52 protein-coding genes, 1 other RNA gene and 2 pseudogenes (1 of these 55 running past the window's edge) are annotated in these 56,003 nt (G+C 63.7%); 11 read left to right on the top strand and 44 right to left on the bottom strand.

Annotation, left to right across the window (positions count from 1 at the left end; all coding sequences use genetic code 11):
- Nucleotides 1-865, top strand: partial view of a putative bifunctional diguanylate cyclase/phosphodiesterase gene (locus LB568_RS25795; protein WP_013891261.1) — the 3' portion only. Its footprint begins 680 nt before the window's first position; only the last 865 of its 1,545 coding nucleotides appear in the window; its start codon lies off the left edge, out of view; its stop codon occupies nt 863-865.
- Nucleotides 866-875: 10 nt separating this feature from the next.
- On the opposite strand, the gene LB568_RS25790 is transcribed toward LB568_RS25795, so the two are convergent.
- From LB568_RS25790 to rimP, 10 genes are all read right to left on the bottom strand, one after another.
- On the bottom strand, nt 876-1,889 hold the full coding sequence (locus LB568_RS25790) for a class I SAM-dependent methyltransferase (protein ID WP_224731592.1): 1,014 nt from the start codon (nt 1,887-1,889) through the stop codon (nt 876-878).
- Nucleotides 1,890-1,958: 69 nt separating this feature from the next.
- The gene (gene pnp, locus LB568_RS25785; protein ID WP_013891263.1) at nt 1,959-4,106 is read right to left on the bottom strand and encodes a polyribonucleotide nucleotidyltransferase; all 2,148 of its coding nucleotides are present in this window, start codon (nt 4,104-4,106) and stop codon (nt 1,959-1,961) included.
- A gap of 277 nt (nt 4,107-4,383) precedes the next feature.
- Nucleotides 4,384-4,758 (bottom strand): 30S ribosomal protein S15, encoded by a 375-nt coding sequence (rpsO, locus tag LB568_RS25780; protein WP_280940350.1) that lies wholly within the window; start codon nt 4,756-4,758, stop codon nt 4,384-4,386.
- Nucleotides 4,759-4,835: 77 nt separating this feature from the next.
- The gene (gene corA / locus LB568_RS25775) at nt 4,836-5,930 is read right to left on the bottom strand and encodes a magnesium/cobalt transporter CorA (protein WP_224731591.1); all 1,095 of its coding nucleotides are present in this window, start codon (nt 5,928-5,930) and stop codon (nt 4,836-4,838) included.
- A 44-nt stretch (nt 5,931-5,974) separates the two neighbouring features.
- Nucleotides 5,975-6,982: a tRNA pseudouridine(55) synthase TruB gene (gene truB, locus LB568_RS25770; RefSeq protein WP_224731590.1), complete on the bottom strand. Its 1,008-nt coding sequence runs from the start codon at nt 6,980-6,982 to the stop codon at nt 5,975-5,977.
- Nucleotides 6,982-7,452 carry a 30S ribosome-binding factor RbfA gene (gene rbfA / locus LB568_RS25765; RefSeq protein WP_013891266.1) on the bottom strand — a complete coding sequence of 157 codons (471 nt, stop codon included), beginning with the start codon at nt 7,450-7,452 and terminating at the stop codon, nt 6,982-6,984. The genes truB and rbfA overlap by 1 nt, the downstream gene beginning before the upstream one ends.
- A 139-nt stretch (nt 7,453-7,591) precedes the next feature.
- Nucleotides 7,592-10,174, bottom strand: a complete 2,583-nt coding sequence (gene infB / locus LB568_RS25760; RefSeq protein WP_023766976.1) for a translation initiation factor IF-2 — start codon at nt 10,172-10,174, stop codon at nt 7,592-7,594.
- On the bottom strand, nt 10,171-10,821 hold the full coding sequence (locus LB568_RS25755; protein WP_224731589.1) for an RNA-binding protein: 651 nt from the start codon (nt 10,819-10,821) through the stop codon (nt 10,171-10,173). The genes infB and LB568_RS25755 overlap by 4 nt, the downstream gene beginning before the upstream one ends.
- Before the next feature lie 38 nt (nt 10,822-10,859).
- Nucleotides 10,860-12,455 carry a transcription termination factor NusA gene (nusA, locus tag LB568_RS25750; protein WP_013891269.1) on the bottom strand — a complete coding sequence of 532 codons (1,596 nt, stop codon included), beginning with the start codon at nt 12,453-12,455 and terminating at the stop codon, nt 10,860-10,862.
- Between the two features lie 49 nt (nt 12,456-12,504).
- Entirely contained in the window at nt 12,505-13,152 is a 648-nt protein-coding gene (rimP, locus tag LB568_RS25745) for a ribosome maturation factor RimP (RefSeq protein ID WP_013891270.1), read from the bottom strand.
- A gap of 360 nt (nt 13,153-13,512) precedes the next feature.
- On the opposite strand from rimP, the gene LB568_RS25740 reads away from it, so the two are divergent.
- Nucleotides 13,513-13,677 (top strand): hypothetical protein, encoded by a 165-nt coding sequence (locus LB568_RS25740; RefSeq protein WP_181176681.1) that lies wholly within the window; start codon nt 13,513-13,515, stop codon nt 13,675-13,677.
- A 27-nt stretch (nt 13,678-13,704) separates the two neighbouring features.
- On the opposite strand, the gene trmB is transcribed toward LB568_RS25740, so the two are convergent.
- The 18 genes from trmB to LB568_RS25650 form a co-directional block, all read right to left on the bottom strand.
- Nucleotides 13,705-14,406, bottom strand: a complete 702-nt coding sequence (gene trmB / locus LB568_RS25735; protein ID WP_224731588.1) for a tRNA (guanine(46)-N(7))-methyltransferase TrmB — start codon at nt 14,404-14,406, stop codon at nt 13,705-13,707.
- A 26-nt stretch (nt 14,407-14,432) separates the two neighbouring features.
- Complete coding sequence (gene metK, locus LB568_RS25730; protein ID WP_013891273.1) at nt 14,433-15,698, bottom strand: methionine adenosyltransferase; 1,266 nt, start codon at nt 15,696-15,698, stop codon at nt 14,433-14,435.
- Between the two features lie 169 nt (nt 15,699-15,867).
- Nucleotides 15,868-16,287, bottom strand: a complete 420-nt coding sequence (locus tag LB568_RS25725; RefSeq protein WP_224731622.1) for a helix-turn-helix domain-containing protein — start codon at nt 16,285-16,287, stop codon at nt 15,868-15,870.
- Nucleotides 16,288-16,425: 138 nt separating this feature from the next.
- Nucleotides 16,426-18,018 carry an apolipoprotein N-acyltransferase gene (gene lnt / locus LB568_RS25720; RefSeq protein WP_224731587.1) on the bottom strand — a complete coding sequence of 531 codons (1,593 nt, stop codon included), beginning with the start codon at nt 18,016-18,018 and terminating at the stop codon, nt 16,426-16,428.
- A 99-nt stretch (nt 18,019-18,117) separates the two neighbouring features.
- The gene (locus tag LB568_RS25715) at nt 18,118-18,588 is read right to left on the bottom strand and encodes a VOC family protein (RefSeq protein ID WP_013891276.1); all 471 of its coding nucleotides are present in this window, start codon (nt 18,586-18,588) and stop codon (nt 18,118-18,120) included.
- A gap of 16 nt (nt 18,589-18,604) precedes the next feature.
- A complete protein-coding gene (locus LB568_RS25710; RefSeq protein ID WP_140570101.1) occupies nt 18,605-19,681 on the bottom strand; it encodes a hemolysin family protein in 1,077 nt (358 codons plus the stop codon).
- A 28-nt stretch (nt 19,682-19,709) separates the two neighbouring features.
- Nucleotides 19,710-20,210, bottom strand: a complete 501-nt coding sequence (gene ybeY / locus LB568_RS25705) for an rRNA maturation RNase YbeY (RefSeq protein ID WP_224731586.1) — start codon at nt 20,208-20,210, stop codon at nt 19,710-19,712.
- A gap of 17 nt (nt 20,211-20,227) precedes the next feature.
- Entirely contained in the window at nt 20,228-21,220 is a 993-nt protein-coding gene (locus LB568_RS25700) for a PhoH family protein (RefSeq protein WP_023766987.1), read from the bottom strand.
- Between the two features lie 83 nt (nt 21,221-21,303).
- Nucleotides 21,304-22,725 (bottom strand): tRNA (N6-isopentenyl adenosine(37)-C2)-methylthiotransferase MiaB, encoded by a 1,422-nt coding sequence (miaB, locus tag LB568_RS25695; protein WP_224731585.1) that lies wholly within the window; start codon nt 22,723-22,725, stop codon nt 21,304-21,306.
- Between the two features lie 75 nt (nt 22,726-22,800).
- Nucleotides 22,801-23,601, bottom strand: a complete 801-nt coding sequence (locus LB568_RS25690) for a lysophospholipid acyltransferase family protein (protein WP_224731584.1) — start codon at nt 23,599-23,601, stop codon at nt 22,801-22,803.
- Nucleotides 23,602-23,621: 20 nt separating this feature from the next.
- Nucleotides 23,622-24,116 carry a ribosomal protein S18-alanine N-acetyltransferase gene (gene rimI / locus LB568_RS25685; RefSeq protein WP_023766990.1) on the bottom strand — a complete coding sequence of 165 codons (495 nt, stop codon included), beginning with the start codon at nt 24,114-24,116 and terminating at the stop codon, nt 23,622-23,624.
- Nucleotides 24,116-24,793: a tRNA (adenosine(37)-N6)-threonylcarbamoyltransferase complex dimerization subunit type 1 TsaB gene (gene tsaB, locus LB568_RS25680; RefSeq protein WP_041164451.1), complete on the bottom strand. Its 678-nt coding sequence runs from the start codon at nt 24,791-24,793 to the stop codon at nt 24,116-24,118. The genes rimI and tsaB overlap by 1 nt, the downstream gene beginning before the upstream one ends.
- A gap of 93 nt (nt 24,794-24,886) precedes the next feature.
- Nucleotides 24,887-25,993 carry a DUF1513 domain-containing protein gene (locus LB568_RS25675; RefSeq protein ID WP_013891284.1) on the bottom strand — a complete coding sequence of 369 codons (1,107 nt, stop codon included), beginning with the start codon at nt 25,991-25,993 and terminating at the stop codon, nt 24,887-24,889.
- A gap of 3 nt (nt 25,994-25,996) precedes the next feature.
- A complete protein-coding gene (locus tag LB568_RS25670) occupies nt 25,997-27,076 on the bottom strand; it encodes an imelysin family protein (RefSeq protein WP_224731583.1) in 1,080 nt (359 codons plus the stop codon).
- The gene (locus LB568_RS25665; protein WP_013891286.1) at nt 27,076-28,674 is read right to left on the bottom strand and encodes a di-heme oxidoredictase family protein; all 1,599 of its coding nucleotides are present in this window, start codon (nt 28,672-28,674) and stop codon (nt 27,076-27,078) included. The genes LB568_RS25670 and LB568_RS25665 overlap by 1 nt, the downstream gene beginning before the upstream one ends.
- A 12-nt stretch (nt 28,675-28,686) precedes the next feature.
- Nucleotides 28,687-29,172 carry a bacterioferritin gene (bfr, locus tag LB568_RS25660; RefSeq protein ID WP_013891287.1) on the bottom strand — a complete coding sequence of 162 codons (486 nt, stop codon included), beginning with the start codon at nt 29,170-29,172 and terminating at the stop codon, nt 28,687-28,689.
- The gene (locus tag LB568_RS25655) at nt 29,138-29,449 is read right to left on the bottom strand and encodes a hypothetical protein (protein WP_013891288.1); all 312 of its coding nucleotides are present in this window, start codon (nt 29,447-29,449) and stop codon (nt 29,138-29,140) included. The genes bfr and LB568_RS25655 overlap by 35 nt, the downstream gene beginning before the upstream one ends.
- Nucleotides 29,450-29,558: 109 nt before the next feature.
- On the bottom strand, nt 29,559-30,848 hold the full coding sequence (locus LB568_RS25650; RefSeq protein WP_013891289.1) for an imelysin family protein: 1,290 nt from the start codon (nt 30,846-30,848) through the stop codon (nt 29,559-29,561).
- Between the two features lie 444 nt (nt 30,849-31,292).
- On the opposite strand from LB568_RS25650, the gene LB568_RS25645 reads away from it, so the two are divergent.
- Together LB568_RS25645 and LB568_RS25640 are read left to right on the top strand one after the other, a co-directional pair.
- On the top strand, nt 31,293-32,546 hold the full coding sequence (locus tag LB568_RS25645) for an NAD(P)/FAD-dependent oxidoreductase (RefSeq protein ID WP_013891290.1): 1,254 nt from the start codon (nt 31,293-31,295) through the stop codon (nt 32,544-32,546).
- 45 nt (nt 32,547-32,591) lie between these two features.
- Nucleotides 32,592-32,741 (top strand): annotated as a pseudogene (locus tag LB568_RS25640) (type II toxin-antitoxin system ParD family antitoxin); the annotation flags it as partial.
- 181 nt (nt 32,742-32,922) lie between these two features.
- Here the strand turns inward: LB568_RS25640 and LB568_RS25635 are convergent.
- On the bottom strand, nt 32,923-34,200 hold the full coding sequence (locus LB568_RS25635; protein WP_013891291.1) for a 4-aminobutyrate--2-oxoglutarate transaminase: 1,278 nt from the start codon (nt 34,198-34,200) through the stop codon (nt 32,923-32,925).
- Nucleotides 34,201-34,437: 237 nt separating this feature from the next.
- Here LB568_RS25635 and LB568_RS25630 point away from each other — a divergent pair, with 237 nt between their 5' ends.
- From LB568_RS25630 to LB568_RS25620, 3 genes are read left to right on the top strand one after another with little or no spacing between them, the layout of a single operon-like run.
- Nucleotides 34,438-35,577, top strand: coding sequence for an efflux RND transporter periplasmic adaptor subunit (locus tag LB568_RS25630; RefSeq protein WP_013891292.1), 1,140 nt, complete (start codon nt 34,438-34,440; stop codon nt 35,575-35,577).
- Nucleotides 35,574-36,650 (top strand): efflux RND transporter periplasmic adaptor subunit, encoded by a 1,077-nt coding sequence (locus tag LB568_RS25625; RefSeq protein WP_224731582.1) that lies wholly within the window; start codon nt 35,574-35,576, stop codon nt 36,648-36,650. Before LB568_RS25630 ends, LB568_RS25625 begins: the two co-directional genes overlap by 4 nt.
- Nucleotides 36,650-39,748, top strand: a complete 3,099-nt coding sequence (locus LB568_RS25620) for an efflux RND transporter permease subunit (RefSeq protein WP_318013301.1) — start codon at nt 36,650-36,652, stop codon at nt 39,746-39,748. The genes LB568_RS25625 and LB568_RS25620 overlap by 1 nt, the downstream gene beginning before the upstream one ends.
- Here the strand turns inward: LB568_RS25620 and LB568_RS25615 are convergent.
- The 13 genes from LB568_RS25615 to ffs all read right to left on the bottom strand — a co-directional run bounded on the left by LB568_RS25615 (nt 39,745) and on the right by ffs (nt 52,050).
- Nucleotides 39,745-40,098: a hypothetical protein gene (locus LB568_RS25615; RefSeq protein ID WP_224731581.1), complete on the bottom strand. Its 354-nt coding sequence runs from the start codon at nt 40,096-40,098 to the stop codon at nt 39,745-39,747. The genes LB568_RS25620 and LB568_RS25615 overlap by 4 nt on opposite strands.
- 42 nt (nt 40,099-40,140) lie before the next feature.
- Nucleotides 40,141-40,890 (bottom strand): ABC transporter ATP-binding protein, encoded by a 750-nt coding sequence (locus tag LB568_RS25610; protein ID WP_013891296.1) that lies wholly within the window; start codon nt 40,888-40,890, stop codon nt 40,141-40,143.
- Nucleotides 40,887-41,732 (bottom strand): ABC transporter ATP-binding protein, encoded by an 846-nt coding sequence (locus tag LB568_RS25605; protein ID WP_224731580.1) that lies wholly within the window; start codon nt 41,730-41,732, stop codon nt 40,887-40,889. Before LB568_RS25605 ends, LB568_RS25610 begins: the two co-directional genes overlap by 4 nt.
- Before the next feature lie 24 nt (nt 41,733-41,756).
- Complete coding sequence (gene nikC / locus LB568_RS25600; RefSeq protein ID WP_224731579.1) at nt 41,757-42,683, bottom strand: nickel transporter permease; 927 nt, start codon at nt 42,681-42,683, stop codon at nt 41,757-41,759.
- 196 nt (nt 42,684-42,879) lie between these two features.
- A complete protein-coding gene (locus LB568_RS25595; RefSeq protein ID WP_013891299.1) occupies nt 42,880-43,941 on the bottom strand; it encodes an ABC transporter permease in 1,062 nt (353 codons plus the stop codon).
- 18 nt (nt 43,942-43,959) lie between these two features.
- On the bottom strand, nt 43,960-45,603 hold the full coding sequence (locus tag LB568_RS25590) for an ABC transporter substrate-binding protein (RefSeq protein WP_140570154.1): 1,644 nt from the start codon (nt 45,601-45,603) through the stop codon (nt 43,960-43,962).
- A 254-nt stretch (nt 45,604-45,857) separates the two neighbouring features.
- Entirely contained in the window at nt 45,858-47,129 is a 1,272-nt protein-coding gene (locus tag LB568_RS25585; protein ID WP_224731578.1) for a lytic murein transglycosylase, read from the bottom strand.
- A gap of 194 nt (nt 47,130-47,323) precedes the next feature.
- The gene (recR, locus tag LB568_RS25580) at nt 47,324-47,929 is read right to left on the bottom strand and encodes a recombination mediator RecR (RefSeq protein WP_013891302.1); all 606 of its coding nucleotides are present in this window, start codon (nt 47,927-47,929) and stop codon (nt 47,324-47,326) included.
- Between the two features lie 81 nt (nt 47,930-48,010).
- On the bottom strand, nt 48,011-49,027 hold the full coding sequence (locus LB568_RS25575; protein ID WP_224731577.1) for a cell wall hydrolase: 1,017 nt from the start codon (nt 49,025-49,027) through the stop codon (nt 48,011-48,013).
- A gap of 235 nt (nt 49,028-49,262) precedes the next feature.
- Complete coding sequence (locus LB568_RS25570; RefSeq protein WP_013891304.1) at nt 49,263-49,670, bottom strand: hypothetical protein; 408 nt, start codon at nt 49,668-49,670, stop codon at nt 49,263-49,265.
- Nucleotides 49,671-49,689: 19 nt separating this feature from the next.
- Nucleotides 49,690-50,013, bottom strand: coding sequence for a YbaB/EbfC family nucleoid-associated protein (locus LB568_RS25565; protein WP_013891305.1), 324 nt, complete (start codon nt 50,011-50,013; stop codon nt 49,690-49,692).
- A gap of 41 nt (nt 50,014-50,054) precedes the next feature.
- Nucleotides 50,055-51,848, bottom strand: coding sequence for a DNA polymerase III subunit gamma/tau (locus LB568_RS25560; protein ID WP_224731576.1), 1,794 nt, complete (start codon nt 51,846-51,848; stop codon nt 50,055-50,057).
- A gap of 105 nt (nt 51,849-51,953) precedes the next feature.
- An RNA gene (gene ffs / locus LB568_RS25555) (signal recognition particle sRNA small type) lies at nt 51,954-52,050 on the bottom strand.
- Between the two features lie 148 nt (nt 52,051-52,198).
- On the opposite strand from ffs, the gene LB568_RS25550 reads away from it, so the two are divergent.
- From LB568_RS25550 to LB568_RS25540, 3 genes are read left to right on the top strand one after another with little or no spacing between them, the layout of a single operon-like run.
- Nucleotides 52,199-52,618, top strand: a complete 420-nt coding sequence (locus LB568_RS25550; protein WP_224731575.1) for an HIT domain-containing protein — start codon at nt 52,199-52,201, stop codon at nt 52,616-52,618.
- 53 nt (nt 52,619-52,671) lie between these two features.
- Nucleotides 52,672-53,616, top strand: coding sequence for an NAD(+) diphosphatase (nudC, locus tag LB568_RS25545; protein WP_224731574.1), 945 nt, complete (start codon nt 52,672-52,674; stop codon nt 53,614-53,616).
- Between the two features lie 31 nt (nt 53,617-53,647).
- Nucleotides 53,648-53,947, top strand: coding sequence for a Dabb family protein (locus tag LB568_RS25540; RefSeq protein WP_224731573.1), 300 nt, complete (start codon nt 53,648-53,650; stop codon nt 53,945-53,947).
- Nucleotide 53,948: 1 nt separating this feature from the next.
- On the opposite strand, the gene LB568_RS25535 is transcribed toward LB568_RS25540, so the two are convergent.
- Nucleotides 53,949-54,812, bottom strand: coding sequence for a prephenate dehydratase (locus LB568_RS25535; protein WP_140570165.1), 864 nt, complete (start codon nt 54,810-54,812; stop codon nt 53,949-53,951).
- Between the two features lie 63 nt (nt 54,813-54,875).
- Nucleotides 54,876-55,604, bottom strand: a complete 729-nt coding sequence (locus tag LB568_RS25530; RefSeq protein WP_224731572.1) for a 3-deoxy-manno-octulosonate cytidylyltransferase — start codon at nt 55,602-55,604, stop codon at nt 54,876-54,878.
- Nucleotides 55,605-55,797: 193 nt separating this feature from the next.
- Between LB568_RS25530 and LB568_RS25525 the strand changes: the two are divergent.
- Nucleotides 55,798-56,003 (top strand): annotated as a pseudogene (locus LB568_RS25525) (hypothetical protein); the annotation flags it as partial.

The following is a 56,003-nucleotide window of genomic DNA, read 5'->3' as shown; positions in this document are numbered from 1 at the left end:
CCTGGCGCTGCAGAATGCGCGCGCCAGCGGCGTCGGCAACTGGTCGGTCTTCGACAGCGAGATGGGGCGTGTCGCCGATTATCGCCAGTGGGTCGAATCCGAGTTGCACACTGCTTTCGAACGCGGGGATTTCGACCTTCACTATCAGCCGCAGCTCGACCTGCCGACCGGCCGCATCGTCGGCTATGAAGCCCTGATCCGCTGGAACCACCCCGAACGCGGCATGATCCCGCCCATGGAGTTCATCCAGATCGCCGAGGAAACCGGGATGATCAATCCGATCGGCGAGTGGGTTCTGCGCAAAGCCTGCAGCGACGCCCGCCATCTGCCGGACGATTGCTTCGTCGCCGTCAACATCTCGCCGGTCCAGTTCATGACCAAGGACTTCGTCGGTATCGTCCGCGACGCGATGAGGGCCACCGGCATCAAGCCGTCACGGCTGGAACTGGAAGTCACCGAGACGGCGATGATGCAGGATCGCGACCGTGCGGCCGCCATCCTGAAAGAGCTTGCCGAAATGGGCATCTCGGTCGCCGTCGATGATTTCGGCACCGGTTACTCCAACCTCAGCTATCTCATCGACTTCTCGTTCGGCAAGCTCAAGATCGACCGTTCCTTCGTCAGCCGCATCGACACCGATTCCAGCTCGGGCGCGGTCGTCTCGACCATTGTCGGGCTCTCGCGTGCACTCGGCGTCAGCATCATCGCCGAAGGCGTCGAGACCGAGAGCCAGGCGACATTGCTACGGGCAGCTGGCTGCGAAGTGGTGCAGGGTTACCTGTTCGGCCGGCCGGCTCCGCTCAAGTTCAGCGTGACTGACGCCCACGCCACCGATGAAGTCCGGCGCGTCGCCAATCTGCATTGAACGCATCGTTTCAGCGACGCGCGGACAACACCTTGAACATACCGTCGCGGGCAAGTTCCGCGTGGCTGGAGAAGGCGGTCTTGAGAACCGGCTCGTAAGGCAGTTGGCGATTGGCGACCATGAACAGCCGCCCGCCCGGCTTCAACGCCTTGCCTGCCGCGTGGATCATGCCGGCGCCGATTTCCGGCTCAGCCGCACGGGCGCGGTGGAATGGCGGGTTCATGACGATGGCGTCATAGCGCCGCTCGACAGGTTCGGCGAGCAGATCGAGCCAGAAGAAGCCCGGCACCAGGGCCGCCGCGCCGAGATTGCGCTTGGCCGCCTCCAGCGCCGCGAAATCCGCCTCGTAGAGGTCAAGCGCCGTGATGCCAGGGGACCGTGAAGCGACTTCCGCCGCCACATAACCCCAGCCGGCACAGAAATCGGCGATGTTGCCACGCAGATCGCCGGGCAAATTATCCACCAACAGTTTCGAGCCGACGTCGATCCGATCAAAGGAGAACATGCCGGGCGCGGTGTGGAATCGGCCTTCGACCAGCAAGACGGGATTGGCGGCACGCAACTCTTGTGCGGCCGCCGGATCGGCAGGACGGCGCAGCCAGAAGGCAATGCCGTGATATTTCGGCATATGGCCATCGAGCGGCACAAGCTCGTCGATGCGCTTGCGCAGGCTGGCGATGCCATCATCCTTGCCGCCGGCAACGACGATCAATCCGCCCGGCACCACGCGCTCCAGCGCTTCCGCGATGCGCAGTTCGTTCTGCCCGCGATGGCGGCCGGCGAGCACCAGCGCGGCATCGAAACCGTCCCCCTCCGGTTGCGGCGTAACCGTGAATTTCGCCGCCTGCAACGCGCGGAAATGCGGGCGGAAGCCCTGCACGACATGCAGCGCGGCCTCGAAACCCTGCGGCAGCCGCAGGCCAGGCTCGGCGCCGAGGAAGAGCATGCGCTCATCCTTTCGCGGCAGAGCGATGGCCTCGGCCTCGAACGGATGGAACAGCGTCTTCAGCGCCTCAGCGGACATGCCTTTGCTCCATAAACGAAAGCGGGGGCGACATAAGCCCCCCCCGCTTCGATTTTCCTGTCAGACCGCTCAGGCGGCGTCTTCTTCGCCTTCGGACTTCTTGTCGCGGACGATTTCCTTGCCCGAGGCCTGGTCGACGACCTTCATCGAGAGGCGGACCTTGCCGCGCTCGTCGAAGCCCATCAGCTTGACCCAGACCTTGTCGCCTTCCTTGACGACGTCGGAGGTCTTGGCAACGCGCTCGTTGGCGAGTTGCGAGATGTGGACCAGGCCGTCGCGGGGACCGAAGAAGTTGACGAAGGCGCCGAAATCAGCGGTCTTGACGACCGTGCCTTCGTAGATTTCGCCGACTTCCGGCTCGGCGACGATGGTGTGGATCCACTTCTTCGCCGCCTCGATCTCCTTGGCGTTCGAGGAAGCGATCTTGACCGTGCCGTCGTCCTCGATGTTGATCTTGGCGCCGGTCTTCTCGACGATCTCGCGGATGACCTTGCCGCCCGAGCCGATGACGTCGCGGATCTTGTCGGTCGGGATGTGCATCACCTCGATGCGCGGCGCGAACTCACCGAGTTCGGGACGGGCACCGGTCAGGGCATGAGCCATTTCGCCGAGAATGTGCTGGCGGCCATCCTTGGCCTGGTCCAGCGCGATCTTCATGATCTCCTCGGTGATGCCTTCGATCTTGATATCCATCTGCAGCGAGGTGATGCCGCTGGTGGTGCCGGCGACCTTGAAGTCCATATCGCCGAGGTGATCTTCATCACCCAGGATGTCGGACAGAACGGCGAAGCGCTCGCCTTCCTTGATCAGGCCCATGGCGATACCGGCGACGGGCTTGGCCAGCGGAACGCCGGCATCCATCAGCGCCAGCGAGGTGCCGCAGACGGTGGCCATCGAGGACGAGCCGTTGGACTCGGTGATCTCGGAGACGACGCGCAGCGTGTAGGGGAACTGGTCGGCGCTCGGCAGCATCGGGCGGATGGCGCGCCAGGCGAGCTTGCCGTGGCCGATTTCACGGCGGCCCGGCGAACCCATGCGGCCGGTCTCACCGACGGAATAGGGAGGGAAGTTGTAGTGAAGGAGGAACTTCTCCTTGTACATGCCGGTCAGCGAATCGACATACTGCTCGTCTTCGCCGGTGCCGAGCGTGGCAACGACCAGCGCCTGGGTCTCGCCGCGGGTGAACAGCGCCGAACCGTGGGTGCGCGGCAGCACGCCGACTTCGGAAACGATCTTGCGGACCGTCTTCAAGTCACGGCCATCGATGCGCGAGCCGGTGTCGAGGATGTTCCAGCGCACGACCTTGGCCTGCAGTTCCTTGAACACCGAACCGATCTGCTCGGACGTGTACTTGGCCTCGTCGCCTTCGGCCGGGGCGAAGGCTGCCTTGACCTTTGCCTTGACGGCGTCGACGGCGGCGTAGCGCTTCTGCTTGTCGACGTTCTTGTAGGCGTTGCTGAGCTCGTCACCAACGATCTTCAGCATCTCGGCTTCGAGCACGGAATAGTCCGGCGCCGTGAAATCGCGCGGCTCCTTGGCGGCGACCTCGGCCAGCTTGATGATGGCGTCGATGACCGGCTGGAAGCCCCTGTGACCGAACATGACGGCGCCGAGCATCAGCTCTTCGCCAAGTTCCTTGGCTTCGGACTCAACCATCAGCACGGCGTCGGCGGTGCCGGCGACGACGAGGTCGAGCTTGGATTCCTGCATCTCGTCGATGTGCGGGTTGAGAACGTATTCGCCGTTGATGTAACCAACACGGGCACCGCCAACCGGGCCCATGAAGGGAACGCCCGACAGGGTCAGCGCGGCCGAGGTGGCGACGATCGACAGGATGTCCGGATCGTTCTCGAGGTCATGCTGGACCACGGTGACGACGATCTGCGTGTCGTTCTTGTAGCCGTCGGCGAAGAGCGGGCGGATCGGGCGGTCGATGAGGCGGGAAACCAACGTTTCCTTCTCGCTCGGACGACCCTCACGCTTGAAATAGCCGCCCGGAATCTTGCCGGCGGCATAGGTCTTTTCCTGGTAGTTGACGGTCAGCGGGAAGAAGTCGAGGCCGGGCTTCGGCTCCTTCATCGAAACGACGGTGGCCAGCACCTTGGTCTCGCCGTAGGTGGCAAGCACGGCGCCATCAGCCTGGCGCGCGATCTTGCCGGTTTCGAGGATGAGCGGACGGCCGCCCCATTCGATTTCCACTTTGTGGTGGTTGAACATATCTTGTCCTTAATAAGCGGAAAGGGGCGCGCCGTTTCACGGTGCGCGGATGCCCTTTCCCTGGCTTCCTTTCTCGGGCAGCCACGGGCAAGACAACGGGAAGCTCGGGTGGTTTCAGCGCGGTGAGCGCGCGAGCGTCCTGCAATCCTGCCCCATGACCGTCCATGGGCGGTTTCGAGTGGCCCTCTGCGCGCTCGAAACCGGGTCTGGCCAATCCATAAGACTGGCAGAATGCGCGACTGGCGGGCTTTCCGAGGAAAGCCCGCCAGTCAATTCGTCAACGGCGCAGACCGAGCTTCTCGATCAACGTCTGGTAGCGCGCGTCGTCCTTGCGCTTGAGATAATCAAGCAGGCTGCGGCGCTGGGAGACGAGAGCGAGCAGACCACGGCGGGAATGGTTATCCTTCTTGTGGTCCTTGAAGTGGTCGGTCAGGTTCTTGATGCGCTCGGAAAGGATGGCCACCTGGACTTCCGGAGAACCGGTATCGCCCTTGGCGGTTGCGAATTCACCCATCAATTCCTGTTTGCGCTCGGCAGTAATCGACATCGTGCTTTTCCTTATCTGTTCGAGGAAACGGGTCGCCCTCAGCCGGGATGTCGTCCAGCAGGGGCCGGTGCAAGCAAAGCGTCGTGGCGCTATGCTGCGGCGCATATAGTGCAATTCCCCGGAAAACACCAGCCCAATTCACAAGCCGGCTTTTCCAGCCCAAATGGCAAGTTTTGTCGCTGCTAAAGCCATTTCTTCCACTTGAAGAAGGCAATCAGCCCGACCGCCACAACTGCCATGAACAGGAGCGATACGGGATAGCCGTAGTAGGACTTCAGCTCCGGCATGTTCCATGGCGAGGATTCAGGATCGAAGTTCATGCCCCAGACACCGACCAGGAAGGTGAGCGGCATGAAAATGACCGAGACGATGGTGAGATAGCTGATGACGTCGTTGGTGCGGGCCTGGCTCAGCGACAGGTGCATCTCGATCAGCCCCGTCAGCATGTCGCGCTGGGTCTCGACCAGCTCGATCAGCCTGAGCGAATGGTCGAGCGTGTCGTTGAGGAAAACCTTGGTTTCAGCCTTCACATAAGGCACGTCGTTGCGGATCAGCGTCGCCAGCGCATCGCGCATCGGCCACAGCACGCCTTTGAGGACATTGGCGTCGCGCCGCAATTCGTGCAGCTGCCGCATCTGATGCTTGTGCGGTGAGTGCAGCATCTCATCCTCGATGCTGTCGACCAGATCGCCGGCCGCCTCGATCGGCGGGAAATAGCTGTCGACGATGGCGTCGATCAGCGCATAGGCGAGATAATCGGCGCCGCGCGCCCGCAACCGGTTGGGCGCCGAACTCTCGATGCGCTTGCGCACGGGATCGAACGGGTCGCCCTCGCGCTCCTGGAAGGTGACGACGAAGTTCTCGCCGACGAAGAGGGCAATCTGTTCATAGCGGTGCGAGGTGACATCGTCGATCATGCGGACAACGACGAAGGCATGGTCCTCGAAGAAGTCGACCTTTGGCCGCTGGCCGGTGTTGACGACGTCCTCCAGCGCCAGCGGATGCAGATTGAAGATGCGGCCGATCTCCTCGATCAGCTGGATGTTGGCGAGACCGGTGCAGTCGAGCCAGATGACAGGCCATTTGTGGCAATTGGCCTCGACATCGTCGATGCTGGCGTTTTCGATGGTCTTGTACTTCTGCGGCGAGATCATCGTCAGCCGCAGTTCCGAACGGCGCGCCGCCGGATCGGCGATCAGCGTGCCTGGCGAGGCCCCGACCGGTGGCCGCCGCGTCTTCACCGGCGTCCGCTTTTTCACCGCCTCGGCCTTTGCCATGTGCCCCTCGAGCGTAGAATGAAACCGAGATTAGGCGACAGCCGTCACCCGGCAAAGACCCGCTTGGGCTTGAACATGCCGTGCTCGATGGCGCCGATGGCGACCAGCTTGCCGCGTGCCGTGGCGCAAGCTTCCTCGGCTTCGACAGGCGCGTCGCGGCCACGGATGATGACCGGATTGCCAAGGCGGATCTTGGTCGCCGCGTCGTCGCTGATGGCGATCTGCGGCAGACAATCGAGCGCGGCGGACGTATCGACCAGAAGCGCATCGATCGCCCCGAAATCGACCGGCGCTTCCACAACGTCGACGGCATCGGCCGCTTCCGACTTGCTTTCGCCCTCAATGTCTTCGCCCACAACGTCTTCGCCCGGCGCGCCGAAGCGGGCCGCCTCGAGTTCCGCGACGGTGACGAAATCCTCCTGTGTGAACGGCTCGACCTCGACCCGGCGCAATTCGCTGATATGGCCGAAGCAGCCGAGATCGCGGCCCATGTCGCGGGCCAGCGAGCGCACATAGGTGCCCTTGCCGCATTCGACTTCGAAAACAGTCTGATCGGCACCGTGCTCGACGATGTCGAGACGGCCGATCTCGATTTCGCGGGCCGGAATATCGACCGTCTCGCCTTCGCGGGCAAGGTCATAGGCGCGTTCGCCCGCAATCTTGATGGCCGAGAATTGCGGCGGCGTCTGCATGATGACGCCGGTGTATTTGGAAAGTAGCGCCCTGACCTCGGCTTCCGACGGTCGCTGGTCAGCCTCTTTCGTCACCGGCCCTTCGAGGTCGTCGGTCGAGCGCTCCTGCCCCCAGGCCACGGTGAAGCGATAGACCTTGGCGCCGTCCTGCACGTAGGGAACGGTCTTGGTGGCTTCGCCGAGCGCGATCGGCAGCATACCGGACGCCAGCGGGTCCAGCGTCCCGGCATGGCCGGCCTTTTCGGCCTGGAACAGCCATTTGATCTTGGAGACGGCCTCGGTCGAACCCATGCCGACGGGCTTGTCCAGCACCACCCAGCCGGAGACCGGCCGGCCCTTCTTCTTGCCGCGGCGCGCCATTATTCGCTGTCCTTGCCTTCTTTGGCCTTGTCGTCTTTGGCCCTGTCTTCTTGGGCCTTGTCTTCTTGGGCCTTGTCGTCGTCCGCGTCGAGATCACGCGCCACTTCGGGCGACTTCAGCAGGTCGTTGATCCTGGCGAAATTGTCGAAGGAGGTGTCCAGCCTGAAGCGGAACTCCGGCATGTATTTCATTTGCCGAAGCGCGCCGGAGACACGGCCGCGGACAAATTTCGCATGCTTGTTGAGCGCCTCGATCACGGCCTCGGCATCCTTGGCGCCGAGCGGAGAAACAAAGGCAGTGGCGATCTTGAGATCGGGCGACATACGCACTTCGGAGACCGAAACGACCGAATTCTCGATCAGCGGGTCGATGATGTCGCCGCGCTGCAAGGTTTCGGAGAGCGCATGGCGCACCTGCTCGCCGACGCGCAGCATGCGCTGGGATGGGCCGGATGTGGTGGAACGGGGCATTTTTCTCAATCCTGAAAGCGTGAGGCTCGGGATAGGACCGTGCCTCATGTCTCAAACAGTCATTCTCAACAGGCGATCTCAACAGGCTTGAGGGCGGCGGCCTTTCGACCACCGCCCGATATTAGCAAGCCACTCGAACTCAGAGCGTCCGGGTCACCATCTCGACGCGGAAGCACTCGATGACGTCGCCGACCCGCATGTCCTCGTAGTTCTGGAAGGCCATGCCGCATTCCTGGCCGCCTGGGACTTCCGAAACCTCGTCCTTGAAGCGCTTGAGGGTCTTCAGCGTGCCTTCGTGGATGACGACGTTGTCGCGGATCAGGCGCACGCCCGCACCGCGTTCGACCTTGCCTTCGGTGACACGGCAGCCGGCGATCTTGCCGACCTTGGTGATGTCGAAGATCTCGAGGATCTCGGCATTGCCGATGAAGGTTTCGCGGCGCTCCGGCGACAGCAGGCCCGACAGAGCCGCCTTCACGTCATCCACGAGGTTGTAGATGATCGAGTAGTAGCGGATCTCGATGCCAGCGGCCGCGGCGGCGGCACGTGCCTGCACGTTGGCGCGGACGTTGAAGCCGATGATCGCCGCACCCGACGTTTCCGCCAGCGAGACGTCGCTTTCGGTGATGGCGCCGGCGCCGGCGTGGACGATGCGCGCACGCACCTCGTCCGTGCCGAGCTTGTCCAATGCGGCGTTGATCGCCTCGATCGAACCCTGCACGTCGCCCTTGATGACCAGCGGGAATTCCTTCAGCCCGCTCGTCTGCAACTGCGACATCATCTGTTCGAGCGAGCCGCGCTGGCCGGCATGCCTGGCGACCGCCTTCTCGCGGGCCAGACGCTGGCGATACTCGGTGATCTCGCGGGCGCGGGCCTCGTTGTTGACCACGGCGAAGCGGTCGCCGGCCTGCGGCGTGCCCTGAAGGCCGAGTACCTCGACCGGCATTGCCGGCGGCGCTTCCTTGATCTGCTCGCCGCGATCGTTGACCAGAGCGCGCACCCGGCCCCATTCGTTGCCGGCGACGAGGATGTCGCCCGGCATCAAGGTGCCGGTCTGCACCAGCACGGTGGCGACGGGGCCACGGCCCTTGTCGAGCTGCGCCTCGATGACGACACCCTCGGCGGTGCGGTCCGGATTGGCCTTCAGGTCGAGGATTTCGGCCTGCAGCAGGATCGCCTCGAGCAGCTTGTCGAGATTGGTGCCCTTGGTCGCCGACACTTCGACGTCCAGCACTTCACCGCCCATGGATTCGACGAAGACCTCATGGCGCAGCAGTTCGGAGCGAACCTTCTGCGGATCGGCGTCATGCTTGTCGATCTTATTGATCGCCACGATGATCGGAACGCCGGCCGCCTTGGCATGGCTGATCGATTCGATCGTCTGCGGCATCACGCTGTCGTCGGCCGCCACCACCAGGATGGCGATGTCGGTGGCCTGGGCGCCGCGAGCGCGCATCGCCGTGAAGGCGGCGTGGCCGGGCGTGTCGATGAAGGTGATCTTCTGACCATTCTTCTCGACCTGATAGGCGCCGATATGCTGGGTGATGCCGCCGGCCTCGCCGGAAACGACATTGGCATTGCGGATGGCATCAAGCAGCGAGGTCTTGCCGTGATCGACGTGGCCCATGATGGTCACGACCGGCGGACGCGACACCAGGTCCTCGGCATTGTCGGCGATGTTGAACAGGCCTTCCTCGATGTCGGACTCGGCGACGCGGCGGACCGTGTGGCCGAATTCGGTGGCGACCAGTTCGGCCGTGTCGGCGTCGATGACGTCGCCCGGCTTCAGGATCTGGCCCTGCTTCATGAAGAACTTGACCACATCGACCGCACGTTCGGACATGCGCTGCGCCAGTTCCTGGATGGTGATGGTCTCAGGCAGGATCACTTCGCGCATGACTTTCTCGCGCGGTTCATTGTGCATCGCGCGCTTGAACTTTTCCTGGCGGCGACGCATCGACGACAGCGAACGGGCCCGCGCATCCTCGTCGGAAAGCGCGGAGTTCAGCGTCAGCTTGCCACGGCGGCGGTCTTCCTCGCCCTTGGTCGGCTTGGCCGGACGCGCCACTTCGGGCGTGACCGGGCGGCGCACCGGTGCACCGGCACCTGTCCGCTTCGGCTTGACCTCTTCCTCCTCGTCGGCGGTCGCCAACTCGGCTGCCAGCGGCGCGCGGCGGCGCGCCTCTTCCTCGGCACGACGGCGGGATTCGGCTTCCGTCTGCAGGCGTGCCTCTTCCTCGGCCTGACGGCGCGCGGATTCCTCACGCTCACGCTTGCGGCGCTCTTCGTCCTCGGCGCGGCGCTTGGCTTCCTCGGCGGCGCGCTGACGGTCCTCGACCTCGCGGACCTTGGAGCCTTCAAGCGCCCTGCGACGCGCTTCCATTTCGGAGCGCGACAGTTCGTTCAGCACCATGCCGCTGCGCTCGACCGGAGGCGGCGGGGGCGGAGGCGCCTTGGGCGCTTCCTGCACCACGGGTGGCGCGGCCACGACCGCCGCGGGCTTCGGCGTGAAGACGGGCGCGGGGGCAGCAGCAACCGGCTCCGGCTTGTCGCCGGGCAGCGAGAACTTGCGCTTCTTGGTCTCGACCACGACCGACTTGGTACGGCCATGCGAGAAGTTCTGGCGCACGGTGCCCTGTTCCATGCCGGGGCGCTTCAACGTCAAGGTCTTCTTCGGCGTAACGCTCAACGTCTTGTCGTCGCCCGATTTCGTATCGCTCATTCCATATCCTCTGCAGCATCATCTTCGTCAGCAACGGCCGCAAGCATTGCCAGATCGTCCGGGGTACCGCCCCGATATCGGTCAAGCGCAACCATGCGCTTCTGGACCGCCTTACCCGCGTCTCCCGCGAGGACGGCAGCATGTATCACATTTGTACCCCCCAATGCCAAGCTCAACTCGGCCTCGGAGAAAAGTTTGTAGGCAAGGATGGAGGGGCCGCCGATATGGACGGTCGCCCGCCGCGCCTGGCTGATCTTGCGTACGCCGTCGTCGGACGCCTCGGTCGCGTGGAGCACGAAAAGTGCCAGTCCACCGCGCACTGCGCTCTCGACCTTGGTGGCACCAAGAGAAATCGCGCCTGCTTTGCGGGCAAGGCCCAGCATACCCAGAGCGGATCTGGAAAGCAGCCCGTCGACCATGCCGCCCAGATCGGGCGGCACGACCACCTGTGCCTTAAAGGCGCGGGCAAAGAGGTTCTTTTCCGCCGCCTTCTCGATATGTAGGCGGTCAGCGCTCACCCAGCAACCGCGGCCGGGCAGATTTCTCTTGAGATCCGGAACGACGGCCGAATCCGGGCCGACGACGAACCGGATCAATTCATCTGGTTCGGCCTGCTTGCGGGTGACGATGCAGGTGCGATCGTTCATCTCGTCGAAGGGCGGGTTGTGTGCGATGCGGTTTCACCTCACGCACCAACGGCTTCGTCAGCCGGTGCTTCTTCGGCTGCAAGCTCGTCTTCGGTGATCCAGCCGGCCTTGAGACGGGCATTCAGCACCATCTGCTCGGCATCGGCGCGCGAAACGCCATGATTGGCCAGAACGCCGGGATACACCTTGGTCTCGCCGTCCTTGCGTTCCTTCCAACCGGTCAGGTCGTCGGCGGCATAGCCGGCGAAATCCTCGATCGTCTTCACGCCGTCCTCGCCGAGCGTCACCATCATGGCGGTGGTGATGCCGGGGATTTCACGCAGCTCGTCCGAGACGCCCAGCGCCTTGCGCTTGTCGTCATGCTCGGCTTCGATCTTCTCGAGATATTCGCGGGCACGGGTCTGGATTTCCGACGCGGTGTCCTCATCGAAGCCGTCGATCGAGGCGATTTCGCCGGCATCGACATAGGCGACTTCCTCGACGCTGGTGAAGCCTTCCGAGGCCAGCACCTGGCCGACCATCTCGTCGACGTCGAGGGCTTCCATGAACAGCGCCGAGCGCTCGACGAATTCCTTCTGGCGGCGTTCGGATTCCTCTGCCTCGGTCAGGATGTCGATATCCCAGCCGGTGAGCTGCGAGGCGAGACGCACGTTCTGACCGCGGCGGCCGATGGCCAGCGACAGCTGATCGTCGGGAACCACCACTTCGATGCGCTCCGCGTCCTCGTCGAGCACGACCTTGGCGACTTCCGCCGGCTGCAGCGCGTTGACGATGAAGGAGGCGGCCGAGGGCGACCACGGAATGATGTCGATCTTCTCGCCCTGCAGTTCGCCGACGACGGCCTGGACGCGGCTGCCGCGCATACCGACGCAGGCGCCGACCGGATCGATCGAGCTGTCACGCGAGATGACGGCGATCTTGGCGCGCGAGCCCGGGTCGCGGGCGACCGACTTGATCTCGATGATGCCGTCGTAGATTTCCGGCACTTCCATGGTGAAGAGCTTGGCCATGAACTGCGGATGGGTGCGCGACAGGAAGATCTGCGGGCCGCGCTGCTCGCGACGCACGTCGTAGACATAGGCGCGGACGCGGTCGCCATATTTGTAGTTTTCGCGCGGGATCAGCTCGTCGCGGCGGATGATCGCCTCGCCACGGCCGAGATCGACGATGACGTTGCCATACTCGACGCGCTTGACGGTACCGTTGACGATCTCGCCGATGCGGTCCTTGTATTCGTCATACTGGCGGTCGCGCTCGGCCTCGCGCACCTTCTGCACGATGACCTGCTTGGCCGACTGGGCCGCGATGCGGCCGAAATCCATCGGCGGCAGCTGTTCGGCGATGAAGTCGCCAAGCTGGGCATCGGGATTGCGCTCGCGCGCCGAGGAAATGGCGATCTGGGTGGCGTAGTCATCGACTTTCTCGACCACTTCCATCAGCCGCTGCAGCTTCATCTCACCGGTGTTGGGATTGATGTCGGCGCGGATGTTGGTCTCCTGGCCGTAACGCGAGCGCGCCGCCTTCTGGATCGCATCGGCCATGGCGGCGATGACGATCGACTTGTCGATCGACTTTTCACGCGCGACGGCGTCGGCAATCTGCAGCAGTTCAAGTCTGTTGGCGCTTACAACCATGTTTTTTCTCCCGAGCCTGTCAGCCGGGCTTTTACGCCCGGCAGCTCAATCAACTTTCCTGTTCGTGTTCTTCCGTGGCGTCGGCTTCCGTACCCTCGGGCACGTCGTCGTCCGGCTCGCCGCGACGTTTCTTGGCTTCCTTGCGCGCCCTGTTGTCCTTCGACAACGCATCGCGGATGAGGTCGTCGGTCAGGATCAACCGGGTCTCGGAAATGGCGTCGTAGGGTACGCGCACCGTCGGCTCCTCGCCATAGGCCGCCTTGTCGCGCTCGATGAGCACATCGTTCTCACCAGCCTCGGCGATCTTGCCCTTGAAACGCTTGCGATCGGCGACGACGACCGATGTTTCCATCTTCACCAAATGGCCGGTCCAGGTCACGAAATCCGATTTGCGCACCAGCGGCCGATCGATGCCGGGCGAAGAGACTTCGAGATGATACGCCTTCTCGATCGGATCGTCGACATCGAGCGCCGGCGACACCGCGCGGCTGACCTCTTCGCAATCCTCGACGGTCATGGTGCCGTCCTCGCGCTCGGCCATGATCTGCAGCGTCAGCCCGTTCTGGCCGGACAGATGCACCCGCACGAGGCGAAAGCCGATGCCGCGCAGCACCGGCTGGATGATCAGCGCGATGCGCGCATCGATACCGCTTTCGCGGATGATGCGGTCGTCACCTTCGCTTGTCATTGCAGTCATCAATTGCCTGTCGTTCGTTTCGCAATGTTCTTTGGTTTGCGCATCGGAACCATCCGAAACCGCTTCGCACTTTTCGGTCCGATTCACCCGGCAGGTAATAAAAAAGAGCGGGACCGGGTGGACCCACTCTTCGTCATACCGACCAAGAATTTGAGGCTGATATAAACGAACACCGCCTGTGTTTCAAGCCCGCCGTGACAGCTCGCCGTGCAAGACCGGCAAAAGCCCTGACGGCGTCAGCATTGCTCCAGGCGCATGGCGCCCATGCGGCAACCCCCCCTGCGAAAGGCGGCAGGGTGTCTTATTTATTAGCCACGACACGAATGGACGCGGCGCTGTGGCGCGCGAAAGGACAAAATCATGGGCAACCGCAGACTACTTTCCGCCTTGGGCGACCTCTTCACCGCATTCGGCGGCGCGGTCGCCGCCTCGCGCGCCGTGGAAGCCGGCCGCAAGCCGCGTGCCGACGACCTGCGCAAGCTGGACATGGACCCGGCTATCTTCAACAGGATCGGCCGTTTTTGAAATCCGACATAGGCGCCGTGAGGGCGCCTATGTCCTGACAAAGGTCAGATAGGCCGGCCGCCGGCCCTCGCGAATGGCCTTCGCCTCGTAACGCGTACCCGGCCAGCCCTCATACGGCCTGTTCCAGTCGCCGGCATCCACCGCTTGCCATGCGAAGGCGCCATGCGCCCGGCAATGCAGCAAGGTCCAGTTCACATAAGTGTCGATGTCGGACGCGAAGCGGAACTTTGAGCCTGGCTTCAGGACGCGCGCGAAGCGGTCGAGATTGACCGCACTGACGAAGCGCCGTTTCCAGTGCTTCTTCTTCGGCCAGGGATCCGGATAGAGAAGATCGATGCCGTCGAGCGATGCCGGCGGCAGCCAATCGAGCAGCCGGGTGGCATCGTCATCGAAGACACGCAGATTGGCCAGCGGCCGCTGCCTAACTGCCATCATCATCTTGGCCATGCCGTTGACGAAGGGCTCGACGCCGACAAATCCGGTTGTCGGCGCCTCGATGGCGCGGTGCAGAAGATGTTCGCCGCCGCCAAAGCCGATCTCAAGGCGAACGGCCGAGACGTCGGCTTCGAACAGGGTGCGCAGCTCCGACGGCGCTTCAGCCGTCAGATCGAGTCGGTAGGTGCCGAGACCGCTTTCCAGGGCAGCCGCCTGCTGCGGGCGGACCGGCTTGCCACGCCGACGGCCGAAGAAGGCTTCGGTCGCACGGCTTGGCCTGTCGTCGGGGCTCATCTGGTGCCGCAGGATCTGTCGGGCGCTCAGGCCGCGACAGCATCCTTGAGCGCCTTGGCCAGATCGGTCTTCTCCCAGGAGAAGGACCCGTCACGGCCAGCCTTGCGGCCAAAATGGCCATAAGACGACGTTTTGGCATAGATCGGCTTGTTGAGATCGAGATGACGGCGGATGCCGGATGGCGACAGGTCCATCACGGTGCGCAGCGCATCCTCGAGCTTTGCCTCGTCGACCTTGCCGGTGCCGTGCAGGTCGACATAGACCGACAAGGGCTGGGCGACGCCGATGGCGTAGGAAAGCTGGATGGTGCAGCGGTCGGCAAGCTTGGCCGCCACGACATTCTTGGCCAGATAGCGCGCCGCGTAGGCCGCCGAACGGTCGACCTTGGTGGTGTCCTTGCCGGAGAAGGCGCCACCGCCGTGCGGTGCCGCACCGCCATAGGTATCGACAATGATCTTGCGGCCGGTCAGCCCGGCATCGCCGTCCGGTCCGCCAATGACGAACTTGCCGGTCGGGTTGATGTACCACATGCAGTCGTCGGCGATCTTGAGGTCGCCGAGCGCCTCGCGGATGTAGGGTTCGACGACCTTGCGGACCTTCTTGGAATCCCAGCTTGAATCCAGATGCTGGGTCGACAGCACGATCTGCGTAGCCTCGGCGGCCTTGCCGTCCACGTAGCGGACGGTGACCTGGCTCTTGGCGTCCGGCCCGAGCTTACCGGCCTCGCCATTATTCTGGTGACGGGCGGCGGCCAGAAGTTCGAGGATCTTGTGGCTGTAGTAGATCGGCGCCGGCATCAGGTCCGGCGTTTCGCGGCAAGCATAGCCGAACATGATGCCCTGGTCGCCGGCACCTTCTTCGCCCTGGCGATCGGCGGCGTTGTCGACGCCCTGGCCGATGTCAGGCGACTGGCCATGCAGCAGGACTTCGATCTTCGCCGTCTTCCAGTGGAAACCGGCCTGTTCGTAGCCGATCTCGCGGATAGCCTTGCGGGCGACAGATTTGAACTTCGCCGGATTCACGACAGGGTGGCCCGCCGCGTCCATGAGGACGTTGCCGGCCTTGTCCTTCTTCAGCAGCGTCTCTGGAACGCGCACCTCGCCGGCGATGACGACGCGGTTGGTGGTCGCCAAGGTCTCGCAGGCGACGCGGACTTTCCACGGGTCCATGCCGGTCTTCTTGGCCTCACGGTAGACCAGATCGACAATCTCGTCGGAAATCCGGTCACAGACTTTGTCGGGATGGCCCTCGGCAACGGATTCCGAGGTAAAGAAGTAGTTCTGCCGCGTCACGGGTGTCCCCTCTTGAAAAACGATCGGCAGGCTGCCGATTTTGGCGCGCCACGTGTTAGCGGGGCAAAGCGCTGCTCGTCAAGCGTCGCCGCCGTCCTGGCATGAATGTCGGAGCCGATATTTTATGCCACCGGCGGCGCGGTGCCGCCGGTTCGAAGCGCATTACGGATCAGTCGAGATCGTCGGCGGCGAGCGACTTCACAAGGTCGATGATCCTTCGGCGCACCTTGACGTCGGCGATTTTGACAAAGGCACGGTTGAGCTGGAGTCCTTCTGGACTGCCGCAGAATTCGACGGCGAAAGCCATCGACGCATCCTCGGCAAAGCCGCGGTTGACTGAGGATTCCTGGCCTGGCGCATCCTCGAAAAAGAAGGCGACGGGCACGCCGAGTATGGAAGCAATCGCCTGCAGGCGGCTGGCGCCGACGCGGTTGGTGCCCTTTTCATATTTCTGGATCTGTTGAAATGTGATGCCGAGATTCTCGCCCAGCTTTTCCTGGCTCATTCCGAGCATATTGCGGCGAAGCCGGATGCGGCTTCCAACGTGGATGTCTATGGGATTCGGCTTTTTCTTGTTTTCTTCTGTCATTTTTTCCTCGCCGAATTTTTTCGGCTTTGTGATTTTTTTCTCGCCCAAACAAAGCCGGAGGCGACTGCCCCAACAGTATGATCCACCGGCTTCGAGAAATTTCAGGCGGTACAGTATGAGTTTCTAATGTGCCAACTGTCAATTCACCCGTAGCCTTTGCCTTACGTTCAACAGTGCCCCGCACAGCGCAAACAGCAACATGATCAGCATTCCGTTAATGCGTCGCTGCCCCTCGGAAACGACTGCCTGTTCGGCGATAGGCACCTTCACATCGATGGCCCCGCGCGCGTCGATCGCCAGCGCATCGACGATGCGTCCACGTTGGTCGACAACGGCCGAGATGCCATTGTTGGCGGCACGCAACAAGGGCAACCCGTTCTCCACAGCGCGAATCTGAGCCTGCCTGAAATGCTGATACGGCCCCGGCGTGTCGCCGAACCAGGCATCATTGGTAACGTTCACAATAAGCTGTGCTGACGTAGCGTCAACTGCCACCAGGTCGGGAAAGATCACCTCGTAGCAGATAAATGGCAGGGCACGAAGGCCGCCCGGCAGCGTGATGGCGTGGCGCTCGTTGCCGGCCGTGAATGTCATCGGCCCGGCGACGAGCTGTTCGATGCCGAAACGGCTGAGCAGATCGGCGAAAGGCAGGTATTCGCCAAACGGCACCAGATGGACCTTGTCGACGGCATCGGCGATTTCGCCCGTGTCGTCGATCGCCACCACCGAATTATAGTAGCGGCTGTCGGCGCCGGCGGCCGAGCTGCCTTCCTCGCGAACGACGCCGGCGATCAGCATCTGGCCGTCGCCCAGCATGTCGCCCAGCGCCGTCAACGCGTCAGGGCGCTCGGTGAAAAGGAACGGCACCGAGGTTTCCGGCCACAAGATCAGCTGCGGCCTGTCGTGACCGGGGTCCGGCGCCTTGGCGGACAGGCCCAGCAAGGTGGCGAAGATGCGATCGCGCACCGAGGCGTCCCACTTCTCCGACAGGTCCACGGCCGGCTGAACGATGCGGACATTCAAACTGCGCTCCGCAGGTTTTTCGGGAGCAGCGAGCCTGACATAGCCGAAGCCGACATGGGCGGCGGCGAGCACGACAAACAGCGCCGCGCCAAGGCGCAGGTGCCGGCGCGCCGCCAGCAGCGCCGGCAGCGCGAAGAGGAACACGGCGAGCGCGTTCATGCCGACCATGCCGGTCACCGAGACGCTCTGCATCAGAAGGGGCACGGGCATCGCCGCGTAGCCGATCGCATTCCAGGGAAAACCTGTGAACAGGAAGCCGCGCAGCCACTCGGCCAGCGCGAAGCCGAAGGCGAGTGCCGCGATGCGGCCGATATCGCTGCTCCACAAGAGCCGGGCGATCACTGTTGCAAAGCCATAGAAAAAGGCGAGCGCGAAGGGAATGCCGATCACCGCGAACGGAAGCGCCCAGGCAAAGCTGTCGGCCTCGACCAGCAGCGCCGAACCTATCCACCAGAGACCGGCGAGGAAATAGCCGAAGCCGAACCACCAGCCGACGGCAAAAGCCGGCCGCAGGCGCCGAAACAGGCTGCCGGAGGCTTCGCCGGTCGCGCCGTCGAGCAACCAGACCAGCACCGGAAACGAGATGAAGCAAGCGGCGAAGAAATCGTATGGCGCTTGGCCAAGCACCGCCAGGGCGCCTGCGAGAAAGGCCACGAGCGCGCGCCGCCAACCCCAAAGCAGAATTATCCGGCCGGCAAGGCGCACCATGCATACTTCCGAGTCGTGCGAATCAGGAAGGAAGATTTAACAGGCCGCGGTCCGCGCTCCAAACGCTGGCCGGTCGACTATGGTTTCCCACCGAAGCGGCTACCGGTGCCAGCCCTCTATCCGCATGCCACCAAGCCGTTCGGCCTCCTCGCGGGACACGACGCGGATGGTCTGCGAGAAAGTCCAGACGTGGCCTTCGGGATCGCGCGCCCGATACTGGCGTTCGCCGTAGAACTGGTCCGCCGGCTCCTGGATTATTACAGCACCGGCCGCCCGCGCCTGCTCGCAATGGCCATCCAGTCCGTCCTTCAACCTGACATAGACCGACTGCGTGTTCTTGCCCGAGACCGAAGCCGGGCTGGCGACATAATCGCTCCATTCGGAATCGACGATGATGGTGCAATCGCCGAACCGCATCTCGGCGTGGACGAGCTTGCCCTCGGCATCGCTGACCACCATGCTGCGCTCGAAGCCGAAAGCCGCTTCGAGCCAGTCCAACGCGGCACGCGGATCCCTGTAGAATACACCGGAACCCAGGCTCGCATGCTTGAACGGGTCGTCGATCGTCATCGAGCGCGCGAAACGCTCACGCCTGCTCGGTGCGCGCGGTGGCGCGCCGGCGGCGCTCGCCCTTCTGGCTCTGCACGATGCGCACGCGCTTGACGCGGCGCGGATCGGCATCGAGCACATGGAACTCGAAACCGGGGATGGCCTGCACCACCTCGCCGCGCGCCGGCACGCGGCCGAGCGTGTTGAAGATCATGCCGCCGATGGTGTCGACATATTCGCCATGTTCGCCGGCGGCGAAACCCTCGCCGATCATCTTGGCGACTTCGTCGATCTCGGCCTTGCCGTCGACGACGAACACGCCGTCACCGGCCTGGGTGATCATCGGCTCGTCGTCGTCATGCTCGTCCTCGATGTCGCCGACGACCATTTCGACGATGTCCTCGAGCGAGACAAGGCCATCCGTGCCGCCATATTCGTCAATGACCAGCGCCATTTGCGTGCGCGTCGTCTGCATGCGGCCCATCAGGTCGGAGGCAAGCATCGATGGCGGCACAAACAGAACCTGGCGGATCAGGTTGAGCTCGCCGATGGTGCGCGAAAGGTCGACCTGGGCAAGATCGAGCTGCGTGGCGATGGGCGTCTTCCTGGTCGTGCGGCCCTTCTTGACGCGCGCGAGCTTGGTGATGTGGGCCAGCACGTCGCGGATATGGACCATGCCGCGCGGGTCGTCGAGCGTCTCGGAATAGACCGGCATGCGGGAATGGCCGGATTGTTCGAACGTGCCCAGGAGGTCGCCGAGCGTCGTCGTGATCTCGACCCCCTGGATGTCGGTGCGCGGCACCATGACGTCCTCGACCCGCACCTCGCGCAGGCGCAAGATGTTGTTGAGCATGGCGCGTTCGCCAGGCGAAAAGGCGCCGGCATCACTCGCCGTCTCGGCCAGCGCGCCGGCGATTTCCTCGCGCAGGCTGGTGCCGTTGCGTTGCCGGAACAGACCTAGCACGCGTTCGAACAGGGAGGGGCCGGCAGGCGAAGTTTCGCTGGCAACGCTGCCGGTAACTGTACTCGGACTTGATCCCTCTTCCGACGTATCGGAAGCCTTGGGTGCACTGCCGGCGTCGGGGCGGGCGGCAGTCTCTGGTTTGTCGTTCATCTTCGTCCGGTCAATTGGTCTTTTGTAGTTACGCGTAGGGATCGGGAATGGCAAGCCTTGCAAGCGCTGCGCGTTCGACGGCTTCCATCGCCTCGGCCTCGGTGTCGGTCTCGTGGTCGTAGCCCATGAGGTGCAGCAGGCCGTGGATCACGAGATGGGTGATATGGTTCTCCAAGGGCTTGTCTTCCAGTGCCGCCTCGCGCGCCACGGTTTCGGCGGCGAGCACGATGTCGCCCAGCATCGGCGGCAATGGACCATCCTTCACATGTGGAAAAGCCGGGAAAGACAAGACGTTGGTGGATTTGTCCTTGCCGCGCCAGCCCGCATTCAAGGTGCGGATATGAGCGTCGTCGGAAAAAACGATGCTGAGTTCGGAATGTCCTGCCGCACCAGTTTCGGCGAAAGCAGCCGCGACAGCGCGATCGACCAATCGCGCCAGGCTTGCCTCAGCGGGCCAGTCGCCTGCTTCAATCGATATATCGATCTCGACGGGAAGGCTCCCGTCGACGGATGTGCTGTCCTCAGGCATGAGGCCGCATCGTCAGATCAATTCTCGGCACCGAGGCCGCGCGCCAGCTTGGCGTCGCGGTCATAGGCCCTGACGATTTCCGCCACCAGCGGATGGCGAACGACGTCGATATCGTTGAAGCGCACGGTTACCGCGCCGGCCACACCGTCGAGCACACGCAAGGCCTCGACCAAGCCCGATTTGGTGCTCGGTGGCAGGTCGATCTGGGTGGGATCGCCGGTGACGATCATGCGCGAATTTTCGCCGAGACGGGTGAGAAACATCTTCATCTGCATCGGCGTGGTGTTCTGCGCCTCGTCGAGGATGACGGCGGCATGCGCCAGCGTGCGGCCGCGCATGAAGGCGAGCGGCGCGATTTCGATGACTTCGGCGGCAATCGCACGCTCGACCTTGTCGGCCGGCATCATGTCGTAGAGCGCGTCATAAAGCGGCCGCAGATAGGGATCGACCTTCTCCTTCATGTCGCCCGGCAGGAAGCCCAGCCGTTCTCCCGCCTCGACGGCCGGCCGCGACAGGATGATGCGTTCGACCATGCCGCGTTCGAGCAGCATGGCTGCGTGCGCCACCGCCAGATAGGTCTTGCCGGTGCCGGCCGGACCGATGCCGAACACCAGTTCCGACCGCTCCAGCGCCCGCATATAGGCGTCCTGGTTGAGCGAGCGGGCATAGATCGTCTTCTTGCGGGTGGCGATCTGGGCGGCGGAAACCTTGCCCTTGCGCTCCAGCGTCGGCAGCGTCAGCTGATCGTCGGCGGCGACCGCCATGCGCACGGCGCCGTCGACGTCGGACTGGCCGATATCGACGCCCTTCTGGAGGATCCCGTAGAGATTGTCCAAGGCGCGGCGTGCCTGCTCGGCGGCCGAAGCGGATCCCTTGATGGTCAGCTGGTTGCCGCGCGAGCGTATGTCGACGCCGAGCTTTTGCTCGAGCCGGGCAAGGTTTTCATCGAACTGGCCGTAAAGGGCGCTGGCAAGCTTGTTGTTGTCGAAAGTCAGAACGATGTGCGCCATATCAGAAGCCCCAGATGCCGGTACCGGGGGCAGGTTCTTCAGCTCTGCTGCGCTCAACCGTCTCTCCTCATCTGCCGAGACCCTCAGGCCAATTCGGCGAACAGGCTATTGTAGCCCGTCTTCGTGATTCGCACCTGGATAATGTCACCGATTTCGCCGGCCTTTTCATCAACAATAACCGGCTGCAGCCAGGGCGAGCGGCCAACCTTCTGGCCAGCCTGCCGGCCAGGCTTCTCGATCAGCGTGTCGATTGTACTGCCAATCAGGCTCAGACCGAAATCCTGCTGCTGCTTGAGAAGCAGTGCCTGCAGACGCTGCAGGCGCTCGTCCTTGACCGTTTCCGGCACGTGATCGGCCATTTCGGCGCCCGGCGTGCCCGGACGCGGCGAATATTTGAACGAAAAGGCCGAGGCATAGTTCACCTTGCGCACCAGTTCCATGGTCGCCTCGAAATCGGCTTCCGTCTCGCCGGGGAAACCGACGATGAAATCGCCTGATAGCGCGATGTCGGGCCGGGCAGCGCGGATGCGGTCGAGCAGCGCCAGATAATCCCTGGCCGTGTGCCTGCGGTTCATCGCCTTGAGGATGCGGTCCGATCCGGACTGCACAGGCAGATGCAAATAAGGCATCAGCGAGGGCAGATCGCGGTGGGCGGCGATCAGTTCGTCGTCCATGTCGCGCGGATGGCTGGTGGTGTAGCGCAGCCGCGCCAGCCCCGGGATTTCAGCCAGCCGATGCAGCAGCCGGCCAAAGCCCCATTCCTCGGTCCTGCCCCCATTGGTATCGCCCTGGCCGTGCCAGGCATTGACGTTCTGGCCTAGCAGCGTCACCTCGCGCACGCCGGCCTCGGCCAGGCGCTCGGCCTCGGCGACGATCTGCGCCACCGGCCGCGAGACTTCGGAGCCTCTGGTGTAGGGCACGACGCAGAAGGTGCAGAACTTGTCACAGCCTTCCTGCACGGTGAGGAAGGCAGTCACGCCGCGCTTGATGACCTCGGCGCGCTTCGGCTGCGGCAGATGCTCGAACTTGTCCTCGATGGCATAGTCGGTCTCGACGATCTTCTCGCCGCCGCGCACTCTCGCCAACACGTCGGGCAGGCGATGATAGGTCTGCGGCCCGATGACCAGATCGACGGCGGGCGAACGGCGGATGATCTCGGCGCCTTCGGCCTGCGCCACGCAGCCGGCAACGCCGATCAGCAACTCGCGGCCGACGCTGGCGCGCTCCGCCTTCATGTCGCGGATGCGGCCGAGTTCGGAATAGACCTTCTCGGCGGCTTTTTCCCTGATATGGCAGGTGTTGAGCAGCACCAGATCGGCCTCGCCGATAGCATCGGTCGCGGTATAGCCGTCGGCGGCCAGCGCGTCGGCCATGCGCTGTGAATCATAGACGTTCATCTGGCAGCCATAGGTCTTGATGAAGACCTTTTTCGCTGCCACGGCGTGCACCGCCGGCTGTCCAGCCAGCGTGCCGATGTCGTCGCTTTCGATTGTGTTCAAGTCCATCCGGCGGCTTCTAACGCCTTTCCGTGACAAAAAACAGACGATTCTCGCCCTGCGCCCGCAGACGCGGGGCCGGGATTAGCGGCTCGGGCGCGGATCGGCGAGTGCCGCCATCATCATCTTGCGCACCTGGCTTTCCATCAGCTTCGCCGTTTCCTTGCGGTTCGAACCCTTGGAAAATGCGATCGGCTCGCCGAAATGCACTTCGACATCGAGTGCGCCTTCCGCCATCAGCACCTTGAGATGCGGCATCAAATTCTCGTCACCGATCCAGGCCGAGATCGGCCGGTGGCGGCGGCCGAGCGGCACGCCGTGCAGGCGGGTATAGGCGATCGCCACCGGCTGGATGAAGACCTGCTCGGCCGCGCCCTCCGAAATCGCCATCGAGGCGGCGCCGAACAGGGTGCTCTTGAAGGGCAGGATGGCATTGCCGTCACCGGTCGAGCCCTCGGCGAACAGCACCATGGCGTCGCCCTTGGCCATGCGATTGGCGATTTCGCTCGCCTGGTCGCCCGAGGAGCGCTTGCGTTCGCGCTCGATGAAGACGGTGCGCTGCAGCTTCGACAGCATGCCGATCAGCGGCCAGCCTTCCATATCGGCCCTGGCGATGAATTTTACATCGGCAAAAGAACCCAGAACCATGATGTCGGTCCAGGAAATGTGGTTCGAAGCAACCAGCAAGGGCCGTTTGTCGGACAGCGTCCCCTTGACATGGACGCGCATGCCGAGCGCCCTGAGGATCAGCCGATGCCAGATCTTGAGGATGAATGTTTCCGGCCACCAGCCGGTTTTCATCGACAGCATCTGCAACGGCACGAGGATCAGCGAACCGGCGACGACGAGGCCCAGGGCCAGGAAAATCCTGATTTTCTTGATCATCGCCCTACCCCGATCTCTGGCTAGCGAAGATCGCGGCGCATGACAAGCGCGCCGGTGGGTCCGCGATCGGGCGACTTGTAGTAGTCCGGCCGCTTGCCGACCTCGCGGAAGCCCAGCCGCCGGTAGAGGGCGATCGCGGCGACATTGGTCTCGTCGACTTCGAGGAACAGCGCTTCGGCGCGCTGGGCGTGCAGCTCACGCAGCACCGCATCCATCAACTGCCAGCCAAGCCCCTGGCGACGATGCGATCGCCCCACCGCAACTGTCAGGATCTCGCCCTCGCCGGCGGCCAGCCGGGCCAGCACGAAGCCCACCGGCGGCTTGGCGCCCTGCCCCGTTTCGCGTGCGGCGTAACCGAACACGGTGTCCTGTTCGAGCAAGGCGGCGAACTCGCCATCGGTCCACGGGCGGACGAAGTCCTCGCGATGCAGCAGCGAGACGGCCGGGCTGTCGGTAATCCTGAGCGGCTCGAGCGCATAGTCCCGGCGGCGCGGCTGAAGGAAAGGAATGCGCATTAATTTTGTTGCCTTGATAAAATGAACCCGGCCTGCGGCTTAGCGTCGGCACCGCGCAAATAAAGCGGTTTCGGCCTCTCGCCCGCGCCCTTGACGGCGGCCAGCCGGGCGTAGGTGAGGATGTCGGCGGTGGCCGTCCGAGGCCCGATATCGAAACCACGACCGGCCGATGCGGCGATCTGTGCTGCCGCGGTGCCGGCGAGCACCGCAGAGCTTTCGATCGCCATTCCAGTGGCCTCAGCCAGCGTGGCCACGGCCGGACCGTAAGTCAAAACTGACATTTGATCATAGAGAGCAGCATGGATCTCTTCACGCCCGGCATCGAGCGCCGCCAGCACGGCGCGGCCAGGAAATGCCGCTGCTGCTTCAGCCGCCAGCGCCTCGAGCGTCGTCACACCGATCGCGGGAATCTTAAGCGCCAGCGCCAGACCACGCGCGGTCGAGACGCCGACGCGCAGGCCGGTGAAGGAACCTGGGCCGACGGAGACGGCAATGGCGCCAAGACCGGCATAGTCGGTCGCGCCCGCCTTCAGCGCCTCGGCGATGACCGCCATCAGATGCTCGGCATGGCCTTTGCCGAGATCGAGCACCGAGCGGCCAAGCTCCAGCCCAACCGCCGCGTCGTAGACGCAGGCGGCGCAGAGGCTGGCGGCACAGTCGATGGCAAGCACTTTCATGAAACAACCGGTTCCGAGAAACACCTCCCTGTGCCCGCCAAGGCGCGCCACCGCAAGCATAATTTGTTAAGCGGCTTCGCTTCGAAGGGCGAGCTATGCGACCTGTTCGATGCGCAGCATGTGGTTGTCCCAGACATAGTCCGGCTCCGACCGCATCGCACCGCTGCCCTCGATGATCTCGCCCGCACCCGTGGTGGCCATGAAGCCAGTCCCATCCGGCGCCACGCCGCAGACCTCGACCAGCGCGCTGTTCGAGAGGACCTGGCCGCTGGCAGCATCGATCACGACCAACGAATTGCCTTCCGGCGACGATACGGCAACGGTGCCGGATCCAGGATTGGCGGCGACCGAGCCGATATAGTTGCGGAAGCCGGCCAGCACGTCCCCCTGCATGTCGAGCAACTGCAAGTCCTTGCCGCGCGCGGCGCGGCCGACCAGCAGCGGACGATCCGTGCCCGGCCCCCTGTACTGGCAACCGAACCAGACGGTGCCGGCCTGGTCGGTGTCCATGTGGCGGATCGACAGTTGGTGCAGTGGCGCCGGCAGTTCGTGCTTTTCGATGAGATCGCCGGTGACGCGGTCGACCAGCACATAGGACGGCTTCATGGTGGCAATGTTGAGCTCGGCCCGGCCGTAATCCGGATGGGTCTCGATGCCGCCATTGGCAACCGCGATCGTCCTGCCGTCGCCCAGCAGCAGAAGCTCGTGGGGCCCCATCCCATACGTCGGGAATTCGCCGACACGGCTGAATTTCGCGCGCGCATCGTAGACGCCGACGACCCCGGCGGCATTGTCGAAGTCGTTCTCGGTGGCGTAGAGCAAGGCGCCGTCGGGCGAGAACACGCCATGGCCGAAGAAATGCCGGCCAGGGATGCTGGCGATGGTCAGCGGGGCGTCGCGCCCGGTATGATCGAAGACGACAGCGAAGGTGCCGGGCTGGCGGGCGAAGACCACCGAACGCTTCGACATCGGATCGAAGGTGACGTCATGACCGCGATCTGGCAGGTCGATCGTGTGCAGCACCTTGCCGGCCTCGGACAGGACGGCGGCGCCAAAACTGCCGTCACGCTTGACGAAGGCGGTGGCGAAGACAGCGTCCGCCGCAAGCGTCATGGCCCACGCCGACGGCGCCATCGCCGCGGCAAAGCCGATGCCCGCGGCCCGGAGAAAATCCCGGCGATCGATGAGTGGCGTTTTCAAGGATCAGTCTCCATCCAGCGACGAGAAGCCGGCGGTCAGGCCGAATTCGGCGGTCAGCCGGGTGCCGATCAGGGTCGACAGGCTGGAGGTGATCAGTGCGAAATGCTCGAGCTTGCCGCGCAGCGCCTGATCGGCGAGTGCCTTGTCGATCGGACCCTGGACCGACTTCGCGGTGGCGACGCCGTTGACGAGCTGGATGTGGATCGATTCCGCCATCCAGCGCGCATCTTCAGGCAATGCGTTGCCAAGCTTCGAGACCTGGAACAGCCGATCGATGCCGTCCAGGTTTCCGGCCAGCGAATTGCCGGTGTTTTGCGAACGCCAGTAGATCGCCTGTTTCGGCTTGTCGGCCTCAGGCTTGCCACCCAGAAACCCCTTCAGGCGGACATCGCGAACCATTTCCAGCTCGTTGATGAAGACGCCGACCAGTTCGGTCACGGCTTCGTTGCCGTCGCGGTAAAGCGGGTTTTGCGGCCCTGGATTGGCCCAGAGAGCCGCAAAGCCGTCGGGCTTGTTCCAGGCGTCGTTGACGTCTTTGGCCATGGTCCCGATATTGCCGGCTACCGCCGCGCCGTAGGCGCAGCGGTAGGGATCGTCCTTGCCCGCCAACGCGTCGGCGCCGTCGCCGAAAAGCACGAATTCCAGCGCGCCCAACCCTTGCATGGCAACGCTCTTGCCGGCCAGCTGTGCCGGATCGGTCGCGGTCGGATCCTTGGCCGACAATGCCGCCTGCACCTGCTTCAGGCCGATGCTCTTGCGGTCCGGCCAGAACAGCATGCGCTCCAGCCGGTTGTTTTCCTTGATCGGCCCAAGGCCGATGATCTCGGCCGACGACCAGGCATAGACCGTGGCCGAAAATTCGGTCCGCGCCGCGTCGAGTTCCCCTGGCGAAGGCGCTTCGCACAGCTCGTGCATCGCCTTCGCCAGGGCTTGCGTGTGCTCATGCAGGCCGGCATAGGCCGGGCGGACAAAGCCGTCGATCGCGCGCTGGATGACATCGGAGGCCTTCACCGCCGCCGATGCGGGCAAGGCGCCCAGCAGGGCCAGCGGAAGAACGAGAAACAGCGCGGAACGCTTCAGCATCAAAGTGACTCCAGGAATTCGAGCAGCGCACTGCGCTCAGCGGCGTTGGCGGCGGCAAAACGGTCGCGCGCCTTCTGGCCCTCGCCACCATGCCACAGGATCGCCTCGGTCAGGCTGCGCGCGCGTCCGTCATGCAGAAAGAAGGAATTGCCGTTGACGGTCCCAGTAAGGCCGATGCCCCACAGCGGCGGGGTGCGCCATTCGTTGCCCGTGGCCTCACCCACGGCCTGTCCGTCGGCAAGATCAGGCCCCATGTCGTGCAGCAGGAAGTCGGAATAGGGCCAGATCAGCTGGAAGGCCTGCGCCTTGTCAGGGGCATCACGGCGGGTGACGAATTTCGGCGCGTGACAGGAAACGCAGCCGATGTCGTAGAAGACCTTCTTGCCGGCGAGCACATCGGGCGCGTCGCGGTCGCGGCGTGCGGGCACGGCCAGGTTCCGCGAATAGAAGGTGACGAGATCCATCACCGGTGGCGGCGCTTCGGCGGAACCAAGACGCTGCTGGACGCCGTTCGGCATAGCAAGGCATTTTGCCTGCGCTATAGTGCAGTCACCCCAGTGTTTCGATTCTTCAGGCGTCGAGATGCCGATGTCACCGGCAAAGGCATCGGCCGCCTGCTGGCGGATCGATGCGGTCTGCGCCTTCCAGCCGAAACGGCCAAGCGTCAGTTCCCCGCCCTGGCCGTCGCGCACGATGTTCGGCCTGCCGGAAATGCCGTCGCCGTCATGGTCTTGCGGATCGGCATGGGCCAGAATGTCGGCCGGCGCGATCTGCTCGATCAGGCCAAGCCCGATCATCGGCGGCGTCAGGCGCGGCGACAATGTCGTGCGCGGATCAAGCGGCCCATAGGCGGGATCGGTGACCGAATAGCTGGGCTTGCGCAGGGAAACCACGGTGCCATCCGTCAGCTCTACTTTACGTTCCTGATAGTCGACATGCATCCTGCCTTCGCCGCGCAGGCCGGGCACCGCTAGTTCCTGCAGCTGCGTGCCGTAGACCGGGTCGGGGAAGTTGAGCACCTGGTGGTCGGCAAGGGCGGCCTTCTCTTCCGCGCTGCTGGCGTCTCGGGCCAAGCGCAGGAACATCGAGGTGCTGCCAAGGTCGCCTTGCGGCGGGCGGCCGCGGCCATCCTTCAGATGGCAATTCTGGCAGGCGCGTTCGTTGAACAGCGGGCCAAGCCCGTCCGAGGCCTGCGTCGAGGATGGCGACGACACCCAGTTCTTGCGGAACAGCGCATTGCCGAGCTTGAAGGTGCCTTCTTCCTCGAAGGTGATGTTGGCCGACGATTGCGAGAAGGCGTCGCGGTTGACGTCCTTCTCCGAGGTTCCGGCGCCACCCTGCATCAACTCGAACCGCTCGGGCTTGGAGAAATCCGCGGTCGGCCTGGTGATGGCGGTGACACGCGCCTGATCCTTCGCATCGAGGTCGGTGCGCGTGGTGGCGAGGCCGGCGGGTTGAAGGTCGCCGGCCAGCGCCGACGAGGTCAGCGCCAGCACGAGAATGGCGCAGCGCCGACCCGTCGAACCGGCTGGCTTCCGAAGGGGCGGCGAGCTTTCCGCCCGCCGCAAGCGGCGCAAGAATTCTAATGGGCGCCGCATTCCCGCATATCCTTACTCCGCGTCGTCCGCCGATGCGGCGTTGAGCTGGCCGTATTTTTCCTCGCCGATCGAGGCCAGCAGATCGAGCTGCGTCTCCAGGAAGTCGATATGCCCCTCCTCGTCGGCCAGCAATTGCTCGAACAGCTTCATCGACACATAGTCGCCGGCCTCGTTGCAGATTTCACGCGAGCGCTTGTAGGCGGTGCGTGCGTCATATTCGCCGGCAAGGTCGGATTCGAGCACTTCCTTGACGTTCTGCCCGATGCGCAACGGCGCCACGGACTGCAGGTTCGGATGGCCTTCGAGGAAGATGATGCGGGCGACGAGCTTGTCGGCGTGGTGCATCTCCTCGATCGATTCCGCCCGCTCCTTCTTGGCCAGCTTGGCATACCCCCAGTCCTCGAGCAGACGGAAATGCACCCAATACTGATTGACCGCTCCGAGTTCCAAGAACAGAGCTTCGTTAAGCCGCTCGATGACCTGCGGTTCGCCTTTCATGAATTCTGCTCCCGTATTGGACGCGCAGGCCCCTGACGCGGTCCAGGTGTGAAACGATGTCCACGCCACTCGCCTCCGAGCGGGTGTGGTAATTCTCGGTGACCCGAATGATCGTTTCGACCACATTTGGGAAACAGCCGCAACAGCGACCGCGCTTCTGCATCGTGTGGTAGACCTTTGCCGGCACGATAAGTTGCCATGGATCCTGGTCCAGCAGATCGATGATCGTCTGCTCGATCTCTTTCTCGGTGATAATGTTGCAATGGCAGATCAGCATTTACAGTGCCCGAGTGGCTGACGGCGCCTTCCGCGCCGTGGCTTGTTTCGCTTCCGGAGCCCACTCCGAAGCCGATTATTGGGCTCCGGACCAGGCTCCAGTTCGGCGCTTACTTGAACACCTTGTCGGGTGCGTCAAGGCTGTCGGAGCCCTCGAAGGCGATGGCGTTGAGCTTCAGGGAACCGACGGCGCGCTCGATCGACTTGGTCTGGTCGATCAAGGCGTCGATCGCGGCCTGCACGGTCGCATTGCCTTCGGTGTTGCCCTCGGCGATCTGCTGGTCATAGGCCTCGCCGGCCTCGGCCCGCGCCTTGATCGCCTCCATCTTGGCGACGGTGACGTCGAGCTTGTCAGACAGTTCCTTGTCGATCGCCGGATCGGCAGTCTTCACCATCTCGTGCACCGAAGGTCCCGAGACGACAGTGCCGTCGAGCCTGGTATAGCTGGCGAGATAGGCGGCGCGGATGCCGATGGCGTCGTTGAGATGGGAGTTGTAGGTGTTATCGGAGAAGCAGTCATGCTCCTCTTCGGGATCGTGCAGCAAGAGGCCGAGCTTCATGCGCTCGCCGGCCAGTTCGCCGTAGGACAGCGAGCCCATGCCGGTGAAGATCGTCGAGATGGCGGTGTTCGGCTCGCCGTCGGCCAGGGCCTTGCGCGCCGCGCCGTCCGCTTTCCAGTCGTCGACCATTTCCTGCAGGTCCGAAACCAGGAGTGTGCTGGCGGACTTCAGATATTCGGCACGGCGGTCGCAATTGCCGCCGGTGCAGTTCTTGAGATCATAGTCGGTATAGGGGCGCTCGCCGGCGCCCGGGCCGGTGCCATGCAGGTCCTGGCCCCAGAGCAGGAACTCGATGGCGTGATAGCCGGTGGCGACGTTGGCCTCGACGCCGCCAGCCTCCTGCAGCGTACCGGAGAGGAATTCCGGCGAAAGCTTCGAGGCATCGACCTTCTTGCCGTTGATCTCGATTTCCTTGTTGGCGATCACATTGGCCGTATAGAGCGAATTCGCATCGGACTCGGTGCCGTAGCTCTTGGCGACATAGTCGATCAAGCCTTCGTCCAGCGGCCAGGAATTCACCTTGCCCTCCCAGTCGTCGACGATCTTGTTGCCGAAACGGTAGACCTCGGTCTGCTGGTAGGGAACACGCGATGCCTTCCAGGCGTCGCGCGCGGCGTTGAGCGTATCCGCCGACGGGTTGGCGAGCAGCGCGTCGACCGCCTTGTCGAGGGCTTGCGCCGTGGTCAGCGAATCCTCGTATTTGGCGAGCGCGATGTCGGAATAAGTCGTGACGACCGCTTTAGCATCGGTTTGCGCCTTGGCGGGCAGCACGAACACCGCTGCTGTCAGCAAGGCCGTGGCACCCATCGCCGCAAGCCTGCCGCCATATCGTGCTGTCATTATCGCTCTCCAGTTTCTCGGGAATTTCATGAATGGCGCGCGCGGCAATCGGCGCCAGGCCACATCGATGCCATAAGGCACAAGACTTGCCGCCATCGCGCGGTTCGCGGAAGAAAGACACCAAAATGCCTCCAATCGAACGGGTTCAAGGCCCAAACATCAGGGGATGCGCCAGCGCGCAGGTTTCCATAAAGCTTCGACGCCGATGGAAGTCAACGAAAATCGACAGGAAAAGCCAATTGAAACAATAGTTTAGAACTATTCTAAACTACAACGGTCAACTTTATGACCTTGCTGCACCGTCCTTGCCCGGGACTGCAGGCCAGGGAACTGCACGATTGACAGCCGCCATTCCGGGTGCGACCCGCAGACACGCTCTTGCGGCGGCGTCAGACAATTGCCACTTGGCGAGACATCCTAGAATCGAACCGGGATTGGAATGCGATGAAGAACGGCGTGGTCATTGTCGGTGCGGGTCATGCAGGCGTGCAAGCGGCGGCAAGCCTGCGCGAGGATAGCTATGACGGGCCGGTGATCCTCATCGGTGATGAGAACGAACTGCCCTATCACAAGCCGCCGCTGTCGAAGACCTTCATCAAGGATGCCGAAGCCAAGCCGCAACCCTTGCGTGGCGAAGCCTTCTACACCGGTAACGCCATCGACTACCGGCCCGGCATCAGGATCGAGCGCATCGATGCCGGCCGTCGTAGCCTGGAGATCTCCGGCGGCGGCGCACTTGCCTTCGACCATCTGATCCTGGCGACCGGATCGCGCCCGCGCCTGCTGCCGCTGCCAGGTGCGGATCTTTCCGGCGTTTTGTCGCTGCGCTCGCTTTCCGATGCGCGGCTGATCCGGGAATTGAGTGCAAGGAGCGACGACGTCGTCATCCTCGGCGGCGGTTTCATCGGATTGGAGATCGCCGCGACGCTGCGTGCGGCCGGCCGCACGGTGACAGTGGTGGAGGCAGTCGACCGTCTGCTCGGCCGCGCGGTTGCACCGGTGGTGGCGAGCCATGTCCGCCAAAGGTTGGAAGCGACAGGCGTGCGCATCCTCACCGGCACCTCGATTGCAAAGCTCGAAGGTGAAAACGGCCATGTCGCCGCCGCGATCACCTTATCAGGCGAAAGGCTGCCGGCGCGCATGGTCATCGTCGGCATCGGCGCCGTGCCGAATGTCGAACTGGCGCAGGACGCCGGCCTTGCCATCGCCAACGGCATCCGCGTCGATCACCAGATGCGCAGTTCGGTGCCGGAAATCCTGGCCATCGGCGATGCCGCCTCCTACCGGCACTGGTTCACCGGCGGCGACGTGCGGCTGGAATCCGTGCAGAACGCCACCGACCAGGCGCGGCTCGCGGCGCGCACCATCACCGGCCATGCCGATGCCTATTGCGCGGTGCCGTGGTTCTGGTCCGACATTGGCGACATGAAATTGCAGATGGTCGGGCTGACCGCCGGCGGCAATAGCCATGTCCTGCTGGGCGACCTGCCCGACAACAAGTTCTCGATCTACCACTATGCCGGGGATCGGCTGCTCGGCATCGAATCGGTCAACCGGCCCGGCGACCACATGCTTGGCCGCAAGATGCTCGGTGCGGGTTTCTCACCGACGCCGGAAACGGTGGCGGCGGGACCGGATGGGCTGAAAGCGGCGCTAGCTGCGTTTCAAGCCGTCGAACCGGCGAAGGCTGTCGGCTAGTTTGAAGAATTTGTTCGAGCAATCACCAGTCGGAGAGACGTCGTGAGCAGCGAATATGTCCGAGAGTTGATCCGCCGCGATCAAGACCGTCAACTGCTTCGACGTCTCCTCCTTGAGGGCGCGTCATCCGAGCCGGGCGCCCCGGTTGATGATGGCTATTTCGCAGCACTGCGAAAAAGAGCGCAGGGCCAATAAGGAATCTGCCGGTCGAGACGAGGCTGTATGGCGATAGGCGTCAGTTTAGAACGTCTGCGCCGCCCCTCATCCGCCTGCCGGCGTTCGTCGTCAGAAAAGCCAAGCAATTGGCTTTTCGCCCGCTTCGCGGATCGCTCCTCAACTCCCCGTATAGTGACGGGGAGAAGAGGAGCGCTTCAGTTCAGGCGGCGCAGACTTCGCGGATCGAGCTTTCCAAGATGTCGAGCGCTTCGTTCATGACTTCGTCCTGGATGGTGATCGGCGCCAGGAAGCGGATGACGTTGCCGTAGACGCCGCAGGTCAGCAGGATCAGGCCCTTGTCGAGCGCCTTCAGCCGGATCGCGTTGGCGATCTCGGCCGACGGCAAGCCTTTCTTGACGTCGTTGAACTCGACCGCGTTCATGAAGCCGAGGCCCCTTATATCGACGATCTCGGGAACGTCGTCACGGATCGACTGCAGGCGCTGCTTCAGCCGCGCGCCCAGCGTGTTGGCGCGGTCGCACAGCTTTTCGTCCTCGATCACGTCGAGAACCGCGTGTGCGGCGGCAACGCCGATCGGGCTGCCGCCATAGGTGCCGCCGAGGCCGCCGGGGCCGGGCGCATCCATGATCTCGGCGCGGCCGGTGACCGCCGACAGCGGGAAGCCGCCGGCCAAGCTCTTGGCCATGGTGGTGATGTCGGCCGCCACCTCATGATGATCCATCGCGAACATCTTGCCGGTGCGGGCAAAGCCGGTTTGCACTTCGTCGGCGATCAGCAGCATGCCATGCTGGTCGCACAGCTTGCGCAGCGCGGTCAGGAACTCGCGCGGCGCTTCGTAGAAACCGCCCTCGCCCTGCACCGGCTCGACGATGATGGCGGCAACGCGGGCCGGATCGACATCGGCCTTGAACAAACGATCCAGCGCGGCCAGCGAATCGGCTGTGGAAACGCCGTGCAGCGGCACCGGGAACGGCGCATGGTAGACGTCGCCCGGCATGGCGCCGAAGCCGACCTTGTAGGGAACCACCTTGCCGGTCAGCGCCATGCCCATGAAGGTGCGGCCATGAAAGCCGCCGGAGAAGGCGATGACCGCCGGACGGCCGGTGGCGTTGCGAGCGATCTTGATGGCGTTCTCAACCGCCTCCGCGCCGGTGGTCACGAAAATGGTCTTCTTCTCGAACTTGCCGGGCAGCATGGCGTTCAGCCGTTCGGCCAGCCGCACATAGCTCTCATAGGGCACCACCTGGTGGCACGTGTGGGTGAAGCGATCGAGCTGCGCCTTGACCGCCTCGATCACCCTTGGGTGGCGGTGGCCGGTGTTGACGACGGCGATGCCCGAGGAGAAATCGATGTAGCGGCGGCCTTCGACATCCCAGATCTCCGAGTTTTCAGCCCGGTCGGCATAGATTTGCGTGGTCATGCCGACGCCGCGCGAGATCGACTGGTTCTTGCGTTCGGAAATGGCTGAATTCTTCATGATGTCCCTCATCGGGCCGGCGCCCGTTCTCGTTTGATACCGTCTTCTGACCTTATTTCATGTTTTCCTCAAGTCGGCACCACCGGCGGGCGATTGGGCCTGCGGCAGGCGGATCCCCAACCTTGACCAGCCGTGCGATACGCGTACGAGAGCGGTTTCCTTTTTCCGGGGATCGATTATCCTCCCGATGTCCGCGAGGTATCGCGCTCAGCGAGCGGCCCGCGGCTGGGGGAGCCCATGAGCAGGAACGCGACATCGTCCGTCTCGCCGCCATCGGCCCAAGCTCCCCGCCTTTTGTCTTTTACAGCCGCTTCGACGATCTTCGCCTGCACGACGGTGCTGCTGCTGGCCGGCTGCCAAAAGCAGGAGGCGGCGGCCAAAAAACTGCCCATCATGGTGCGCACCGAGACAGTGGCGATGGCCGACTATGCGCCGAGAACCTCGCTGACCGGCGTGATCGCCGCGCGCACGTTGAACAATCTGTCGTTCCGGGTCGGCGGTCGCGTGGCCGAGCGGCTCGTCGATGTCGGCCAGCATGTCGACCAGGGCACGGTGCTTGCCCGCATCGACCCGCAGGAGCAGGAATCCGATCTGCGTTCGGCACAGGCCGATCTCGATGCCGCGCAGGCGCAGCTGACCCAGTCCGCCGCCGCCTTCGAGCGGCAGAAGACACTGCTGGCCCAGGGCTTCACCACGCGGCGCGACTATGACGCGGCCGACCAGGCGCAGAAGGTGGCGCAAGGCAGCGTCGATGCCGCGCGGAGCGCGTTCGCCAACGCCCAGCAAAACCTGTCCTTCACCGAGCTCAAGGCAGGAGCCGCCGGCGTGATCACCGCCCGCCAGGTCGAAACCGGCCAGGTGGTGCAAGCGGCGCAAACCGTCTTCACCGTCGCCGAGGACGGTGACCGCGACGCGGTGTTCAACGTACAGGAGACGCTGGTCGCCCGGACTCCCGCCTCCCCGGCGGTAACGATCACATTGTTGTCCGATCCACAGGTCAGGGCGACGGGCAAGGTGCGCGAAATTTCGCCGGCGGTTGATCCGGCCTCCGGTTCGATCCGGGTCAAGGTCGGCATTCCCGATACGCCCGCCGGCATGCCGCTGGGGGCAGCCGTCATCGGTTCGGTCGGCGCCAAACAGGCGAAGGCTATTTTGCTGCCCTGGCAGGCGCTGACGTCCAGCGCCGGCAAGCCGGCGGTCTGGATCGTCGACCCCTCGACCAAGGCGGTGACAATGGCGCCTGTCGAGGTGCTGGCGTTCGGTTCCGGCACGGTGGCGATCGCCAAGGGACTGAACGAGGGCCAAAGCGTCGTCACCGCGGGCGGACAGTTGCTTAGCCCTGGACAGACCGTAGAGATATCTGGAGCAGGCCAATGAGCCGGCTGCCATCCATCCTGCTCGGCCTGTTCATGTTGGGCGCGCTCGCGTCCTGCTCGAAGTCCGATGAAAAGCCGCCCGAGATCATCCGGCCGGTGCTGTCGGTGGTGGTCGAGCCGCGCACCACGCAGATTTTCGGCTTTGCCGGCTCGGTCGAGCCGCAGGTCAGCGCCGACCTTGCTTTCCGTTTGCTTGGCCGGGTTGTCTCGCGCGATGTCAAGGTCGGCGACATCGTCAGCAAGGGCACGACGATCGCCACGCTCGATCCGACCGCGCTGGAGCTCGCTGTCCAGGCGGCCAAGGCGGAACTCTCCAACGCCGAGGCGCAGTTTGCCAACGCAGCCGCCAGCGAGGAGCGCCAGCGCCAGCTGCTTGCCGCGGCCAACGCCACGCAAGCTGTCTTCGATGCCGCGCAGCAGGCACGCAAAGCGGCCGAGGCCAATGTGGAGCGGGCGAAGGCTTCGCTTGCCAAATCGCAGGAACAGCTTGGCTATGCCAGGCTGTTCTCGGACTTCGACGGCGTCGTCACGGCCGTCGGCGCCGAGGTCGGCCAGACGGTCTCGCCAGGCCAGACGGTCGTCACCGTGGCGCGCTCGGACCTGCGCGAGGCGGTGGTCGACATTCCCGACCAATTGACCGGCGATCTCGCGGCCGGCACGCCGTTCCAGATTATCCTGCAATCGCTGCCGACGATCCAGACCGAGGCCAAGCTGCGCGAGATCGCGCCGCAGTCCGAGGGCTCGACCCGCACCCGGCGCGTCAAGCTGACGCTAACCGATCCGCCGCAAGCCTTCCGGCTCGGCTCGACGGTGACGGCGACGCGCATGACCAAGGTGACGCCGACGATCGAACTGCCGCTGTCGGCGCTGCTCGAAAAGGACGGTGCCGACAAGGTATGGATCGTCGACCCACAGACATCGAGCGTAAGCGCGAAAGAGATAAAGTTGGCCGCGAAGGGTGCCGCCACCTTCATCGTCGCCGAGGGGCTTGAGGCCGGCATGCGCGTGGTCACCGCGGGCGTCCACAGCCTGAGCGAAGGCCAGAAGGTCAAGGTGCCGGAGGGCGGCGTCTGATGAAGGGCTTCAATCTCTCCGACTGGGCGCTCAGCCACCGCTCCATGGTCTGGTATTTCATGCTGGTCTTCGTCGTGGCCGGCGTGTTCTCGTACCTCAACCTCGGCCGTGAAGAAGACCCCAACTTCACCATCAAGACGATGATCATCCAGGCCAACTGGCCGGGCGCTTCGGTCAAGGAGACCGTGCAGCAGGTGACCGACCGCATCGAGAAGAAGCTCGAGGAGCTCGACAGTCTCGACTTCACCAGATCGGTCACCACCGCCGGCCAGACCGTCATCTTCGTCAACCTGAAGGACACCACCAAGGCGCGCGATGTGGTGCCGAACTGGATTCAGGTGCGCAACATGGTCAACGACATCGCGGCGCAGTTTCCGCAAGGTGTGCAAGGACCGTTCTTCAATGATCGCTTCGGCGACGTCTACGGCAACATCTACGCCTTCACGTCGGACGGGCTGACGCCACGCCAGCTGCGCGACTATGTCGAGGATGCCCGCACCAAGATCCTCACCGTGCCCAATGCCGGCAAGGTCGATCTGGTCGGCGCGCAGGACGAGGCGATCTACCTCGAATTCTCGACCCGCCAGATCGCGGCACTCGGCCTCAACCAGCAGGCGATCGTTGCAAGCCTGCAGGCGCAGAACGCTATCACGCCTTCCGGCGTCATCCAGTCCGGACCGGAGCGCATCAGCGTGCGCGTCGGCGGCCAGTTCACCTCCGAGGACAGCCTTCGCGCCATCAATCTGCGCGTCAACGGCCGCTTTTTCCGGCTGAGCGACGTGGCGACGATCACGCGCGGCTATGCCGATCCGCCAACAGCACTGTTCCGCTTCAACGGCCAGGATGCCATCGGGCTCGCCATCGGCATGAAGCCCAACGCCAATCTGCTCGAATTCGGCGAAGCGCTGCACAAAGAGATGAACAAGGTGCTGGCCGACCTGCCGGTCGGCGTCGGCGTGCATCTGGTCGCAGACCAGCCGGTCATCGTCGAGGAGGCCGTCTCCGGCTTCACCCGCGCGCTGTTCGAGGCGGTGGCCATCGTGCTCGCGGTGTCGTTCATCAGCCTCGGCATGCGCGCCGGCTTCGTGGTGGCGCTGTCGATCCCGCTGGTGCTGGCCATCACCTTCACGGTCATGGCCTATCTCGGCATTTCGCTGCAGCGTATTTCGCTGGGCGCGCTGATCATCGCGCTCGGGCTCCTGGTCGACGACGCGATGATCGCCGTCGAGATGATGGTGGCGCGGCTGGAGGTCGGCGACAATTTGCGCAAGGCAGCGACCTATGTCTACACCTCCACCGCCTTCCCGATGCTGACCGGCACGCTGGTGACCGTCGCCGGCTTCATCCCGATCGGCCTCAACAACAGCGCCGCCGGCGAATACACCTTCACGCTGTTCGTGGTGATCGCCGTGTCGCTTCTGGTGTCATGGATCGTGGCGGTGCTGTTTGCTCCACTACTTGGCGTCACCATCCTGCCGGCGACGATGAAGACCAAGCATCACGACCAGCCGGGCCGCTTCACCTCGCTGTTCCGGCGGGTGCTTGTCGGCTCGGTGCGCCATCACTGGCTGACCATCATCGCCACCGTGCTGTTGTTTGCCGGCTCGATCGCCGGCTTCGGCCTGGTGCAGCAGCAGTTCTTTCCGCCGTCGGACCGACCAGAGCTGATCGTCGACTGGAACCTGCCGCAGAATTCGTCGATCGCGGATACACGCGACCAGATGGAGCGCTTCGAGCAGCGGGCGCTGGTCGGCAATCCCGACATCGATCATTTCTCGTCCTATATCGGCCAGGGCGCGGTGCGCTTCGTGCTGGCCTATGACGTGCAGCCGGCCAACCCCTATTTCGGCCAGACCGTGATCGTCACCAAGAGCATCGAGGCGCGCAACCGGGTGAAGCCGGCGCTGGAAAAGCTGCTGCGCGAGGAGTTCGTCGGCACCGACGCCTTCGTCAAGCTGCTCGAACTCGGCCCGCCGGTCGGCCGCCCGGTGCAATACCGCGTCGGCGGACCCGACATCCAGACGGTGCGCGAGCTGGCGCAGCAATTCGCCGGCGTCATCTCGGCCAATCCGAAGCTCGCCGCATCGACCTTCGACTGGAACGAGCCGCAACGCGTGCTGAGGGTCGACGTGCTGCAGGACAAGGCACGCCAGCTCGGCATCACCTCCTCAGACATCGCCAGCGCGCTGAACAGCACGGTCGGCGGCGCCACCATCACGCAGGTGCGCGACGCCACCTATCTGATCAATGTCGTGGCGCGCTCACGCGATGCCGAGCGCGGCTCGATCGGGACGCTGCAGAACATGCAGCTGCCGACCAGCAGCGGCGAGGCCATCCCGCTCGCGGCTGTGGCCAATTTCCGCTACGACCTCGAACAGCCGACGGTGTGGCGACGCGACCGCATTCCGACGATCACCGTGCGGGCCGGCCTGGTCGGCGACGTGCTGCCGGCCACGGTGGTCAACGAACTCAAGCCATCGGTGGATGCCTTCATCGCCAAGCTGCCGCCAGGCTATTCAGTCGAAACCGCCGGTTCGGTCGAGGAGAGCGCCAAAAGCCAAGGTCCGATCGCCGCCGTGGTGCCGCTGATGCTGTTCGTGATGGCGACCATCCTGATGGTGCAATTGCAAAGCTTCCAGCGCCTGTTCCTGGTGGTGGCGGTGGCGCCGCTCGGGCTGATCGGCGTGGTGGCGGCCCTGGTACCGAGCGGCGCCCCGCTCGGCTTCGTCGCCATCCTGGGCGTGCTGGCGCTGATCGGCATCCTGATCCGGAACTCGGTTATCCTGATCGTGCAGATCGAGGATCTCGTCCGGGAGGGCAAGGACCGTTGGGCGGCCGTCATCGAGGCGACCGAACACCGCATGCGGCCGATCGCGTTGACGGCGGCGGCAGCCAGCCTGGCGCTGATCCCGATCGCGCGCGAAGTCTTCTGGGGGCCGATGGCCTATGCGATGATGGGCGGCATCATCGCGGGTACGGCGATCACGCTGCTGTTCCTGCCGGCACTCTACGTGACGTGGTTCCGGATCAAGGAGCCGAAAGCCCGGGATGAGCCACCCGTTCCGGATATCGGCGAACCAGTGCAAACTCCGGCCTAGGACGTAACCGGATCATTCATTGTCGTTGGAGGGTACAGGAAGTGATTTGGCGCGCTGCCACGGCGACGATTGGAACTGCGCCAAGCATGCCAGCCCTTTGGCAAATCGACCAATTCCAGGATGCTTTCATCCCGCCGCAAAACATTTTGCAAGCTGACGAGCATTATCTCGCGTTCGTTCCAATCTCGAGTGTCGCTGCTGTGGAATTGCCAGCTGCCACCTTCATCGCTGTAGCTATCGTCGTCATCAGCTTCATGCACAACGTATGCGATCCAATCGCCACTTTTAAATATGCCTCGGTCCGATAGCACCGCCACGTTGGGTGGGTCTTCAAATCTCCATTGCTCCATGGAATCCCCCAAGACCGTCGATCTGTGCACAGAAGAACGAATTCAAACGGTTCTCACGAACCCCTCGCTCGCCCTCAGCAGATTGCGCGTATAATCCTTGGTGACATGGCGCTCGACAAGGTCGCTTGCTGTCAGATTCTCCACCGCCTCACCGCTCTGCATCACCATCAGCCGCTCGCACATATGGGTGATGATGGCGAGGTCGTGGCTGACCATCAGGAAGGTCAGCTTGCGCCGCCGGCGGACCTCTTCCAGCAAGTTGAGCACTTCCGCCTGCACCGAGGCATCGAGCGCCGAGGTCGGCTCGTCCAAGAGCAGGATCGAGGGTTCGAGGATGAGAGCGCGCGCGATCGCCACGCGCTGGCGCTGGCCGCCAGACAATTGATGCGAGTAGCGGAAGCGGAAACCGTTGCCGAGGCCGACCTCGTCGAGCGCCCGCTGGATCCGTTTTTCGCCGTCGGAAAAACCATGGATCGCCAGCGGCTCCTGCAGCAGGCGGTCGACGGTCTGGCGCGGATGCAGCGAGCCGTACGGATCCTGGAAGACCATCTGCACCTCGCGGTAGAAAGCCTTGTCGCGGCGCGTGCCAAGCGTCTTGCCGTTGACGGCGATGCTGCCGGAAGCGACCGGTGCGAGGCCAGCGATCGCCCTGAGCAGCGTCGATTTGCCGGAGCCGGATTCGCCGACAAGACCGAAGGATTCGCCCGGCTGCACGTCGAGGCTGACGCCCTTCAGCGCGCGAAAGCGGTCGAAGATCACTTCCAGCCCGTCGACCGCAATCGCTGATGTCATGCCGCCCACTCCGGCTTGCGGTCGAGCACCGGCAGCGGGTGACGGTCGGCGCCGATCTTGGGCATGCAGTTGAGCAGGCCGCGCGTGTAGGGATGCTGGGCGCGCCCGAGCTCGGAGGCCTTGAGCTGCTCGACCACCTTGCCGGCATACATGACGATGACGCGGTCGCAGAAGGACGAGACCAGGCGCAGATCGTGCGAAATGAAGATCAGCCCCATGCCGCGCTCGCTGACCAGCCGGTCGAGGATGCCGAGCACATCGAGCTGCACTGTGACGTCGAGCGCCGAGGTCGGTTCGTCGGCGATCATCATCTCCGGCCCGGCGATCAGCATCATGGCGATCATGGCGCGCTGGCCCATTCCGCCGGAGACTTCGTGCGGATGCAGGTCGAACACCCGCTTGGAGTCGCGGATCTGCACCGCCTCCAGCATGGCCAGCGCGCGCTCGCGTGCCTCGGCCTTGGAGACCTTCTCATGCGTGCGCAGCGTCTCGACGATCTGGCGGCCGATGCTCATCACCGGGTCGAGCGAATATTTCGGATCCTGCAGGATCATGGCGATGCGGTTGCCCCGCAGCGCGCGACGTTGGCGCGGCGAGATGCCGAGCAGGTCGATGCCGTCGAACGCCAGCTTGTTCGCCGATATCCTTGCCTGGGGCGGTGTCAGTCCCATGATGGCGCGGCCGGTCTGCGACTTGCCCGAGCCCGACTCGCCGACGATGCCGAGGCGCTCGCGGCCAAGCGAAAACGAGACGCCGCGCACCGCCTCGATCAGGCCGGTGCGGGTCGGAAAGGTGACGTGCAGATCGTCGACCTCAAGCAGCGTCTTCGTCTCCCTGCTCATTGATCACCGCTCATTGGTCGCCACTCATTGGTCACCGCTCCGGGGATCGAGCGCGTCGCGCAGGCCATCGCCGAGCAGGTTGAAGCCAAGGCTGACGATGAGGATGGCGAAGCCCGGCGCACCGGCCACCCACCATTGGTCAAGGATGAAGCGACGGCCAGACGCGATCATGGTGCCCCATTCGGGCAATGGCGGCTGCGCACCGAGGCCGAGGAAGCCGAGGCCGGCGGCGGTCAGGATGATGCCGGCCATGTCGAGCGTCACCCTGACGATCAGCGAGGAGATGCAGAGCGGCATGATGTGGCGCAGCACGATGCGAAACGGCGAGGCGCCCATCAGTTGCACCGCCTTGATGTAGTCGGAATTGCGAACGGTGAGCGTTTCAGCGCGGGCGATGCGCGCGTAAGGCGGCCAGGAGGTGATGGCGATGGCAAGCACCGCGTTCTCGATGCCGGGGCCAAGCGCGGCGACGAAGGCCAGCGCCAAGACCAGCTTGGGAAAGGCAAGAAAAATGTCGGTGATGCGCATCAGGATCGCATCGGTCCAGCCACCGGCATAGCCGGCGACGGTGCCGACCAGAAGACCGATGGGCGCCGCGATGATGGCAACCAGGATGACCACATAGAGTGTCCAGCGCGAGCCATAGAGGATGCGCGAAAGGATATCGCGGCCAAGATCGTCGGTGCCGAACCAGTGCTCGGCGCTCGGCGCCAGCAGCCGCGCGTTCTTGAGATCGCCGAAGGTTGGCGAATAGGGAGCCAGCACGCCGGCAAGGGCGGCAATAACCAGCAAGGCGATGATGATGAGCAGGCCGACGAAGGCCAGCCGGTTGGCGGAAAACCGCCGCCAGGCGACATAGGCGCGGCCGAGCCTTGCCTGCATGCGCGATGCCGGCCGCTCGCTGAGCAGCCAGTCGCGCCGGGAGAGGGGGCGAAGGTCGGAGGCGGTCATGTCGATGCCTCTTGAAGGTGTCGACCCCCACTCCGGTCTGCTTCGCAGACCACCTCTCCCCCGTTCGACGGGGGAGAGGAAATGCCCCGAGCGTACGTCCGGGTTTTCCTCTCCCCCCGGCAGGGGGAGAGGTGGCCCGAAGGGCCGGAGTGGGGGTGGTTGGCCGCAACCGAGCCCGAAAGTGGGATACCTTTGCTCATTGAACCTTCGTCCTCGGATCGAGGACGCGGTAGAGCAGGTCGGACAGGAGGTTGATGGCTATAAACACCGAGCCGATGACGATGGTGCCGCCGAGCACGGCGTTCATATCGGCATTCTGGAGTGAATTGGTGATGTAGAGGCCGATGCCCGGCCAGGAGAAGACGGTCTCGGTCAGCACCGAGCCTTCGAGCAGCCCGGCATAGGAAAGCGCGATCACTGTCACCATCGGCACCGCGGCGTTGCGCAGCGCATGGCCCCAGATGATGCGCGTTTCCGACAGGCCCTTGGCACGCGCGGCGACGATGTATTCCTGGGCCAGTTCGTTGAGCATGAACGAGCGCGTCATGCGGCTGATATAGGCGAGCGAAAAGTAGCCGAGCAGCGAGGCCGGCAGGATGATGTGCCGGAAGGCGTCGTAAAAGACATCCCACTGCCCCTGCATCGCCGAATCGAGAAGGTAGAAGCCGGTGATCGGCGTGAAGGTGTATTCGTAGACGACGTCGAGCCGGGCCGGAAAAGCCACCCATTGCAGCTTGGCGTAGAACAGGACGAGCCCGAGCAGGCCGAGCCAGAAGATCGGCACGGAGTAGCCGATCAGGCCGATGACGCGAACGATCTGGTCGATGAGGCTGCCTCGCCTGACCGCTGCCAGCACGCCAAGCGGTACGCCAAGCAGCGCGCCGATCAACGTTCCGAGCGTCGCCAGCTCGGTCGTTGCCGGAAGCGCACGGCGGATGTCGGTCATGACCGGATTGGTGGTCAGCACCGAAGTGCCGAAATCGCCACTCAACGCGTGTTTCACATAGATGTAGAACTGCTCGATCAATGGCAGGTCGAGACCCATCTCGCGGCGCGTGCGTTCGACGACATTGGCCGGCGCCCGGTCACCGAGCACCGCCAGCACCGGGTCGATCGGGATGACTCGGCCGATGAAGAAGGTCACCGCGAGAAGACCAAGATAGGTCGTCACCGCGATGACCAGGAAGCGGCCGAGCGACGACGCAAGTGCATAGGCGCGGGCGCCGCCGCGCCCGCCCTCGTTCTCAACTGCGCTCATGCTGCGCGTCCGCCGGCGTTATTCCTTGGAAACCGGCCCGACGAAGTTGGTGTCGAAGCTCGGACCGAGCGCAAAGCCCTTGAGGTTCTTGCGCAAGCCAGCCACTTCCAGCTGCTGGTGGATGACGACGAAGGGGCTGGTGTCGAGGATCTTCTTCTCCAGATCCTTGTACATATCGGCGCGCTTGCCCGAATCCTTCTCCAGCAGGGCCGCTTCCGTCTGCTTGGTCAGATCCGGAATGTCCCAGGCGTTGCGCCAAGCCAATGTCTTGGACTTGCCTGCATCCGAATTGTCCGGGTTCGAGGCAAAGGTCTGGGCGTTGGAGTTCGGGTCGAAATAGTCCTGGCCCCACTGGCCGATATAGATGTCGTGGTTGCGGGCGCGGTACTTGGTCAGCGTCTGCTTGCCGTCACCCGGGATGATTTCCAGCTTGATGCCGGCCTGGCCGAGCGTCTGCTGGATCGATTCGGCCATGCCGGTCGTCGGCTGGCCGGTGCGTACGTCCATGGTTACGCTGAAGCCATCGGGCAGGCCGGCCTTGGCCAGCAACTCCTTGGCCTTGGCGACGTCGAGCTTGAACGGGTTCTCGTCCAGTTCGCCGAGCACGCCCTTGGGCAGGAAGGTCTGGTGGATTTCGCCGATGCCCTTGAGGATGGTCGAGCTCAAAGCGTCGTAGTCGACGAGATATTTGAAGGCCTGGCGAACCTCTGGTTTGGCTAGATTCGGGTTCTTCTGGTTGAGGCTGATGTAATAGACCGTTCCTTTCGGCGCGCTGGTGGTGGTGAGGTCGGCGTTCTTGGCGATCGCGTCGAGATCGTTCGGCTCGAGATTGCGGGCGACGTCGATGTCGCCGGCTTCGAGCGCCAAGCGCTGGGCCGAGCTTTCCTTCATGTTGCGGTAGATGACGCGGGCGAGCTTGGCCTTCTCGCCGTAGTAATTGTCGTTGCGCTCCATGACGACGGCTTCGTTGGCGCGCCATTCGCGCAGCTTGAAGGCACCGGAGCCGGCATAGCCTGTCTTCAGCCAGGCATTGCCGAAGTCGTTGTCCCATTTGTAGTCGGCGCTCGGCGTGACCGCGGCGACATGTTCCTTGACCAGCTTGGCATCGACCACCGAAGCGACGGTTGCCGAGAGGCAGTTCAGCACGAAGCTCGGCGCATAAGCCTTGTCGACGGTGAACTGGAAGGTGGTGTCGTCGACCGCCTTGGCCTTTTCGGTGACGTTGTCGCCGCTGATGCCGAACTGGTCGATGATGAAGGCCGGGCTCTTGTCCAGCTTGACGGCGCGCTCGAACGAATAGGCGACATCGGCCGCGGTGATCGGGTTGCCGGAGGCGAACTTCAGGCCGGGCTTGAGCTTGAATGTGTAGGTGAGACCATCGTCCGAAACGGTCCAGCTCTCGGCGAGATCGGGCTTGACCTTGGAGGTGTCGCTGAGATCGAGACGGACCAGCAGATCGTAGGTGTTGCCGGTGACCTCGGCGGTCGACAGCTCGAACGCCTCGCCCGGATCCATGGAGATGATGTCGTCGATCGCGAAACCTTCGACCAGCGTATCTGCGGGCGTGACCGCACCTGCCGGCGCGCCGGCCAGAAGCAGCGCGGACATGGCGGCACCCGCGAGCAAGATGCGGGAGCGTAGAGCAAACTTTTCCATCATCATGGTGATTGTTCCCTGTTTTGTTGACCTGAGTTCCCGGCTCAGGGTTGCAGTATTCTTTTTCGGGGCCGGCCATGGCCCTCTGCCCACTTACCGTCGTGGTTTTTGTCCAGTTGGTCAACACCATATCCGGCGACTTCGTGGCGGGCAACGCGCATTTATGCGACGGTTCATTGGACCAGAATCGCAGGCGGCATGGCGACGCATACACAGTCCAATCGGACCCGCCTATCGAGAAAAATCTGCCAATTCCGGAGCTATTTCAGCGCGGTAACCAGGCCGGCGTCGGGAAAGCAGGTCGAGGCCTGTCCGTTCTTGGCCTGCCATTTGCCGATCGAACGGCGGGTCTTGAAGCCGGGCAGGCCGTCGGCGCTGCCGACGTCATAGCCCTTGGCCTCCAGGGTCCGCTGCAGTGCGGCTATGTCGGAGCGGTGGAGATCGCCGACCGGACCCCAGGCGCCGGAAAAATTGGAGTCGCCGTGGGCGATACGGTCGGCGCCATGGCCGATGAACAGCGCGTAGAGGTCGCTGGTGTTGTATTCCTTCAGCACGTAGAAATTGGGCGTGGCGATGAACGCAGGCCCGCTGCGGCCGGCCGGCATGAGCAGGAAGCCCTCGGCCTTCAGCTCGCTCGCCGGAAACGGCTTTCCGCCGACACGCTTGATGCCCAGCGCTGCCCATTGCGAGATCTTCTTGCCCTGGTCCGGGCCTTCCAGCGAACAGGAGACCGTCTCGGGCACGGTCACCTCGAAACCCCAGCCACGGCCCTTCACCCAGCCATAATGGACGAGATAGTTGGCGATCGAAGCAAGCACGTCCGGCGTCGAGTTCCAGATGTCGACGCGTCCGTCGCCGTCGAAATCCACGGCATGCTTGAGGAACGAGGTCGGCATGAATTGCGGCTGGCCAAGTGCGCCGGCCCAGGACGATTTCATCGCGCCGACCGGGGCGAGCCCGCGCTCGACGATTTCGAGCGCGGCCAAAAGCTCGGTGCGGAAGAAATCCTTCTTGGTCGACATGAAGGCCTTGGTGCCCAGCACCTCGAAGGCATCGTAAGGCATCTTCGCCGCGCCGAAGCCGGTCTCGCGGCCCCAGATGGCCAGCAGGATCTCGCCGGGGACGCCATAGCGTTTTTCGATCGCGGCAATCGTCTTGGCGTTGGCGGTTTCGCGCACGCGTCCGCCCGCTGTGACCGCGCCAATGGTCTTCTCGGCGAAATAAGCACCGGGCGAGCCGAATTCGGCCTGATGCTGCTTCTGCGGCGTCTTCGGCTTCTCGCCTGGCATGACAAGGTCGGGCAGCTTCAGATTGGGTTTGATGCCGTCGAAGGCGGCGTCGAAGGTGTTCTTCGAGATGCCTTGGGCCTTGGCTTGCGGCCAGAGGTCGTCCTGCAGCCAGGCGCGGAACTGGTCGTCGATCTTGGCGGCGGAGGCTGGTGTGGCGAGGACGGCAAGCGCAGCCACGAAAAATGCCAGACAAAACCGGCGAAGTCCGCGTTCTGTGGCGCCCCCCTCTGGCCTGCCGGCCATCTCCCCCTCAAGGGGGGAGATCGGTTGTTGTCTTTGCCTTCGCCAATCGCCGACGTAGCAGGAAGAGCGCCGCCGATGAAACGGCCAATCTCCCCCCTTGAGGGGGAGATGTCCGGCAGGACAGAGGGGGGCGCCTGGCACCAGCCCGGAAAGACGCGCAACATTCATGATCCGCATCCTCTGCCGCAACTTCGTCAAAACGCCGTCCGCGACCTAAGCGCAGCCGCCAGCGTGCCTTCGTCGAGATAGTCGAGTTCGCCGCCGACCGGCACGCCATGCGCAAGGCGCGTCACCTTGATGTCGAAGCCGGACAGTTGGTCGGTGAGGTAGTGCGCGGTGGTCTGGCCCTCGACCGTGGCGTTGACGGCAAGGATGATTTCCTTGACCTCGCCGCCGGCGACGCGGTCGATCAGCGAGCGGATGTTGAGCTGGTCGGGGCCGACGCCGTCGAGCGGCGACAGCGTGCCGCCGAGCACATGATAGCGCACGTTCATCGCCGCCGCCCGCTCCAGCGCCCAGAGATCCGAGACGTCCTCGACGACGATCAAGGTGGTGGCGTCGCGGCGCGGATCGGTGCAGATCATGCAAGGATCCGACGTGTCGACATTGCCGCAGGTCGAACAGATGCGCACCTTGTCGGCGGCCTCGCCCATGGCGGCGGCGAGCGGCGACAGGAGCTGCTCCTTCTTCTTGATCAGATGGAGAGCCGCACGCCTGGCCGAACGGGGGCCAAGACCCGGCACCTTGGCCAGGAGTTGGATCAGGCGTTCGATCTCGGGACCGGCGATTCGTTTCGACATCGCTCTGATCTAGGATTTTTCAGAGCGCTTTGGAACATCCCGCGGCAGCGCATGGCACCCCATGCTGCCATGCGACGCGGATCAATTGGTTTCGAGCGGCCGGCCCTGGCTGACGATCATCGCGCCAATGGCGTCGGTATTTTCGGGCGTCGACTGGAATCCCATTGACGCCTCTTGCGGTTCGCCCTGGACCGAACTGATGATTTTTTTGTTCAAGGTTCCGCCGAAACGGGCGGCATCCGGTTCTTCCATCGGCTCCTGCATGGCAACTGCCACCGGCTTCGATGCGACGCGGGCAGACTTCGCCGAGGGTGCCGCGGCCGCAGTCACGTAGGTCTGCTGGGCAGGGGCAGTGGCCATCTTGAACGGGCGCGCCGGTTCGGCTGCCGCAGTCACATAGGCCTGTTGTGTTGGGGCCTGTTGTGTTGGGGCCTGCTGCTGTGCCGGGGCGTTGCGAACGAGCTTCCTGTCCGAGCGAACCGGCTCAGCCGAAGCAACCATCGTGACCGGGACGGCCGGCTTTTCTGTCTCCACCGAGGCAACCATCGGCTCATCGGGCAGCGGCTGCCAATTGCGGCCGCGCTTCTCGTAGAAGGCATTGCCGCCTGCAACCATGGTGTAGTGCATGTTCTTGTAGGGGAAGTGCAGGCCGGCGGTATGGAAATACATGGTGTTCTTGAGCTTGGTCTTGCGCTCGCCCTTGAGCACGGCGTCGGCGGCTTCCTCGACATCGGGCATCGCGCGCGAATTCATCGCCCTGGTCATGACGCCTGGGGCGAACTGGCCGGGTTCGCCCACAACCTGACAGATGGTGCTGCCGTGATTGCCGGAGCGCAGCCGGTTCATCACAACAGTGCCGACGGCGATCATGCCGTCACGGCTCGAGCGGTTGGATTCGAAGAACATCGCCCTTTCCAGGCATTCCCTGTCCTTCGGCGTGTGGCTGTAGGCGCGCGAACTGAGGAAACTCGGCGTGATGGCGTCAGTCAGGCTAGCAACCGACATGCCGTGCGACGTGGTCTGGCTGCATGCAGCCAAGAACAGCGGAGAGGTAACGACGCCGAGCAACAGCGGCGCCTTCCATCGCGTGACAATCAACAGGTAACCCTCTCACTTCACTTCGATGCCCGCCCCCAGGCTGCGGCAAGAATGAGACACTTTCGGGCAAAATGATGGCCAAAACGTTATTAGCAGGGTACTGTTGCATAATTAGCACAATTTCTTGGCTTTTCAGATAGATCGAGCCATCGTTTCACAAAACCGATGACCGCTTTCTCTCTGTTTCGCCGCAATTCGGAAGGGGAAATCCGAATCACGCTCTTCCTGAACCGCTCTATCGTCCTGCCGCCGCCACGGCCGGCTGGCCGGGCTCGAGTTCCTCGACTTTCTCAGAAAACAGGCCGCGTGCGAGGAAGAGCCTACGAGCGTTCCTGGCCGCCGGCGCGATTCTTCCCGGCCAGTCGCTGTGGATGAATTCGGCCTTGGTGAAGTCGGGATTTGTTTCGGAGGCCGCCTCGAGGAATTCGGCGATCTCCAGCACGACCGCGCGCTCCTCCCTGGAAAGCGCCGACGTGCCGGCCTCGATCGACGGGCGGTGGACGAAGTCCTCGAACAGATAGAAGTAGCCCTTGATGCCGACGAGATCGACGCCCGCATCGCAATCGGCGAGGATTTCCAGGATCTCGTAGATCCTGTTGCGGATACGCTGCTCGATCAGTCTTTCGGACGGCTCATCGGTCATGGAGCTGCGGCCGCCGGACCTAGAACGGCAGTTTCATTCCCGGCGGAATCGGCAGGCCGGCGGTCAGCGCCTTGGTCTTTTCCTGCATGATCTGCTCGACCTTGACCCTGGCGTCATTGTGCGCGGCGAGCAGCAGGTCCTCGAGGACCTCGACATCGTCCTCCTTGAACAGCGACGGATCGATCTTCAGCGACTTCATCTCGAATTTCCCGGTCAGGGTGACGCTTACCAGGCCGCCGCCGGACTGGCCGGCGGCTTCGACCGTGGCAATCTCGTCCTGCATGGCCTGGAACTTGGCCTGCATTTCCTTTGCCTTGCCCATCAGGCCGAGAAGATCTTTCATGGTCCGATCCTTGTTCTTGGTTGGTCGGGGTTCTTGGTTTGTCAGGCGTCGTCGTCATCCGCCGGCGGTTCGACCGGCACTTCGGCTTGGTCCGCGTCCGCTTCCGGCGCGTCGGGAATGCGCACGTCGATGATCTTGGCACCGGGAAAGCGCGCCAATATGGCAGCCACGGCCGGATCGCTCTTGGCATCGAGGAAAGCGTTCTCGCGCCTGGTCGATTCCATTTCGGCCAGCGTCTGTCCGCCCTCTTCCTTCGACAACGAGACGAGCCAGTTGCGGCCGGTCCAGGCGCGCAGTTTCATCGTCAGGTCGTTGAGCAGCATCTTGGGCGCATCGTCGGTCAGGCTGACGTCGATACGGCCGGGCTCGATGCGCACGAGGCGAATGCAGCGCTTGACCAGCACCTTGAAGGCGATGTCGCGCTGCGCATCGGCAAGCGCAACGATGTCGGCGAGCGATTTCAGCGGTACCGGCTGCGCCTCCGGCGCCGGCGGCGGAGGTGCTACGAAGGCGACCGGCGCAGGGGTGGCTTCGACCAGCCGCATGGTCTGTGCGCCGCCCTGCCCGGATGGCATGCGGGTCTGCGCGACCGCGCTGGCGCCGCCGCCATTGCCGGGACCCGCGGGCGCGCCGTTCGGGCGCGGCGCGCCATTTTGAACCGGAGACGCGCCCTCGAGCGATCGCAGCGCCTCGTCCAGTGTCGGCAGGTCGGCGGCATGGGCCAGCCGGATCAGCACCATTTCGGCGGCGCTGACCGGCCGGTTGGAGGACTGCACCTCGGGAATGCCCTTGAGCAGCATCTGCCATGTCCGCGACAGCACCCTGACCGACAGCGCCCGGGCGAAGTCGGCTCCGCGCTGCCGCTCGTCCTGCGACAGCGAGGCGTCGTCCATGGCGGTCGGCACGAACCGCAGCCGGGTGACCAGATGGTTGAACTCGGCGAGATCGGCCAGCACGGCGGCAGGATCGGCGCCGGTGTCGTATTGCGCGCGGAATTCGGCCAGGGCCGCCGCCACATCGCCTTTCATCACATGTTCGAACAGATCGACGATGCGGGCGCGGTCGGCGAGACCCAGCATGGCTCGCACCGCCTCGGCGCTGACGGAGCCGGCGCCATGGGCGATCGCCTGGTCGAGGATGGAGAGCGAATCGCGGGCCGAACCCTCGGCGGCGCGGGCGATCATCGCCAGCGCGTCGTCGTCGACCGAAATGCCTTCCTTGCCGGCAATCGAGGAGAGATGCGCGACCAGCGCGCCGGCATCGATGCGCCTCAGGTCAAAACGCTGGCAGCGCGACAGGACGGTGATCGGAACCTTGCGGATTTCGGTGGTGGCGAAGATGAATTTCACGTGCGGAGGTGGTTCCTCCAGCGTCTTCAAAAGGCCGTTGAAGGCCTGCGTCGACAGCATGTGCACTTCGTCGATGATGTAGACCTTGTAGCGGGCCGAGACCGGCGCGTAGCGCACGCGTTCGATGATGTCCCTTATGTCGTCGATGCCGGTGTGCGAGGCGGCGTCCATCTCGATGACGTCGACATGGCGGCCCTCCATGATCGCCTGGCAATGCTCGCCGAGCACGGCAAGATCGACCGAGGGCTGATCAACGGTGGCTGTCTTGTAATTGAGCGCCCGCGCCAGAATACGCGCGGTGGTGGTCTTGCCGACACCGCGCACGCCTGTCAGCATCCACGCCTGGGCGATGCGGCCGGTGGCAAACGCGTTGGTGAGGGTGCGCACCATCGGCTCCTGGCCGACGAGCTCGGAGAAATTCGAGGGACGGTACTTGCGCGCCAGCACGCGATAGGCAGCGGCCTTTTCATTTCCCGCTTCGCTCATTCGCCCGTAAAGCTCCAAAAGGCTGCGCCCGAAGGCGGCCGATTCCTGCGCATAGTCTCGCCCGCGCTGCAATGCGTCGTCAATGTCGCGAGGAGGGCCGATGAGGTGGGAGGCTGGAACAATGACCCGTTCCGGGCTCGTTAGGGCTGCTTCCTTCCGGACCTGACCCGGTTGGCGAGTGGATCGTCCACCACCAACCTCCCGCTGTCCATATCGGCAATTGCGCGACGAAATGCAAGTGCGCAAGCGAATCGAGACCATCCCCAAGAGATTCGCTTGCAGCCCCGATGCAGCCGCTCTAGCGTTCATGGTTTGAGGAAACCAAGAAAAGCAAAGTAAGGGAAACGCCGATGTTGCCGGGCCTCAAGGCCGGATTCACGCTGGATGCCCGGCTGGAGGCGGACAGCGAACAGTTGATGTGGCTTGGGCTGTGCGAATTGCGGGTGATGAACGACCGCCGCTGGCCATGGCTGGTCCTAGTGCCACAGCGGCCGGGCGCGGAGGAAATCCATGACATGACGCCGCTCGACCAGGCGATGCTGACCTTCGAGACCAATATGGTGGCGCAGGCGCTGAAGAAAGTGACCGGCTGCACCAAGATCAACACCGGCGCGCTCGGCAACATCGTGCGCCAGCTGCATATCCATATTGTCGCCCGTTCCGAAGGCGATGCCGGCTGGCCAGGCCCGGTATGGGGGCACGGCCTGCGCGAGCCCTACCAGCGTTCCGAGCTGCGCCGGTTTGCCGAAACGATAAGGGCGGCGCTATAAGCGTTCCCCTGTGTTCATCCCAAGACATGTCATCCCAAAGCATCAGAGTCCCTATGAGCTTCAGCCTGTTTGACGCGCCCTTGCGCGAGCCGAGCCAATTCGTCGGCTTTGCCGGCAACACGATCGACCGCCAATCCGAAAACCGCGCCGACGATTCGGTCGACAAGGCGCTTGCCGATCCGACGACGCGGCTGCTCCTGATGAATGGCGGCCGGCTTCATCTGAAGCTCAGGGAACGCGGCAGCCTCGATCCCTGGTTCGGGCTCACCGAGAGCGAGCCTTTCAAGCCTGCCTTCGACCAAGGCGTTTTGCTCGGCTTCTCCGAACAGGGGCCGGTTGTCGCCGTGCTGGCCGGCGTCGATCCCGAACAGCTGCCAGAAACGGTCAAGGCGATCGACTACCGCTCGGTCTACATGCAAGGGCTGATCGACGAAGCGGCCGCCGGCGCGATGGCGCAGGGCGCCGCCCTGCTCGCTTGGCATGCCAGCCATCGCTTCTGCAGCAAATGCGGCACGCAATCGGAAATGCGGGCCGGCGGCTACAAGCGGCATTGCCCGAATTGCGGCACCGAGCATTTTCCGCGCACCGACCCGGTGGCGATCATGCTGACGGCGACCCGGGAGAAATGCCTGCTTGGGCGCGGCGCCCATTTCGCGCCGGGCATGTATTCCGCACTTGCCGGCTTCATCGAGCCGGGCGAGACGATCGAGGCGGCGGTGCGTCGCGAGACCTTGGAGGAAGCCGGCATCCGGCTCGGTCGCGTCGTCTATCATGCCAGCCAGCCCTGGCCGTTTCCCTATTCGCTGATGATCGGCTGCTTCGGCGAGCCGCTCAACGAGGACATCCAGGCCGACCTCAACGAGTTGGAAGACTGCCGCTGGTTCGGCCGCGACGAGGTGCGCCTGATGCTGGCCCGGGAACACCCCGGCAATCTGGTCACGCCGCCGAAAGGCGCCATTGCGCATCACCTGATCCGAGCCTGGGTGGACAGCGAATAACGAATACCGAAAGTCATTGCAGGAGAGGCAAATGATCCGTCACACAGTGGTCTTCACGCTGAAACATCCGCCACACTCGCTGGAGGAGAAGCGGTTCCTCGTCGACGCCAGGAAAATCCTCACGGCGATCCGGGGTGTCACCCATTTCGAGCAGTTGCGGCAGGTCAGCCCCAAGAACGACTATCAGTTCGGCTTCTCGATGGAGTTCGCCGACCAGGCCGCCTATACGAGATACAACGACCATCCCGACCATGTCGCCTTCGTGCGCGACCGCTGGGTGCCGGAGGTCGAGAAATTTCTCGAGATCGATTACGTGCCGCTGGGCTGGTAGCTCAGTCCGCCACCTTCCACTGCTCACGTGACTCACTGGCCGGGTAGACGCCCAGGATGCGCACTTCCCGCGAGAAGAAGCGGAGTTCTTCCAGCGCCAGCTTGACCAGCGGATCGTCGGGATGGCCCTCGATGTCGGCATAGAACAGCGTCGCCGTGAACGCACCGAGCTGGTAGCTCTCCAGCTTGGTCATGTTGATGCCGTTGGTGGCGAAGCCGCCCATCGCCTTGTAAAGCGCGGCCGGCACGTTGCGGACGCGGAAGATGAAGGTCGTCATCATCTTGACGTCGGGTGACGAGCGCTCGGCCCATTGCTTGTTCTTGGTCAGCACGACGAAACGGGTGACGTTGGAATCGGTGTCCTCGACATTCTCCTCGATGATGTCGAGCCCGTAGAGCGTCGCGGCAAGCGCCGGCGACAAGGCAGCCATGGTGCGGTCCTTGACCTCGGAGACCATCTTGGCCGCACCCGCCGTGTCACCTGCGACGATCGCCTTCCAGCCGTTCTTGCGGACGTATTTGCGGCACTGGCCAAGCGCATGGATGTGGCTGTGCACGGTCTTGATCTCGTCGCGCTTGACGCCGGGCAACACCATCAGCTGGAAATGGATGGGCAGGAAATATTCGCCGACAATGTGCAGCTTCGATTCCGGCAGCAGATGATGGATGTCGGCGACACGCCCGGCGATGGTGTTCTCGATCGGGATCATGGCGAGATCGGCCTTGCCGGTCTCGACCGCGTTGAATGCATCCTCGAAGGTCGGGCACGGCAACGGCTCCATGGAGGGGAAGACATTGCGGCAGGCGGTGTCGGAATTGGCTCCCGGCTCGCCTTGGAAGGATATTCTGTTGGTCTTTTCAGGCATGGGCCAAGTCTCGATTCAAAAATGTCTCAGTTCGAAGGGGATCGTTGAATTTGCGAGGACAGTTCAATTTACAAGGATGGTTCTGGCGCGTTCGAGGTCTTCCGGCGTATCGACGCCGAGCGGCAGCGACTGGACGATCTCGGCATCGATGCGCATGCCGGCTTCCAGCGCCCGCAACTGCTCCAGCCGCTCGCGGCGCTCGAGCGGCGACGGCTTCAGCGCGACGAAGCGCTCGAGTGCAGCACGGCGATAGGCGTAGAGGCCGACATGGTGATAGAGCGCGCCCTCGCCCCACGGCGCGGTGGCTCGGGTGAAATACAGTGCCCTGAGCCTGGTAGCCGATAGCGGCGAGCCGACGATCTTGACGACGTTCGGATTGGTCTTTTCCTCGTCGCGAACGATCTCGACGCCGAGCGTGGCGATATCCACGGCCCTGTCCTCGAACGGTCTGAGCGAAGCCGCAATGATGCCGGGATCGATGGTCGGCAGGTCGCCCTGGACATTGACGATGGTTTCGACCTTGCGCCCGGGATCGAGCGTGACCAACGCCTCGTGGATGCGATCGGAGCCCGATTCATGGTCGATCCGTGTCATCACCGCCTCGAAACCATGGGCGCGCACGGCCTCGGCCACGCTTTGCGTGTCGGTCGCCACCACCACCCGGCCAAGGCCGGCTTCGGCAGCGCGGCGGGCGACATGGACGATCATCGGAGCGCCGGCGATGTCGGCCAGCGGCTTGCCCGGCAGGCGGGTCGAGGCCATGCGGGCCGGGATCAGGATCAAGGTGGACATCGCGATGGCAAGGCGTTCGGAAAGAGGAGGGGAAAAGTGGCAAAAGGTCTCACTGGAAGCGCCCTTATAGGTGTTGCAACGCCCGAGCAAAAGACCTAGTTTCCGCCCGATTTGACCGGCCCTGGAGGGCGGGTCTCGATACCGACGGACGGAGTGGACGGATCAGTCCGCCGGAAAAGGGAGCAAGGGGCGTATGGATTCCAACGAAGTCAACAAGCTGCTTGCCGGATTGCTCGGAACCGTTTTCGTCGTTTTCTCGGTCGGCATTGTGTCCGATGCGCTGTTTGCCTCGCCGGCGCCGGAAAAGCCCGGCTTCGCCATCGAGGCCGCCGAGCCAGCCGAAGGCGGCCCGGGGGGGGGGGGGGTGCGGGGGGGGGGGGGGGGGGGGGGGGGGGGGGG

The sequence above is a fragment of the Mesorhizobium sp. B263B2A genome, assembly GCF_020165775.1.
GTDB lineage: Bacteria > Pseudomonadota > Alphaproteobacteria > Rhizobiales > Rhizobiaceae > Mesorhizobium > Mesorhizobium opportunistum.
This window is presented reverse-complemented; position numbering and strand designations above follow the sequence as displayed.

Excerpts from the sequence above, each read along its gene's own strand:
- LB568_RS25540 (WP_224731573.1), top strand. The coding sequence starts at position 53,648 with ATGATCCGTCACACAGTGGTCTTCACGCTGAAACATCCGCCACACTCG.
- LB568_RS25535 (WP_140570165.1), bottom strand. The coding sequence starts at position 54,812 with ATGCCTGAAAAGACCAACAGAATATCCTTCCAAGGCGAGCCGGGAGCC.
- rbfA (WP_013891266.1), bottom strand. The coding sequence starts at position 7,452 with ATGCCCCGTTCCACCACATCCGGCCCATCCCAGCGCATGCTGCGCGTC.
- LB568_RS25605 (WP_224731580.1), bottom strand. The coding sequence starts at position 41,732 with ATGAGCAGGGAGACGAAGACGCTGCTTGAGGTCGACGATCTGCACGTC.
- LB568_RS25790 (WP_224731592.1), bottom strand. The coding sequence starts at position 1,889 with ATGTCCGCTGAGGCGCTGAAGACGCTGTTCCATCCGTTCGAGGCCGAG.
- recR (WP_013891302.1), bottom strand. The coding sequence starts at position 47,929 with ATGTCGAAACGAATCGCCGGTCCCGAGATCGAACGCCTGATCCAACTC.
- LB568_RS25590 (WP_140570154.1), bottom strand. The coding sequence starts at position 45,603 with ATGATGATGGAAAAGTTTGCTCTACGCTCCCGCATCTTGCTCGCGGGT.
- nikC (WP_224731579.1), bottom strand. The coding sequence starts at position 42,683 with ATGACCGCCTCCGACCTTCGCCCCCTCTCCCGGCGCGACTGGCTGCTC.
- LB568_RS25570 (WP_013891304.1), bottom strand. The coding sequence starts at position 49,670 with ATGACCGATGAGCCGTCCGAAAGACTGATCGAGCAGCGTATCCGCAAC.
- LB568_RS25710 (WP_140570101.1), bottom strand. The coding sequence starts at position 19,681 with ATGAACGACAAACCAGAGACTGCCGCCCGCCCCGACGCCGGCAGTGCA.
- LB568_RS25715 (WP_013891276.1), bottom strand. The coding sequence starts at position 18,588 with ATGACGATCGACGACCCGTTCAAGCATGCGAGCCTGGGTTCCGGTGTA.
- corA (WP_224731591.1), bottom strand. The coding sequence starts at position 5,930 with ATGGCAAAGGCCGAGGCGGTGAAAAAGCGGACGCCGGTGAAGACGCGG.
- LB568_RS25630 (WP_013891292.1), top strand. The coding sequence starts at position 34,438 with ATGAGCAGGAACGCGACATCGTCCGTCTCGCCGCCATCGGCCCAAGCT.
- infB (WP_023766976.1), bottom strand. The coding sequence starts at position 10,174 with ATGAGCGATACGAAATCGGGCGACGACAAGACGTTGAGCGTTACGCCG.
- LB568_RS25585 (WP_224731578.1), bottom strand. The coding sequence starts at position 47,129 with ATGGCCGGCAGGCCAGAGGGGGGCGCCACAGAACGCGGACTTCGCCGG.
- pnp (WP_013891263.1), bottom strand. The coding sequence starts at position 4,106 with ATGTTCAACCACCACAAAGTGGAAATCGAATGGGGCGGCCGTCCGCTC.
- tsaB (WP_041164451.1), bottom strand. The coding sequence starts at position 24,793 with ATGAAAGTGCTTGCCATCGACTGTGCCGCCAGCCTCTGCGCCGCCTGC.
- LB568_RS25625 (WP_224731582.1), top strand. The coding sequence starts at position 35,574 with ATGAGCCGGCTGCCATCCATCCTGCTCGGCCTGTTCATGTTGGGCGCG.
- LB568_RS25700 (WP_023766987.1), bottom strand. The coding sequence starts at position 21,220 with ATGGCGCACATCGTTCTGACTTTCGACAACAACAAGCTTGCCAGCGCC.
- LB568_RS25645 (WP_013891290.1), top strand. The coding sequence starts at position 31,293 with ATGAAGAACGGCGTGGTCATTGTCGGTGCGGGTCATGCAGGCGTGCAA.
- LB568_RS25755 (WP_224731589.1), bottom strand. The coding sequence starts at position 10,821 with ATGAACGATCGCACCTGCATCGTCACCCGCAAGCAGGCCGAACCAGAT.
- LB568_RS25615 (WP_224731581.1), bottom strand. The coding sequence starts at position 40,098 with ATGGAGCAATGGAGATTTGAAGACCCACCCAACGTGGCGGTGCTATCG.
- rpsO (WP_280940350.1), bottom strand. The coding sequence starts at position 4,758 with ATGCGCCGCAGCATAGCGCCACGACGCTTTGCTTGCACCGGCCCCTGC.
- LB568_RS25665 (WP_013891286.1), bottom strand. The coding sequence starts at position 28,674 with ATGCGGCGCCCATTAGAATTCTTGCGCCGCTTGCGGCGGGCGGAAAGC.
- LB568_RS25610 (WP_013891296.1), bottom strand. The coding sequence starts at position 40,890 with ATGACATCAGCGATTGCGGTCGACGGGCTGGAAGTGATCTTCGACCGC.
- rimI (WP_023766990.1), bottom strand. The coding sequence starts at position 24,116 with ATGCGCATTCCTTTCCTTCAGCCGCGCCGCCGGGACTATGCGCTCGAG.
- LB568_RS25740 (WP_181176681.1), top strand. The coding sequence starts at position 13,513 with ATGGGCAACCGCAGACTACTTTCCGCCTTGGGCGACCTCTTCACCGCA.
- trmB (WP_224731588.1), bottom strand. The coding sequence starts at position 14,406 with ATGAGCCCCGACGACAGGCCAAGCCGTGCGACCGAAGCCTTCTTCGGC.
- LB568_RS25635 (WP_013891291.1), bottom strand. The coding sequence starts at position 34,200 with ATGAAGAATTCAGCCATTTCCGAACGCAAGAACCAGTCGATCTCGCGC.
- LB568_RS25655 (WP_013891288.1), bottom strand. The coding sequence starts at position 29,449 with ATGCTGATCTGCCATTGCAACATTATCACCGAGAAAGAGATCGAGCAG.
- LB568_RS25690 (WP_224731584.1), bottom strand. The coding sequence starts at position 23,601 with ATGATCAAGAAAATCAGGATTTTCCTGGCCCTGGGCCTCGTCGTCGCC.
- LB568_RS25670 (WP_224731583.1), bottom strand. The coding sequence starts at position 27,076 with ATGCTGAAGCGTTCCGCGCTGTTTCTCGTTCTTCCGCTGGCCCTGCTG.
- rimP (WP_013891270.1), bottom strand. The coding sequence starts at position 13,152 with ATGACTGCAATGACAAGCGAAGGTGACGACCGCATCATCCGCGAAAGC.
- LB568_RS25565 (WP_013891305.1), bottom strand. The coding sequence starts at position 50,013 with ATGAAAGATCTTCTCGGCCTGATGGGCAAGGCAAAGGAAATGCAGGCC.
- LB568_RS25530 (WP_224731572.1), bottom strand. The coding sequence starts at position 55,604 with ATGTCCACCTTGATCCTGATCCCGGCCCGCATGGCCTCGACCCGCCTG.
- nudC (WP_224731574.1), top strand. The coding sequence starts at position 52,672 with ATGAGCTTCAGCCTGTTTGACGCGCCCTTGCGCGAGCCGAGCCAATTC.
- miaB (WP_224731585.1), bottom strand. The coding sequence starts at position 22,725 with ATGGACTTGAACACAATCGAAAGCGACGACATCGGCACGCTGGCTGGA.
- LB568_RS25725 (WP_224731622.1), bottom strand. The coding sequence starts at position 16,287 with ATGACAGAAGAAAACAAGAAAAAGCCGAATCCCATAGACATCCACGTT.
- nusA (WP_013891269.1), bottom strand. The coding sequence starts at position 12,455 with ATGGTTGTAAGCGCCAACAGACTTGAACTGCTGCAGATTGCCGACGCC.
- lnt (WP_224731587.1), bottom strand. The coding sequence starts at position 18,018 with ATGGTGCGCCTTGCCGGCCGGATAATTCTGCTTTGGGGTTGGCGGCGC.
- ybeY (WP_224731586.1), bottom strand. The coding sequence starts at position 20,210 with ATGCCTGAGGACAGCACATCCGTCGACGGGAGCCTTCCCGTCGAGATC.
- LB568_RS25620 (WP_318013301.1), top strand. The coding sequence starts at position 36,650 with ATGAAGGGCTTCAATCTCTCCGACTGGGCGCTCAGCCACCGCTCCATG.
- LB568_RS25560 (WP_224731576.1), bottom strand. The coding sequence starts at position 51,848 with ATGAGCGAAGCGGGAAATGAAAAGGCCGCTGCCTATCGCGTGCTGGCG.
- LB568_RS25550 (WP_224731575.1), top strand. The coding sequence starts at position 52,199 with ATGTTGCCGGGCCTCAAGGCCGGATTCACGCTGGATGCCCGGCTGGAG.
- LB568_RS25650 (WP_013891289.1), bottom strand. The coding sequence starts at position 30,848 with ATGACAGCACGATATGGCGGCAGGCTTGCGGCGATGGGTGCCACGGCC.
- truB (WP_224731590.1), bottom strand. The coding sequence starts at position 6,982 with ATGGCGCGCCGCGGCAAGAAGAAGGGCCGGCCGGTCTCCGGCTGGGTG.
- bfr (WP_013891287.1), bottom strand. The coding sequence starts at position 29,172 with ATGAAAGGCGAACCGCAGGTCATCGAGCGGCTTAACGAAGCTCTGTTC.
- LB568_RS25595 (WP_013891299.1), bottom strand. The coding sequence starts at position 43,941 with ATGAGCGCAGTTGAGAACGAGGGCGGGCGCGGCGGCGCCCGCGCCTAT.